The following is a 57671-nucleotide window of genomic DNA, read 5'->3' as shown; positions in this document are numbered from 1 at the left end:
TTGGGGTGCCCACCCGACGAGAGCGCGCCCGTGAGCGCCGAGGTCAGGCCCTGGATCTCGCGGTCGACGATGACCGCGTAGATGCCCTCCTTGCCCCCGAAGTGCTCGTAGACCACGGGCTTGGACACCTCGGCGCGCGCGGCGATCTCCTCGACGCTCGTGCCCTCGAAGCCCTTCTCGGCGAACAGGACACGGCTCACCTGCAGCAGCTGTTCGCGGCGCTGGCTCGCCGTCATGCGGGATCTGGGAGGTCGTCTGGAGTCTGCAGCCACGGGTCCATCATGCCGTGCCGGTGCTCGCGGGGTCGGGGCGCGCGCTGTGCTGGGACGGGGCGCAGCACGCGCGAGTGATGTGCTCCTCACACGTTCTCCCCACGTCCAGGACCCGTTCGGGCGTGGAGCACGGCGCGGGACCTGGCAGACTGTTCTCCGGACGAGCGATGGCGCGCGCGGTCGGGGGTCGCCCCGCGGGTGTGCGCGTGTGTCCGGTCCGTTCCGCCTTGGTGTAATCGGCAGCACAAGGGTTTTTGGTGCCTTTAGTCCAGGTTCGAGTCCTGGGGGCGGAGCTCGTGCAACCAACCCGATGGGAGCCCCAGTGACCGACGCTGTGCCCGACGCACCGCCAGTGCCAGCCGCAGTCATCGTCCTCGCCGCTGGTGCGGGGACGCGGATGAAGTCCGCAACCCCCAAGGTGCTCCACCCGCTCGCCGGGCGCAGCATGCTCGGCCACGCGATGGTCGCAGCGCGCGACCTGTCGCCGCAGCGGATCGCCGTCGTGGTCCGCCACGAGCGTGACCTCGTGGCCGCCGCCGCGCTCGAGGTCGTCCCGACGGCCCTCGTGGTCGACCAGGACGAGGTACCCGGGACCGGGCGGGCCGTCCAGTGCGCGGTCGAGGCGCTCGACGTGCGTGCGCAGGCCGAGGCAGCCGTCCACGGTGTGCCGATCGGGCACGAGGGCCGCGGCCCGGTCGAGGGGCTCGAGGGGTCGGTCGTGGTCCTCGCGGGCGACATCCCGCTCCTGGACGCCGCGACGCTCTCCGAGCTGCTGGCCGTGCACCACTCGGGCGGCAACGCGGTCACGGTCCTGACGACCGAGGTCGACGACGCCACGGGCTACGGCCGGATCGTGCGCGACGAGCAGGGCGGTGTCCTGAGCATCGTCGAGCACAAGGACGCGACCCCCGAGCAGCGCGCCATCCGCGAGATCAACTCGTCGGTGTACGTGTTCGACGCCGGGATCCTGCGCGGTGCGCTGCGCCAGGTCACGCAGGACAACTCGCAGGGCGAGGTCTACCTGACCGACGTCCTGCAGATCGCCCGCGAGGGTGGCGGACGTGTCGGCGCGCTGCGCGTGGCCGACCCGCTGCTCGTCGAGGGCGCCAACGACCGCGCCCAGCTCGCGACGCTGCGCGCCGAGCTCAACCGCCGCATCCTCACGCGCTGGATGCTCGGGGGCGTGACCGTGATCGACCCGGCCACGACCTGGGTCGACGTCGACGTGGACCTGGGCCACGACGTGACGCTGCTGCCGGGTACCCAGCTCCACGGCGCGACCACGATCGGCGCGGGCTCGACGATCGGCCCCGACACGACGCTCACCGACATGGAGATCGGCGCGGGGGCCACCGTGGTCCGCACGCACGGCAGCCTCTCGGTCATCGGCGACGGCGCGAGCGTCGGACCCTTCGCCTACCTGCGCCCCGGCACGGTCCTGGGCGAGAAGGGCAAGATCGGCACGTTCGTCGAGACCAAGAACTCGACGATCGGGACCGGTTCCAAGGTGCCGCACCTGTCCTACGTGGGCGACGCGACGATCGGCGAGCACACCAACATCGGCGCCGCGAGCATCACGGTCAACTACGACGGCGTCTCCAAGCACCGCACGGTCATCGGCTCGCACGCCCGGACCGGCGCGGACAACATGTTCGTCGCCCCGGTCACGGTGGGCGACGGGGCCTACACGGCCGCCGGCTCAGTGATCCGCCGCGACGTGCCGGCCGGCGCGCTCGGCGTGAGCGGCGCACCGCAGCGCAACGTCGACGGCTGGGTCGCCCGCCGTCGTCCCGGCACGGCCGCGGCAGAGGCCGCGGCCCGTGCGCACGAGACCGACGACGAGACGCCCCCGCCGCTGGGTGCCCAGGCCCAGGCGCAGCTCGCCGAGGCCTCCGCGACGCCTCCGGCCCCCCGCCCGACCCCCGTGCCTGCCAGCCCGGGCGTCCCCACCGTCCCCGACGGATCCAGCACCACGACCAGCAGCACGAACGAAGGGTCTTCCCCACGATGAGCAGCACGATCGCCGGCACCGGGGACAAGTCCCTCGTCCTCGCCTCCGGGCGCGCGCACCCCGAGCTCGCCAAGGACGTCGCGCGGGAGCTGGGCATCGACCTGCTCCCCACGACCGCGTACGACTTCGCCAACGGCGAGATCTACGTGCGCTTCGGGGAGAGCGTCCGCGGCGCGGACATCTTCCTTCTGCAGAGCCACACCGCGCCGATCAACCAGTGGATCATGGAGCAGCTGCTCATGGTCGACGCGGCCAAGCGCGCCTCGGCCAAGACCATCACGGTCGTCCAGCCCTTCTACGGCTACGGGCGCCAGGACAAGAAGCACCGTGGGCGCGAGCCCATCTCGGCCCGCCTCATGGCGGACCTCTTCCGGACCGCCGGTGCCGACCGCCTCATGAGCGTCGACCTGCACGCCGCGCAGACCCAGGGCTTCTTCGACGGCCCGGTGGACCACCTGTGGGCCATGCCGATCCTCACGGACTACGTCCGCACGCGCGTCGACACGACGAACGTCACGGTCGTCTCGCCCGACGCGGGCCGTATCCGCGTGGCCGAGCAGTGGGCCGCGAAGCTCGGTGGGGGCCCCCTCGCGTTCGTCCACAAGACGCGCGACATCACGCGTCCCAACCAGTCCGTGGCCAACCGCGTCGTGGGTGACGTCGAGGGCCGCGACTGCGTCCTGGTCGACGACCTGATCGACACGGGCGGCACCATCGCGGAGGCCGTCAAGGTGTGCCTCGCGGCCGGTGCCAAGTCGGTCATCGTCGCGGCGACGCACGGCGTGCTGTCCGACCCGGCGGCCCAGCGCCTGTCCGAGTGCGGTGCGAGCGAGGTCGTCGTGACCGACACGCTGCCGATCGCCGCGGACAAGCACTTCCCGCAGCTCACGGTGCTCTCGATCGCACCGCTCCTCGCCCGCGCGATCCGCGAGGTCTTCGACGACGGCTCGGTCACGTCGCTGTTCGACGGCAACAGCTGAGCCCGGCTCCGTCCGGCGGCCCGGTCCCTCGACTCGTTCGAGGGACCGGGCCGCCGTCGTTCCCGCCCTGAGCCGAGCGGCGGGTGCGACGAGGCGGACGGGCGGCTCCGTCGTCGGGCTGGCAGGATGCCTGCTGTGACCCAGACGCAGACCCAGGACCTGTCCGCCGGCGTGACCACCACGGGGCAGGGCGCGGCCACCGCGGTACCCGACGTCGTCGTGGTCGAGCTCGGCGCCGAGGCGAGCGGCGACGACGTCCAGGTCGCGCTCGACTCCGCCAACGAGGGGGTCCGCGCCGCGCGCGAGGCGCTGCTCGCGGGCGGGGTCGCGGACGAGGACCTGCGCACCGCGCAGACGTCCACGTGGACGCAGCAGTCCCAGCAGCCCGACGGCGCCACGAGCCTCAGCGTCACGGCCCGCCTCACGCTCCGGGTCACGGTGCGCGACGTCGCGGCGTCGGGAGAGCTCGTGCGGGCCGCGCTGGGCGCAGCCGGGCCCGTCGCCCGGCTCGACTCGATGCGCTTCGCGGTGAGCGCCCCCGGACCCCTCGCGGTCGCAGCCCGCGAGGAGGCGTTCGCCGACGCCCGGACCAAGGCCGAGCAGTACGCAGCCCTCGCGGGTCGGCGGCTGGGCGCGGTCGTGGAGGTCAGCGAGCAGGGCGGCGGGTCCGCACCGGCGCCCCGCATGATGTCGGCCAAGGCCGCGGTCGTCCACGACGCGCTGGCCGTGGACCCCGGGCGCGAGCAGGTCGACGCGAGCGTGACCGTGCGCTGGGCGTGGGCGGACTGAGCGGCTCGTGACATTTCTCAGGGGGTAGAGGGCCACGGGGCCGCTACGTTGTCAGCATGCTCATCATCGAGGACTACCTCCTGCTCGTGCTGGACGACGTCACGGGCAAGCCCGTCGGTGACAGCTCGTACCTCCAGCAGATCGCCGGCGGGGCGCTCCTCGTCGAGCTCGCGCTCCTGGGCCGGGTCGACCTCGCGGGTGACGCCGCGGGCTGGCGCTCGGGGCGCGTCGTGGTCCGTGACCAGGCGCCCACCGGGCGCCTCATGCTCGACGATGCGCTCACCGTGGTGAAGTCGAGGGAGGGGTCCAAGCCCAAGAGCCTCGTCGAGGCGCTCTCGCGGACCAAGCCGGCCGACGCCGCGCTCGACGACCTGGTCGCGCGCGGCCTGCTGCGCCGCGAGGACGGGCGGATCCTCGGCATCTTCCCGACGACGCGCTGGCCCGCGGCGGACTCGCGTCACGAGGGCGAGCTGCGGGGCACGCTCGCACGCGTCCTGCTCGACGGGGGAGTGCCCGACGAGCGGACCGGGGCGCTCGTCGCGATCCTCGCCGCGACCCGCCAGGCGGGGCGCGTCATGGCGGCCGGTGCACCGCTCACCGCCTCCGAGCGTCGGGCCGTGGACCAGCGGGCCACGGTGCTCGCGGAGGGGAGCTGGGCGGCCGGGGCGACCCGGAAGTACGTCGAGGAGATCACCGCGGCCACGACCGCGGCGATCACGACGACCGTGGTCATCGCGGGGGCGACGGCCTGACCGGCGATCCCGCTCGTGTCGCGACACGAGCGGGTTTCCCTTGACGTCGTGCGCCCAGGTACAGTAGTTCGGTTGCCTCGGCGAGGGACGTCTGACGGCCGGTGAGTCACCGGAAGGTCAGCAGGATCTGAAGGATCCCCGTAATCGACTGGGCGGTCGTCCTCGTGCGCCCGTCATGTGTCCCGCGCCGACGCAGCCGCCCGTCCTCCGGTGACCAACCAGCCGGCCGGACAGCCGACTGCTTCCCACTGGTAGTCGGCCCGCAAACGTTCTTCAGGAGCTCACGTGTCCGATATCAAGCTTGTCGCAGAGGCCCGCACCGAGTTCGGCAAGGGTGCCGCCCGCCGTACCCGCCGCAACAACCAGATCCCCGCCGTCCTGTACGGGCACGGCACGGACCCGGTCCACGTCGCGCTCCCCGCGCACCAGACCACGCTCGCCCTCAAGCACTCGAACGCGCTCTTCACGATCGCCTTCGACGGCACCGAGGTCCTGGCCCTGGCCAAGGACGTCCAGCGCGACCCGGTCAAGGACGTCGTCGAGCACATCGACCTCCTCATCGTGAAGAAGGGCGAGAAGGTCGACGTCGACGTTCCCGTCCACGTCATCGGTGAGGCCGCTCCTGGCACCATCCACATCGTCGAGCAGCTCACGCTCTCGATCCAGGCCCTGGCGACCAACCTGCCCGAGGTCATCTCGGTCGACATCACCGGCCTCACCGCCGGCACCGTCGTCTTCGCGGGCGACATCGCACTGCCCGAGGGCAGCGTCCTCGTGACGGAGCCGACCGCCGACGTCGTGCTCATCACCGAGCCGCGCGTCGAGGCCACGGCCGCCGAGGTCGCCGCCGAGGCAGAGGCCGCTCCGCTCGTCTGATCGACCTGACGGTCCGATCCACCGCTCTGGACCCGGTCCTCGAGCGGCAGGACCCTGACGACCCGAGGCGTCCGGTGCAGCACTGCACCGGACGCCTCGGACGTTCCCCCGACCTCGACCAAGGACACAGGTGACATGACCGACCAGCCGTGGCTCGTCGTCGGGCTGGGGAACCCCGGCCCCACCTACGCGGGCAACCGCCACAACGTCGGGCACATGGTGCTCGACGTCCTGGCCGGCCGCTCCGGCTCGACCTTCAGCGCGCACAAGGCCCGCGCGGCCGTCGCCGAGGCCCGCCTCGGCGTGCTGCCCGGCGGAGCGCCGGGACCGCGCGTCATCCTGGCCAAGCCCTCGACGTACATGAACACCTCGGGTGGCCCCGTCGCGGGCCTCGCCCAGTACTTCGGGATCGACCCCGACCACGTGGTCGTCGTGCACGACGAGGTCGACATCCCGTTCGGTGACGTCAAGCTCAAGTCGGGCGGTGGCGAGGGCGGCCACAACGGCCTGCGGGACATCACCAAGGCGCTCGGGACCCGTGACTACCTGCGCGTGCGGGCGGGCGTCGGACGCCCCCCGGGTCGCATGGACACGGCCGACTTCGTCCTCAAGAACTTCTCGGGCGCCGAGGCCAAGGAGCTGCCGTTCCTGCTCGACGACGCCGCCGACGCGGTCGAGATGGTCCTGACCGAGGGGCTCCTCGCGGCCCAGGGGAAGTTCCACACCAAGGCGTGAGCGGCTCTCCGTCGGCTCTCGCGCGCGGAGTCGCGGCGTTTCACCCGGGTGAGGTGTCCTTGTCGCCCCGTTTCGCCCGGACCTGACACCTAGGCTGGATCGATATCCATTCCTGGGCGGGTCTCCGACGTCCTGCCCCACGACGGAGGCACGATGACCGAGGGTGTGGCACTGGCGCACGACTACGCGACGCAGCGCGGCGGCGCCGAACGGGTGGCGCTCTGGCTCGCCGAGGCGTTCCCGGGCTCACCGATGTACACGACGCTGTACGACCCCGACGGGACCTTCCCGGAGTTCGCGGACCTCGACCTGCGCACCTCGGCTCTCGACCGTGTCGGCCCGTTGCGCCGTCACCACCGGCTCGCGCTGCCGTTCCTCGCGCCCGCCGTCTCGGCGCAGCGCGTCGAGGCCGACGTCCTGCTCGCGAGCTCGACGGGCTGGGCCCACGGCTACCGGGGGGCCGGGCGCACCGTGGTCTACTGCCACGCCCCGGCCCGGTGGCTCTACCAGCGGGACCGCTACCTGGGCGGCCGTGACGGTGCGAGCACGGTCGACCGCCTGCGCGGCGGGGTCGCCTCGACCGCGCTGTCCGCGCTCACCCCCGCCCTGCGGGCCTGGGACCGGCGGGCCGCTGGTCGCGCCGACGTCTACCTCGCCAACTCGACCGTCACGCAGCGCGCGATCCGCGACGCGTACGGCATCGAGGCGGAGATCCTGCCCCCGCCGCCCGCGATGATGCCGGCGGGCCTCGAGCGCGAGGTGCCGGGGCTCGAGCCGGGCTTCCTGCTGTGCGTGGCCCGGCTCCTGCCGTACAAGAACGTCGACGTCCTGATCGAGGCCGCCCGGCTGGCGGGCAAGCAGCTCGTGATCGTCGGCGACGGGCCGGACCGGGCGCGCCTCGAAGGCCTCGCCGCGCCGGGGCGAGCGACCACCGGGCGCTGGGGCACGCCGTCGGGCACGGGGGGCTCGGGCGGCGCGACGACGCTCCTGGGCCGCGTCGACGACCCCGAGCTGCGGTGGCTCTACCGGCACTGCTCGATGCTCGTCGCGGCCTCGTACGAGGACTACGGGCTCTCGCCGCTCGAGGCGGGGGCGTTCGGGCGGCCCTCGGTCGTGCTGCGGGACGGCGGATACCTCGACACCGTGGTCGACGGGGTGACCGGGACGTTCTTCGACGCGCCCGAGCCCGCGCTCGTGGCGCAGGCTGTCCAGGAAGCCCTCGGCGTCCCGTGGGATGATGACGCTCTGACGTCGCACGTCGAGACCTTCGCGCTCCCGCGCTTCGTCGCTCGGCTCCGCGAGGTGGTAGACGCGCAACGAGGGTTCGTGCACACGGAGCCCAGCACGCCAGGGGAGAGGAACCCATGACCGTCCGGGAGTTCATCCGTACCGTGTGGGCCGGCAAGTGGTACGTGCTGGCCGCCGTGCTCGTGGTCGTCGCCGGCGCGCTCTACTACCTGAGCCAGCAGGAGACGGTCTACAAGGCGACCGCGACGGTGCAGCTCATCGGCGTCCAGTCGGCACAGGGCGGCGAGCAGGTCGTGGAGGTCACGGTCGCGACGGACCTCGACGACGTGACGTCCGACCCCGTGGTCGAGGCCGCGGCCACGTCTCTCGGGTACACGGGCACCCCGGCGTCCCTCGCCGCGATGGTCTCCGCGGACTACCCGGGCGAGAGTCAGAAGCTCATCGCCATCAACGCCAAGACCCTCGACCCCCAGGAGTCCGAGGACGTGGCGAACGCGTTCGCCGAGGCGTACGTGGCTCAGCTCGTGATCCTCCGCGACGACCAGGTGGCGACGCTCGACGCTCGACGACAGGCACTGGCCGAACAGCTCGCAGGCGTGACTGCACGGCTCGTCGCCAACCCCGAGGATCCCCTCGCCCTGGCCGAGAAGGAGACGATCGTCACCGACTACACGACCCTGACGGTGCAGGCGAACACGTTGCGCGCGATCGGTGTCCCGGCGGAGGTGCAGACCCCTGCGACCGGGGCAGAAGCACAAGGTCCCGGTCGGAGCACCGTCCTGGCGCTGGCCGTGCTCGCCGGAATCGTCGCGGGCGTCGGGCTGGCGTTCGCGCGACGTGGGCTCGACGTGCGGGTGCGCGGGGCGGCGGACGCTGCGCGCCTGGCGCAGAGCCCCGTGCTGGCCGAGCTGTACGGCGTCCGGACGTCCGACCGGGAGTACAGTCACTCGCACACGCTCCCGGTCTCGCGGAAGGTCGCGACGCCCTTCACCGAGTCCATCCGTGAGCTGCGGACCGCCGTGCAGGTCTCGCTCGCCGAGGCCGGCAAGGTCGTCGTCGTCGTCACCGCGGCGGACCCGCACGCTCCCCGTACCTTCATCGCGGCGAACCTCGCGGCCTCGTTCGCGCTGAGCGGTCGGCGGACGATCGCGGTGTCGGGTGACCTGCGCCGACCAGAGCTGGACCGGGTGCTGCCCCCGCCGGACGGCTGGTCCGGTGACCCGCACACCCTGCGGCCGACGACGATTCCCAACCTGGGTGTGTTCCCCGTCCCCGAGGAGGAGATGGACCCGGCAGACTTCCTCGCGACGACCCGCGCGGGAAAGCTCATCGCGGACCTGAGCGACAACGCAGAGGTGGTCGTGATCGACGCGCCTCCCGTGCTCGCTGCGGCCGACGCGACGATCCTCGGTCGGTACGCCTCGGGAGTGGTCCTCATCGCCTCGGCTGGCAAGACGGATCGCGCGGTGCTCGCCGAGGCCTCCGACCGGCTACGGATCAACAACGTCCCGCTCGTCGGGATCGCGCTCGCCGGCGTCAAGAGCGACCGGCGCATGCTCTACGCCTCGACGTACGGCGACCCCGACGGCGACGGCACGCGGCGCGGCGACCCGACCACGGGAGGCCAGGTGACCGCGTCGGCCGAGGCGCCGGCGCTCGCGGCGGAACGTCCGGACACCGGGTCACCGGGGGAGTCTCCTGGGCAACAGATCGACGAGCCACGGCGGGCTGCCAAGGAACGCGCGGCCGCGATCGTCACGGGCACGTCGTTCGTCGGGGCGACCGCGCCTCAGGGTGCAGCTGGCCACGAGCAGGACGCACCGTCAAGGCAGGACGTGGAAGCGGCACCGGCCTCCCAGGCCTCGCCGGGCGAGCCGGCGCAGCCGACGCCTCCGGTCCGGCCGACGGCGTCACTGACCCGGCCGACGCAGACCCCGGCCGCCCCGGCCGGACCGGGGCAGCTTCCCCGCCGTGACGGGGCTGAGGGTCGGCCCGCACCGCTGCTAGCGCCTGAGTGGGGCAAGATCTCGCAGTCGACCGGTTCGCAGACCACGTCTGCCACGACGACCGGCACGGGCGAGCAGGACACCGACACGTCGTCATCGAGCGAACGTTCGGGTCGGAAGCTGCCGTTCCGCTGGTGAGGCCGCCTGGCGCTGATCGACCGATGCGCGTCCTGGTCCTCGATCACACGGGCGAGCTCGGCGGGGCCGAGCTCGCACTCGTCCGGCTCTGCCACGCTCTTGGGCCCGAGGTCGACGTCCGCGTCCTGCTCTTCTCCGACGGGCCGCTGGTCGAGCGGCTGCGCGCCGCCGGTGTGGCGACCGAGGTGCTCTCGCTCGACCGGCGGACGGCGACGACGAGCAGGGAGTCGGTGGGGCGGGCGAGCCTCTCACAGCTCGTCTCGCTGCTCCGGCTCGTCCCGTTCAGCTGGGCCCTCGCTCGACGTGTCCGAGACCTTCGGCCCGATGTGGTCCACACGACGTCCCTCAAGGCGGACCTGCTGGGCGTCGTGCCCGCCAGGTGGGCGCGGTCTGCGCTGGTCTGGCACGTGCACGACAGGATCGCCGACGACTACCTGCCGTCGCGGGTCGCGCGCGTCTTCCGGTGGGCGGCAGCGAGGTTCCCCGACGCCGTGATCGTGAACTCCGAGGCCACGGCGTCGACGCTCCCGGTCGAGACGACCGTGGCCTACCCGGGGTTCGGGGCCGGGCAGGACCTCGCCGGTCCACGTCCCCCGCTCCCTGCCGGGCGCAGCGGGCCCGTCGTGGGAATGATCGGACGCATCAGCCGGACCAAGGGGCAGCTGGAGCTGGTGAGGGCCGCGCGGACCGTGCTGGACCGGCATCCGGACGCCGTCTTCCGTGTCGTCGGCGAGCCCAGCTTCGGTGCCGAGGAGTACGCCGACCAGGTCCGCGCCGAGGCGGAGCGGCTCGGAGTCGCGGACCACGTCACGTGGGTCGGCTTCGTCGCGGACCCGTCGACCGAGCTCGATGGCTTCGACGTGTGCGTGCACGCCTCGCCCGTCCCGGAGCCGTTCGGGCAGGTCGTGGTCGAGGCGATGATCCGCGAGGTCCCCGTGGTGGCCGCACGGGCGGGCGGCGTCGTGGAGATCCTCGCCGGCCCGCCGGGCGCGCCGGCGCTCGGACTCCTCGTCGAGCCGGGCGACGAGGAGTCGTTGGCGCAAGGAATCCTCGCAGTCCTGGATTCTCCGGGGGAGGCACGCGACCGGGCGGTACGTGCAGCGGTCGTCGCGCGACGCCGGTACTCGGCGGCACGGACCGCGGAGGTCGTCAGCGAGGTCTGGCTGAGAGCCGCCGGGCGCGCTCGATGACCGCACGCATCGCCTGACCCTGCGCCTCCCAGGTCGGGATGTCGTCGTCCTGGTGGACGTCCGTCGTGGCGGTCGCCGTGAGGGCTGCGAGGACCGCTCCGGGATAGCCCTCGGGGTCGGCGACCGTGACGCGTGGGTCCAGCGCGTCGCGGAACCCGGCGACGGGGGTCGCCAGCACGGGGCGTCCGACCGCGCGGTACTCGTACAGCTTGAGCGGGTCGAGGCTGTCCGTGAAGTCGTCGACGATGTGCGGGACGAGCAGCACGGTCGCGTGCTGGAGGTAGGCCGGTACGTCCGTCCACGCCCGGGCCCCGAGAATCCGGACCCCGGCCGTCGCCAGGGCTTCGTACTCCTGGCCCGTGAGGTCGAGGACCGGACCGACCACGACCACGCTCCCGGCGCTGCGGGTCGCGAGCGCCGTCCGGCGGACGAGGTCGAGGTCGAAGCGGTCGCGGTGGACGGTCCCGAGATAGAGCGCGACGGGTCCCTGGGGCAGGTCCTGCGGGCGTCGCTGGGGTCGCCGGTATCGCGCGACGTCGACGCCGTTCGTGATGAGGGTGACGTCTCGCTCGGTGCCCTTGGTCGCGGCCAGGTGGGGGGAGCAGACCGTCACCTCGTCGCACGTGGCGAGCAGCAGGGTCTCGTCCGCGAGCAGTCGGCGGCGGATCTCGGGTGCCCGGTCGGCCGCCAACCAGTCGTCGGTCACGTCGTACAGCGAAGGCCAGTCGGTCTCCTGGACGAGCGTCGCGGCCGCGGGATCGTTGACCCACAGGACGGGATGCCCGAGGCCGACCTTCCGCGCCGCACGGCGGACGAGTCCGGCGAGCCGGGAGTCGACCCGCGGGTCGATCCGGCGGGGAAGGATCTTGGTCGGCTGGTAGAGCCAGAGCTGGTCCAGGCCGACGCCCTCGAGGGGGTCCGCGCGTCGCAGTCCCGTCCCGGGACGCGGGCGGAACCCCCGCCGCACCTCGTGGAGCGGGTCTGCTGCTGGCTCGACGAAGAGGACCCGCAGACGCGGGTCGCCGCGCAGCAGCTCGGTCACGAGGTACTGGTTGCGGCGCCACACGATGTCCCAGCTCTCGAGCGAGATCACGACGAGCTCGTGGACCGTGTGGTCTGCCGTGCTGGTCATGTCGGGTCGCTCCTGGGGGTCGGACGTCATGGTCGGGGGGCCTGGAGCACCGTGCGGTAGACGGCAGTGGTGCCCTCGACCTGCGCGAGGGGGGTGAAGCGGGCCCGCTGGACGGCGCGGGCGGCCGTGCCGTACGCGTCCCGCCGCGCTGTCGATGCCGCGAGCACCGACAGGCTCTCGCCTGCGCGCACCACGTCGGTGGGTGGGTAGAGGGCGAGGGGGTCGAGCCCTGCGAGAGTCTCCAGGTGGCCACCGGCTCCGGCGGCCACGACGGGCAGGCCGTTCGACATCGCCTCGAGGACGCTGAGCCCGAGTCCCTCGACGGGGCACGGTGCGAGCAGGACGGCAGCGCTGCGCATGAGCTCGTCGACGTCCGATCGGGGGCCGAGGAGCTGGACGTGCCCACCGAGCCCCTCGTGCGCGACGAGCTCCTCGAGCGCGGGCCGCTGTGACCCGTCGCCCGCCACGAGGAGCCGCCACCCCCGCTCGTGAAGTCCGGACGCCGAGAAGGCGAGGACTCCGAGGTCGGTGCGCTTCTCGGGCTCGAGGCGCTGGACGAGCAGGACGGACCTCTCCCTGTCGGCCGCGCTCGGCCCGTCAGGCCGGTCGTCGATGCCGGGGTGGACGACGACGCTGTCGCCGTCGACGTGGTCGGCGACGTACTGGCTGATGGAGATCTGCGCACGGACGGGCGCGCGGGCGACCAGGGCGGTGAGCCCGGCGGCAGGTCCGCTGCCGCGGGTCCGGGCGAAGTGCCGGGTCGAGACGACCGGCGGCAGGCCCCGGGAGGTGACGGACCCCAGGGCCGCGGCGATCTCGGCCGAGGTCATGTGGACGTGCACGACGTCCGCGCCGCGCGAGGCTGCTCGGAGCGTCCGGACGACCTGGCGCAGGGACCCGGCGGGCAGGACCCGCACCGACGCGTCGTCGATGGTCTCGACCATCCGTGCACGGTGACCACCGATGACCACGACCTGGTCACCGTGGGCGGACTGGGCCCGTGCCAGCCGTGCGACGTGCCGCTCGACACCTGCGAAGGCGTCGGACTGCACGACATGGAGAACTCTCACGAGGACGGTTCCTTCGGGTCGGGGGTGCTGAGCGCCATGCTCCTCGCCGTGCCGGCGGCGTCGATCATCTCCTCGACGGAACGCAGGTCGTCGACCGGGAGCGCGGCTCCGGTCTCGACGCGCGCTGCCCGTCGCGACTCTGCGTAGGCGTCAGCCCCTACGCAGACACCGACGATGAGGAACGGCACCGACACCTGGACCGAGACCCAGAAGAGGTCGAACTGCCCTTGGATGAAGCGCATGAGGAGGACCGAGAACGCGAGCGTCCCGAAGCGGGGGTTCATGCGCCACAGCACGACGAGCGACCCGAAGAACAGGACGAGGAACGCGACGACCCCGACGATCCCGGCCGACGTGAGGACCTCGAGCTCGGCGTTCGGGGGCTGGAAGGTGTACTCCGTCCGGTTCGCGACCCACCAGCGCAGCCCGACACCCACCCAGGGGCTGCGCTCCCACACGTCGATCGCCTGCTCGTACCAGGTCAGTCGCTGGTAGGCGGAGTTGAACTGGTCCTTGGACGCGAGCTGTTCCTGGACCGCGGTCCACACGAAGTAGACCGCGGGGATCGCGGCCAGCAGGATGAGCTTGGAGCGCTTGCGGTCGGGGTCGGAGCGCAGCGTGATGAGGACGACGCCGATCGCCAGGCCGATCAGGGCCTGGCGTGACTGCGATGCCAGGACCCCGAGCCCGCACAGCCAGAACGCCGGGAAGGTGAACATCTTGGGCCATCCGACCCACCACGGACGGGCATAGGCCAGGAGCGCGGCGCTCCCGAGCACGCAGCCGATGAAGTTCTTGTGCATCGCGAACGGGATCTCGAGGTACACGGGACCGGTGTTGCCGGCCGCGAGCTGCTGGAGAGCGGTGACGCACGTCAGTGCCGCGATCACGAGGCAGGGGATCATGAACAGCGTCAGCCCGAGCCGGGCGCGCCCCGCCCGGCCGACCGCCCATCCGACCAGGAGAGCGCCGCCGACCGAGAGCCAGGCGTGGAACCACTCGACGGTGTTCGCGGTGTACGGGTTGGCGATGACCGTGAAGAGCGTCGCCACCTGGTAGAGCGCGGAGAGCCACAGGAGCGAGCGCATGGGGCGTGAGAGCGGTCGCTGGGCGAAGAAGAGGGCGAACCAGAAGGCACCGAAGAGAGCGAAGTCGCTGAGGGAGAGGTTGACCGCGTCACCACCGACGCGTTCGACGACCACCATGGCGGGCATGGCGAGGATCGGGAGGGCGGCGGGCTCGTAGATCGTCATCCCGACCACGAGCACGAGCGCGGCGACCGCGACGGCGATCGCGCTGTATCCCGGCACGAGGAAGCCCACCCCGACCAGCACGGCGGCGACGGCGACCGACCCGGCGGCCCAGGCGGCGGAGCGACGGATCACGACGACAGCTCCGGAGAGGGGCGGGCGCGCACCACCGCGGCCTCCGCACGCAGCGGACCGCGGAGGTACAGCGAGACCCGACGACGTGCAGCGGCGCGTCCCTCGCCCCGCAGGGCGACGCTCCGGGCGACCGATCCTGCGAGCACTCCCGTGCGCGCGAGCTGCCATCCCACCGCGCCGAAGTGCTTGCGCAGGTATCTCTCCTGGGACGCGTGGAAGTGCGTCTCGCGGCGCGTGGGGTCGCTGCTCGTGGCCCCGCCGAGGTGCAGCGCCTGCACCTCGGGGACGGCCAGGTGCCGCCGCCCCAGGAGGGTCGCACGGTAGGCCCAGTCGGTCTCCTCGGCGTAGAGGAAGAAGTTCTCGTCGAAGAGCCCGACCTCCTCGAGCGCGTCGGCCCGCAGCAGCAGCACGGACCCGATGACGAAGGACCGGTCGGCGGGAGCGCGGCGCAGCGAACCGAGGCCCACGGCCTCGACCCAGGTCCCGGCTGGCGACGGGTAGGGCCACACGACGCGCGCGCTCTCGCCGTCCCCGTCGACCTGGGCCGGCCCGACGCTCGCAAGGTCCGGAGCCTCGTGGAGCCGGGCCTGGAGCGTCAGGACGTCCTCGGGGGTCACGACGGCGTCGGGGTTGAGCAGCAGGACGTCGGCCCCGGGGACCTGGCGGTGCCGGATCCCGTGGTTGACCCCGGCGGCGAAGCCGCCGTTGCGCCCGGGGTCGAGGTAGCGCGCGCCGGCGAGCTCGGCGACCTCCTGGATCGTCGGCAGCGACGAGTTGTCGACGACCGTGAGCGAGAGCTTCCCCACGAGCGGGGCCAGCGCGTCGCGGACCAGGTCGGGGGAGCCGTAGGCGACCAGGACCACCTCGGGAGCGGGCCGCTCCGTGCTGCCCGACGGCGCCGGGCCGCCCTGGGCGTCAGCGTCACGTCGCGTGGTGCCGACGGGAGGGGACGAGCGCGCCGTGGCCTCCTCGTAGATCGCCCGGTAGCGGCGGGCGACCTCGGGCCACGCGCACGTGGCCGCGCGGGCCGCGCCTCGACGTCGGAGGGAGTCGGCCAGGCCCGGCTCGTCGGCGACGCGCACGAGGGCGTCGTGCAGGGCGACGGGGTCGCCGGGAGGGACCAGGAGACCGGCGCCGCCGACCACGTCGGGCAGTGCGCCCGAGTCGCTCGCGACGACCGGGACGCCGCAGGCCATGGCCTCGACGGCGACCCGGCCGAACTGCTCGATCCACCCGAGGGTGTCGAGCGAGGGCACGGCCAGGACGTCGAGGGCGCGGTAGAACGAGACCAGGTCGTCGCCGGTGAGCGGGCCGACGAACCGCACCCGGTCACCGAGCGGCCGAGCCCGCTCGCGCAGTGCCGGGGCCGAGGGGCCGTCGCCGGCGAGCGTCAGGTGCAGCCGCTCGTCGCCCTCGACCGCCGTGAGGAGCACGTCGACGCCCTTGTGCGGGGCCAGGCGGCCCGCGTAGCCCACCCGCACGAGACCCGCAGGGGAATCCCCCGGGGCATGGGGGCCTGCCGAGTCGCGGCCCGGGTGACGGGGAGCGGGGACGGACGCGACGCCGTCGGACGGGGTGGCGGGAGAGGGGGCAGGCGAGAACACCGAGAGGTCCACGCCCAGCGGGACGACCTCCACGACCCCCCGTGCGCCCTTGGCGCGCACGATGCGTGCGGCGGCCTCGTTGCAGACCGAGACGGCCGCGGCGCCGCGCAACGCGGCGCGCTCGAAGGCCCGGAAGGGCCAGGGATAGCGCTTCGAGATGTTCTGCGCCGAGTACAGGACGTAGGGCGGCGCGGGGCGCCAGGACCGGCCGGGCAGGTGTGCGCGGAGCCAGCGCAGGGCGAGGATCTCGGCCGTCGCCAGGGCGAACGGCTCCTCGTGGACGTCCAGCACGTCCCAGGACTCGCCCAGCGCACGCCAGAGGGGGCCGGGGGCGTACACGAAGAGCGCGGGGTGGGTGCCCGCGGTGCGGACGCCTCGGACGGGCTCGCCCGGTCGGGGACGCAGCGGGACCGTGGTCCCGGCCTCGTCCCACGAACGCGCGGACACGAGGCGCACGTCGAGACCCAGCGCGCGCAGAGCCCGCTCGCGCTCGCGCCACGCGTCGACGACTGCGCTGTGCGAGACGCGGAGGATCCTCATGTGGGAGATTGTCCCCCAGCAGGAGGCCGCTCCCCCTGTCGTCCCACCGAATTCACCCAGATCGTCCTGAGGAGCCCTGTGCCCGACCGAGCCGCCGACGAACCCCTGGTGAGCGTCGTGCTCGCCACCAACCGTGGTGGTCCCTTCCTGGCCGAGGCGCTGGCCTCGGTCGCTGCGCAGACGTACCCGCACGTCGAGCTCCTCGTGATCGACGACGGATCGCCCGACCCGACCGAGATCCAGGGGCTCGTCGCGTCGGCCGGGCTCGGGACGGTCCTGCGCCTCGAGCCGTCAGGGGTGTCCGCCGCGCGCAACGCGGGGGTCCAGCGTTCGCGCGGCGACCTGCTCGTGTTCCTCGACGACGACGACCGCTGGCACCCCGACCGGGTGCGGCTGACCGTCGAGGCGCTGGTGGGCCGCCCCGACGCCGTGGTCGGGTACTGCGCGATGCGCACGATCGACCCCGCGGGGGAGCAGGTCGTGGCAGCGGACCAGCGCGCGGCTCGCGACGCGCGCGACGTGGTCCGGGGGCGGACCGGCATCATGCTGCCGAACCTCATGATGCGCCGGAGCGCGTTCGACGCCGTGGGCGGGTTCGACCCGGCGTACCGCCAGGGCGAGGACCTCGACCTGGTCCTCGCGGCCGCGACGCTCGGTCCGTTCGTCTTCGTCGACGCCATCCTGGTCGACTACCGGTACCACCCCGGCAACACGACGCGGGCCTACCGCGACCTGGCGGCCGGGATACGCGTGATCCTGCGCGCCCGCCGCTCGCTCGCGCGATCTGCCGGCAGGACGGATCTCGACGCCGCCTACCGTGACCGGTTGCGTGCCAACGACCGGTTCGCGGCGTGGAGCGCGGCGCGCGCGGCGCGGGCCGACCTGTCGGACCGCCGGTTCGGGGCGGCGGTCGGGCACGTCGTGTGGGCGGCGAGGTTCGCGCCGACGGCGCCGGTCGACTGGGCGCGCGAACGCGTGCGGCGGCTGGTGGACCGGGAGCGCTAGGAGCGCCCCCCGTTCCAGTGCGCGGGCGGGACGATCGGCGGGGCCGGCGGGACGTGCCCGAACCGCCACCCTGCACTCCAGCTCAGCCTCCAGACCAGGTCGGACAGGTCGCCGGGGCGCCGCACCGTGGACGCCTTGCGGAACGCCTTGCCGACGAACCCGACGCCGCGCACGACGATCGTGCGTCCTCGACGTACGAGGGCAGCGAGGCGGTCCGCGGCGCCGCCGCCCCGTGAACGGGTGGACGGGGCGTCCCCCGCAGCGGGGGCAGCGTCCGCGTCCGACGACGACGGGTCGCTGGGCTCGCTCGACGCGTCCCCGAGGAGCAGCGAGTACCGCACGCTCAGCCAGCGCTCTCCGGCGCCGTACGCGAAGGACTGGCGGGCGATGTTCCGCAGGCCGTCCCGTCGCCGGACGTGCAGGACGACGTCCGGGACGAACACCAGGTCGTGCCCCGCGAGCTGGACCCTGATGCAGAAGTCGTCGTCCTCTGCCGTCCGCGCCCCCTCGAAGAACCCGCCCACCTCGTCGAAGACGGCCTTGCGCACGCCCATGTTCCCCGAGCCCGCGGTCACGAACTGCTCCAGCCCGGGCTTGACGGTCAACCGGTCGGTCTGCGCGGTCCAGGTCACCGACGACTTCAGGTCCCTGTTGAGCCGTGCGCCCTCGAAGGGGCCCGCGACGAACTCGTGCTCGCCGAGCGCTCGGTGGACCGCCTCGACCCAGCCGTCCGCGACCATGTCGTCGGCGTCGCAGAACGCGAGCGCTGACGCCCTCGCCTGGGCGACGGCGATGTTGCGCGCGGCGCTCGGGCCGCGGCGGGCGGACGCGTCGACCAGCCTCAGCTCGGGCATGCGCGCGGTCCACTCCTGGACGAGCCGCCGGGTGCCGTCGTTCGACCCGTTGTCGCTCACGATCACCTCCCAGGGCCAGGCAGGGCGTTGCGCGAGCAGCGCGCCCAGCTGGACCCCGAGGGTCGACTCGGCGTCGTACGCGGGGATGACGACCGAGAGCTCGGGGCGATCCCTCTCGCCGGGGTGTGCGCTCACGACGTTCGCATCCTCTCGCGGGCCATGCTCATCACGGGCTGGTAGCCGGACACGAGCTCGTGAGCCGTCATGGTCCGATAGCCGTCCGCGGACAGGCGGTCCAGCACGAGCCCGAGAACCTCCGCACGGTCGAAGTCCGGGAAGACCTCGTCCTCGGCGAGCGTCTCCGGGTCGCCGCGGTCGTCGTGGAGGAGGAGCATGCTCCCCGGGAAGATCGTGGACAGCGCGCGGTCGGCGATGCGGGTCTCCTCGTCGTCGACCCAGTCGAACGCGTCCCCGGACCAGATCAGGACGTCGAGCCCCAGGCCGGCGATGCCGTGGGCCTGGCGGACCGTGTGCGCCCCGTACGGGGGACGGAACGAGACGAGCGGTGCGGAGACGAGGGACTCGACCTCGTCCTTCGCGTCACGCACGTACCGCACGGCCTCGGCGTCGCCCATCGTCAGCAGCGACCTGTGGTCCTGTCCGTGGAGGGCCAGCTCGTGCCCCTCCGCGACGATGCGTCGGGCGATCTCCGGGTGCGCCCGGACCTGTCGGGCGAGAGCGAAGAACGTCGCGGTCGCGCCGCGGGAGGCGAGCAGGTCGAGGAGACGAGGCGTGTGCTCGGGGTGCGGGCCGTCGTCGTACGTGATCGAGACGACGCGGTCAGCCGTGTTGACGCAGAACGTCCCCAGGGCGCGGGTCGCGAGACGGGGAAGCGGCAGGCGGGTGTAGGCGACCTCGGCGAAGCGACCGCCCACGGGTGGCGGGGTGCTCTCGATGTCGCGGCGGCGGACCACGATCCCGCGTGGCGGACGGCGGGTGGTGGCGCGGCCTGCGCCTTGCCGGGACTCGGCCATGGTCTGACCCTCTCTGGTCGTCCAGGACACGGACGGCGCCTGCGGACGTGCTGGTGGCGGTGCTGCGAATGCTACGGGACGGGCGCGACGACGGTGAGGTGTCAGGTCCGGACCCCGTCGAGCGCCTCGAGCTTCGCGCGCGCATCGGGGGAGGTCGCGCTCGCGGCGACGAGCTGGGGCCGGAGCGCGTCGACTGCGTCCGCGAGGGTCACACCGAGCATGTGGTGGAAGGACCAGTCGTCCTCCGGGTCGAACGCCGGGTCGAGGCTCCGGTCCCGAGGGAGGGGGTCGTTGCCCGTGATGTCCCCGGAGTCCAGGAAGGGGATGCCAGGGGTCCGCGGCCCGAACGTCTCGAAGTCGGTCACGACGGGCCGGCCGTCGAGCAACCAGATGTTGTGCGGCTGCAGGTCGCCGTGCAGGTTTCCGGTGAGGTAGATCTCGAGCAGCACGTCCAGGGTCCAGGCCCCGAGCGCGACGCGCTCCTCGCGCGAGAGCTGCTGTCCGGCGACGTCGAGCCGCGCGTCGTCGGGCAGCCGTGGCACGGTGAATCCTCGCTTGTGCCACCTGACCACGGGCATGCGCCACGGCCGGTGACCGAACAGGTCTCCGGTGACCTTCTCCGCGAGGAACGCGTCCCTGCCGACCCGCGTGCGGGCGAAGTACTTGGAGACCGTGGGCCGTCCCTGGTGCGAGGTGTAGACGGTCACCGAGCGGTCCGTGGCCTTCACGAACGTCGCACCCACGGGGCTGCCGAAGATGTACACCATCCGCGCACGGTCGACGACGCGGTGCACGAACGAGCGCGGCGGCGGCCCTTCTTCCTGGACGGCAGGAATGCTCATGACGACTCCTCGACTCGGGTTGCGGTCGCGGACCCCCACGATCGATGACGGCAACGGTAGCCGGGAGCGCTCGGCGGGGTCCACGTCGAGGGGCCGGGTGAGCGGGCGAAATCCGCGCGGCTCGCCCGGTGGCGGTCAGGACAGACGATCCTTCAGGGCGTGGAACGCCGAGCGCAGACGGTGGTACGCACCACGGACGACGCGCGACCTGCCGAGGGTCCGCGCGGCCCGGCTGCGCTTCGCGGACTGCCAGATCTCCGCGGTCGCGACCTTGAGCGGAGGGTCGGCGAGCACCGTGAGGCGGAAGCGCTCGAGGAACGCGACGTTCCGGTGCACCGCGGGGTCGACGGGCAGAGGGACCGTGAAGTCGTGACCCGCCAGGTAGCCGTCGAGCAGCGAGGCGGCGACCGCGTCGTCCGTGAGGTTGCGGGCGGTCTCCTCGGGCAGGCCGACCTGGAGCGCGAGGTCTGCCAACCGGGTCACGTAGGCGGGCTTGACGGCCGGCTTCTGCACCTTCGCGTGGTAGAGCAGGGAGAAGAGGTGGTCGTCGTGACGGGGGACGGCCACCAGGGTGTCGTGCCACTCGCGGCGGGCGAGGATCTCGCGCTGCCACTCTGTGTCGAGATATCCGTCGCCCACGTAGCGGGTGTCGAAGAAGACCTCCTCGCCTCCGACCGACGTGCGGAACTGCGCGCCCTCGGGCCCCGGATACACCTCGGTCGCGTTCAGCACGGCCGCGAGGTCGGTCTGGTCCCGGCACAGGACGTCGATCTCACGGTCGTCCTCGAGTGTCCCGGGCAGGTCCTCGAAGTTGCGCAGGACCACGTACTCGGAGGTGTGCCGCAGGACCCGGAAGAGCGCGTCGAGGCTCTCCCACCCGTCGCTGCCCACGAGGTCCTCGGCCAGGACCGAGATCTCCTCGACGGGAGCCTCCTTCGCCAGGACCTCGGCCAGCCGGTCGACCCCCAGGATCAGGGTCGCGTCCCGGAAGAACTCGCGGACGTTGTTGCTCGAGTGGATCCGGTACCCACCCGTGAGGTCGCGCGCGGCCCGCTTGACCCGGGCGATGTTGACGTTGGTGAGCTCGACGTAGCCCGAGACGTTCTGCCGGTAGGAGTAGGCCGGCGCGTGGTCCTCGAGGACCAGCAGGAGGAACGGGCCGTCCCCGACCTCCTCGTGCTTGGGCGACGTCCCCCAGAGCGTCTGCCCGTAGAGGCGCTCGAAGTTGTTGACCATCTTCTCGGCGCTCCACCGCACCTCGACCTGCGCGAGCACCGTGAAGTCGGCGGCGACGAGATCGAGGATCTCCCGCTCGTGCTCACGGCCGCCCGACCACACGACCAGGAGCTGGAGGTCACGGTCCAGCTGGTGCCGGAACGCGTCGACCTCGGGCGTCCACCGGTACGTCAGCCGGGTCGGGTCGTAGGCGGTCACCGGGGTCCGGTCCGCGCGCTCGGTCTGCGCAGGGTCGAGGTCGGTGCCGGGACGGTTCATGGCGCGACAGTAACGCACACCTGGCGGTGATCGTCGGGGTTCGGCGCGCGGGAAGGTGCCTCTCGCCGGGTGAACTTCTGGGACCGACTATCGCCGGCTTCGGCCCCGATGGTTCGATGGGAGGTGGTGGCCGCTCCGGGGGCGCGCCGCGGGCAGTCGCCGCGGCGTGCGGACGCACCGCACGAGACTCCGGACAGGAACGAAGTAGATGGCACGCTCTGACGGATCTCACCGTCGACCCGCGACGGCTCGCCGCTCGGTGGTGCGGATCACCGCGCCGCTACTGGTCGGTGCCCTCGTGCTCGCGACGGCCGGGTCGGTCGTCTCCGGTGACCTCCGCGCAGCCTCGGCAGCGGGCCCGGGGAGCGTTCCCGTGACCACGGTCCAGGGCGACACCAGGGCCGAGGGCCGGGAGATCGGTGGCCTCGTCGGGCAGGACGTCGCCCCGAACTTCTCGGCGGACGGCGCAGGGCCCGAGACCCCGACGACGGTCGCGACGTCGCTGTGGTGGCGGTGGACCGCGCCCGAGTCGGGCCGGATCAGCTTCTCGACGAGCGGCAGCGAGCTCGACACCACGGTCGCCGTGCGTCGCGCTGCGGCACCGACGACCGTCGTCGCGTCCAACGACGACGACGGCGACGTCGCGACGTCGCAGGTGGCCTTCGACGCGGTCGCGGGCGAGGAGTACCTCGTCGAGGTCGGGACCAAGGCCGGTGAGCCCGGGCTCGTGACGTTGGCGTGGCAGACGCCGGCGCCCGCGGCCGACGCCGCGCCGAACGGGCCGAGCGCCCTGACCGCGGAGACGGCACTGACGACGACGGCCGTCCCGCTGAGCGGCAACACGGGCGAGAAGCCGCAGTCCAAGCTGTGGTTCGCGCACGACACCTGGTGGGCCGCGCTCGCCTCGACGAGCACCTCCCCCGCGGGGACGTGGGTGTGGCGCTACGACCTGACGGCCGGGACCTGGACCAACGTGGTGCGGATCTCGGACCGCACCGACGTGCGCGCGGACGTCAAGGTGGTGGGCGACGTCGCGCACGTGCTTCTCCACGGCCCGACGACGTCGCTCGTCTCGCTGGAGTACGTCGCCTCGTCGAACGCCTATCAGCCGTGGTCGCAGCGCACGACCGCTACCACGGTCTCGCTCCCCGGGAGCGAGACGGGGACCATCGACGTCGACTCGACGGGGCGGCTCTGGCTCGTCGCAGACACCAGCACGAGCATCCAGGCGCGCTACAGCGATGCGCCGTACACGACCTTCTCCGCCCCGGTCACCGTCGCCTCGGGCGTCCTCGACGACGACATCGGCATGGTCACGGCTCTTCCCGGCGGCAAGATCGGGGTGCTCTGGTCCAACCAGAACACCAAGCGTTTCGGCTTCCGGACCCACGTCGACGGGACGAACCCGCAGACGTGGACGGCCGACGAGAAGCCCGCGCAGTCCTCTGCCCTGAACCTCGGTGACGGCATGGCAGACGACCACATGAACGTGGCGGTGGCCTCCGACGGCACCCTGTACGCCGCGGTCAAGACGTCGTACGACTCTCCGGGGTCGACCGTGATCGCGCTGCTCGTGCGTCGCGCCGGCGGCACGTGGGACCCGCTGTACGAGGTCGATCGTCTGGGTACGCGCCCGATCGTCGAGATCGACGAGGCCACGGGCCTCCTGCGAGTCGTCTACACGCACAGCGAGGTCCTCGACGACATCCTCGAGAAGGTGACCCCCCTCGACGCGATCTCCTTCTCCCAGAACGCCACCACGGTGCTCGACGGGACCTACAACAACGTCACGGGGGCCAAGCAGAACGTGCCCGGCGCGACGCTCGTCATGGCCGCCTCGAGCTCGACGGCGGGCACCGCGCGGCTGCCGTGGATCGACCCGCGTGGCCCGGTCGCCACGGCGGGCCTGACCGCGACGTCGGTCGGGGTCGCTGCGACCGGGACCCTCAAGGGGTCGTCGCCCGTGGGCGGTGCGCTGACGTTCGAGGTGGTCGCGGCTCCGTCGTCGGGCACGGTGACGGTGACGAACCCCGCCACGGGGGCGTTCACGTACACGCCTGCCGAGGGCTTCGTGGGGGCCACGAGCTTCACGTTCCGCGTCAAGGCGGGGTCGACGTGGTCGAACGTCGCGTCCCAGAGCGTGCGGGTCACGGCGGTGGCGGGGACCCGGGGCACGTGGGAGCTCGACGAGGGCGCGGGCGTGCTCACGGCGGACTCCTCGGGCTGGGGCTTCCAGGGCACGCTGACCGGGGGGACGAGCTGGGTCACGGGCAAGGCGGGCAAGGCCGTGCGCCTCGACGGGTCGACGGGCCGTGTCTCGGTGCCGGACGGGGACGGGCTGGACGTGTCGTCGGCGTTGACGGTCTCGGCGTGGGTGCGTCCGGAGCGGCAGGCGACGCAGTACGTGGTGAAGAAGGCGGTGTCGGGGTCGTCCGACGGGTACGAGCTGGGGATCTCGAGCGCGGGGAAGCCGTTCTTGCGGGTCAACCAGAAGACGTCGGGGGACACGTTCCGGGTGAACGCGACGTCGGTGCTGCCGACGAACGGGAGCACGTGGGTGCACCTGGCGGGGACGTACGACGGTCAGCGGTTGCGGATCTACGTCGACGGGGTCGAGCAGGGTTCGATCGCGGGTCCGGCGTCGGTCGGCGTGAACACGCTGCCGTTGACGATCGGTGCGCAGCCCGACGGCCTGTACCCCTTCCAGGGCGCGGTCGACTCGGTGCGCCTGTCCGACCGTGCGCTGACCGCAGCCCAGATCACCGAGATCGTCCAGGGCGGTGGCCCCGTGCCCACGACCCCGGTCGCGACCGACGGGGCCTCCACCACCACGGCCGGTGCCGCGGTCTCGGGGACGCTCGCGGGCAGCTCGCCGAGCGGGGGTGCGCTGACGTTCGAGGTGGTCGCCGCTCCGGCGTCGGGCACGGTCGTGGTCACGAACCCCGCCACGGGGGCCTTCACGTACACGCCCGCCACCGGATACGTCGGGACCACGACCTTCACGTTCCGGGCCAAGGCGGGCTCGACGTGGTCGAGCGTCGCGACCCAGACCGTGCGCGTGACCTCCGCTCCGGGGGTCCGCGGTACCTGGGAGCTCGACGAGGGCAGCGGGACGACGTCCGCCGACTCGTCCGGGTGGGCACAGACCGGCACGCTGTCGGGCGGCGCGACCTGGGTCGACGGCACCGACGGCAAGGCGGTCCGACTCGACGGCAACGCCGGCAAGGTGTCGGTCCCCGACTCCGAGGCGTTGGACGTGTCGTCGGCGTTGACGGTCTCGGCGTGGGTGCGTCCGGAGCGGCAGGCGACGCAGTACGTGGTGAAGAAGGCGGTGTCGGGGTCGTCCGACGGGTACGAGCTGGGGATCTCGAGCGCGGGGAAGCCGTTCTTGCGGGTCAACCAGAAGACGTCGGGGGACACGTTCCGGGTGAACGCGACGTCGGTGCTGCCGACGAACGGGAGCACGTGGGTGCACCTGGCGGGGACGTACGACGGTCAGCGGTTGCGGATCTACGTCGACGGGGTCGAGCAGGGTTCGATCGCGGGTCCGGCGTCGGTCGGGGTCAACACGCTGCCGTTGACGATCGGTGCGCAGCCCGACGGCCTGTACCCCTTCCAGGGGGCCGTCGACTCCGTGCGCCTCCTCGACCGTGCGCTGACCGCGGCGGAGGTCGCGTCGCTCCACGAGTCGGTCGAGCAGCCAGCCCTGCCGCCCGTCGCACAGGACGTCTCGGCGTCGACCACGGCCGGTGCCGCGGTCTCGGGGACGCTCGCGGGCAGCTCGCCGAGCGGGGGTGCGCTGACGTTCGAGGTGGTCGCCGCTCCGGCGTCGGGCACGGTCGTGGTCACGAACCCCGCCACGGGGGCCTTCACGTACACGCCCGCCACCGGATACGTCGGGACCACGACCTTCACGTTCCGCGTCGGCGCGAACGGGCTCTGGTCGTCCGTCGCCACGGCGAGGGTCCAGGTGACCCCGGCGGACGGCCTGCGTGGGGCCTGGGACCTCGAGGAGGGCACGGGGCTCGCCGCCGCGGACACGTCGGGCTGGGGCAACGTCGGAGCCCTGTCCGGAGGGACCACGTGGGTCACGGCCGGCGGTCGGTCCGCGGTGCGGTTCGACGGCGCGACGGGCAAGGTCTCGATCCCCGACGCGGACGCGCTCGACGTCTCGTCGGCCCTGACCGTCGCCGCCTGGGTACGGCCCGAGCAGGTCGCGACCCAGTACGTCGTCAAGAAGGCCTCACCGAGCGCGACCGACGGCTTCGAGCTGGGGCTGTCCAGCGCGGGCAAGGCCTTCCTCCGTCTCAACCAGGCGACGGCGGGGGACACCTACCGGGTCAACGCCACGTCGACGTACCCGTCGAACGGCACCACCTGGGTGCACCTCGTGGGGACGTACGACGGTCAACGCATGCGGCTGTACGTCGACGGTGTCGAGCAGGGGTCGGCCGCAGGCCCGGGGACCGTCGGGGTCAACACCCTGCCCCTGCTCCTGGGTGGGCAGCCCGGCGGCACGCTCCCGCTCAAGGGTGCCGTCGACGGCGTCAGGCTCTACGACCGCGCGCTGAGCGCTGCCGAGGTCGTCGCGCTCAGGACCCAGACTCCGCCGCCTGCCTGACGTCGCGGGTCGGGGGACGCTCTGCGCGGGTACGGCGCTCGTCCCTGGCCGTGCGCACCCGGCCCGCGAGCACGCGTCGGCGCTGCCCCAGGGCCACGATCTCGCGGAGCAGCAGCTGCCCCGGCCAGCGTCCCAGCGCGGCCGTGAAGGACACCGTGCGCAGTCGCGAGGGGTAGAGCTCGTTCTGGTCGGGGTAGAGGGACGGGTGCATGCACGAGTCGAGCAGGTCGAGGTCGCCCTGGGCGGCGAACCGCTTGACCGTGAGCAGGCGCCCCAGGACGCCCGGCGCGTGCTGCGCCCCCTTCTCGGCATACTCGTCGTACCAGGCGAACAGCGTGCCTCCGGACCGGAGGAACGCGGCCATGTAGAAGGTCTCGCCCGCGGGCCGCAGGGCGAGCAGGGTCGCGCGCCCCGCGGCCGCGTGCGCACGGAAGACGTCCACGAACCACTCGGGTCCCTCGCGCAGCCGGGAGAAGCCGACCCCGTCGCGGTCCGGGTCGGCCTTCCAGGTCTCGAGCTCGAACCGGAGGAACTCGGCGGGGTCCTCGACGACGTCGAGCGTCAGGGAGTCGAGCTCGGCCGGGACGCCCGCGGCCTCCGTGAGGCGACGGGCCCGACGGCGGACGGCCTTGGCGCGCGACCTCGGGAGGTAGCCGAAGCTCCCCGGATCCTCGACCTCGGCGAAGCGGACCGCGGCCCGTTCGTCCCCGCCCCAGACGTGGAGCCTCGACCCCTCGTCCGCGAACGCCCGCTGGAGCGCGGCACCGCCCGGGCCGTCGCCCGAGACGAACGCCATCTCGATGCTCCCGCCGAGCTCGTGCGAGAACCGCCGGAAGGCCCGCACGAGGCCGGTGGCGGCCCGCCGGGCGTCGCCCTCGTGCAGGAGCGGGACGCCGAGCGAGGTGAACTGGTTGAGGATCGGCCCGTCGTTCGACGCGTGCCGGTGCGGCCAGCGGCGGTTCGCCGGGACCATCTCGTAGGGCATGAGCGCGAGCCACGTGCCACCCGACTCGACGACCACCAGGCGCAGGGTGCGGTCCGGGTCGAAGTGCGCGGCGGTCGGGACCAGGAAGTCCGGCCCGTAGAACACGTTGGGCTCGGCGGCGTGGTCGGCGAGGTCTCTCCAGCGGGAGACGTCCTCGGGGCCGAGCGTGGAGACTGCGGCGAGGCGGACGGACAGGCGGGGCGAGTCGTTCGAAGGCATGGGTTCCCGTTCGAGGAGGCGGCGCGAAGGGGCCGCACGGCGGAGCGAGCCCTTGCGGGCTGCACGGGGGAGTGGCGGGGGCGAGAGAAGATCCTCGATCGACCCGGGGAGGGAGGAGAGGAGGTGTCAGCGAACCGTCGGGAAGCCCGACGGCGGGCCCTCACCGGGGTGCTCGAAGGCGAGCTCTGGCCCGAGGTAGGTGGTGCGTCGAAGGAACTCGGGATCGGCCGGTGCGGGGTCGGACGACGCATCGGTCCAGGCCCTGCCGGTGTGTCCCAGCGTCGCGGCCAGGATCCCGCGGTCGTTCCATGCCATGGTCGGGCGCCCTTCACGGGAGGTCGTTCCGATCATGACGCGTTCTCCGGCGTCTCGCGAGGCGTGCCCACGACGCGAGCACGCAGCCGGCGCAATGTCGGCACCGAGCGCACCAGGAAGCGCGGGAGGAGGCCGCGGGTCGCGAGCACGACCCCGACCAGCGTCCGCCGGTCCCGGTACAGACCGCTCGGACCGACGTTCTTGGGGTGCAGGCACGGGTCGAAACGGTCCGCGGTCGTCCTTCCCAGGACGAACTCCTGCTCCATGACCCGACCGATCACCCCGGGGCTGAACTTCGCGAACCGTTCGTCGTAGGTGTCCATCAGGGAGTAGAGAGACCCGCCCGCGCCCAGGAGCAAGGACATGTACACGACGTCCTCTCCTGCCGTCAGCGTCAGCAGGCGGAGGTTCTTGCGTTCGCGGAGCCCGTCCGTGACGTCGGTGAACCACTCGACGGCGCCCGGGGTCACCTCGAGGGCGCCACCGTCCTGGTCGACGTCCCCCTTCCAGCCGGCGGCCTCCAGCGCGACGAAGGTCTCGAACGCGTGCGGGTCGTCCCCGCGGTCCTCCATGACGAGAGAGGATCCCGTCGCCTCCTCGAGGCGACGGGTCAGACGCTCGACCTGCTTGCGCTTGGAGCGGCTCAGGGCGTCCCGTGGGGCGGGCGCATCGCTCGCACGGTCGAGGAAGGCCCGTTCGAACCGGGATCGCTCGAGCATCGGGACCCCGGCGCGTCGGCACGCGTCGTGGAGAGCCTCGTGGAGCGCGCCGCTCCCCGGGAGGAGCGTGAGCTCGACGAGCGGAGGGACGCCGTTGCGCCGGTCCGCGAGGAAGCCGAGCAGCCCGTCGAGCGCGACGGTCGCGTGTTCCGTGTCGACCAGCGGTGCGCACAGCGGCGCGTCGTCCTTGAGGAACGCACCTGCGGTGGTCGCGTACCGCAGGGGCGTCCCGTGGAAGCGGTCCTCGCGGCTGAGGGGGAGCAGGGCGATCATGCGGTCGTCCCGCTCGACGACGAGGAGCAGGATGCCCGCGGTGCGGGTGAGCCACCGGGACGCGGAGAGCAGGTAGGCGGGGGACAGGAAGGGGTTGGGCTCGAGCGCACGGTCGACCAGGTCGGCCCACCGTCCGGCCTCGGCCGGGGTGACGTCGCTGAGCCGCACGAGGCGGGAGGTCACGGGGCTCATGCGCTCGCCCCGGGTGTCCGTGCGCGAGCGCTCCCGAGCACCGCGTCCAGCCGGGTGCGAGCCCGGGACCAGTCCATGTCGTGGGCGCGCGCGGCCCCGGCACTCTTGGACCGCGCGAGCAACGAGTCGTCGTCCGCGAGGGCGGCCAGCGCCTGCGAGAGCGCGCGGACGTCGTCGGGCGCGACGAGGAGGCCCGCGGGTCCGACGGCCTCGGGGATGCCTCCGATGTCCGAGGCGACGACCGCAGCACCCGCGGCCATCCCCTCGAGCGCGGTGAGCGCGAAGGGCTCTGCCCAGCGCGACGGGACGACGACGACGTCGGCGGTCTGCAGGACCTCGCGGGCCTCGGCGCGCGGGAGGAAGCCCGTGAACGTCACGGGGCCGACCGCGCCGGACGCACGGCGTCGCAGGTCCTTCTCGTGGGGCGTCAGGGGGGCCGCGGCGTCGAAGCCCGCGGAGCCGACGACCGTGAGCCGCACGTCGTCGCGCGCGAGGGCACGGACCGCGTCCACGAGGACGTCGGCGCCCTTGTCGGGGATCGTGCGGCCGACGAAGACCACGTGCAGGCGATCGCCCCGAGGTCGTGGCCGGACCGGAGGGGGAGCGGGGGCGTCGACCCCGTTGTGCACGACGACGACACGGTCCTGGAGCGAGCGTGGGAGCAACGACGTCGTCTCGTCGGCCAGGAACTCGCTGACGCAGACGATGCGGTAGACCTGGCCGAGCGCGCGTGCCAGCTCGCGGTGCCCGTAGGAGCGCAGGAGCTGGTTGTGCGCGTACAGGACCGGGACGTGCCGCGACGCGTCGACGAGCGGGACGAGCTGGGGGGCGTTGTGCGCCAGGACGAACGACGGAGCCCAGGACGCCTGGTCCTGGACGGTGGCCGCGAACGCGCGGCGGGCGCCGAACCGGGGGAGGCCCACGCGCGACGACGCGGCGTCCAGGTAGCGGTCCGCGCGCCGCGCCGAGACCTGGGGGTACTCGACGACGTCCACGCCGGGATAGCGGTCCGGGTACGTCCCACGGGCCACGACGACCGACGACGGCGCGGACCCTGCGGACGCGCCGCGGACCAGGCCGTCCACGACCGTGGGTACAGCGCTGCCGGTCCTCGGGGAGTAGTGGTCGCCCGGCGTGATGACGTGGACGTACGGCCGGTCGACCGCGTCCGTGGATCGCTGCATCGAGATCCCTCCTGGCGGGCTCAGATCACGTCGGCGAAGCCACGCTCGAGCTTCTGGAAGATCAGCGCGCCGCCCGTGAAGGCGAGCCCCGACACCACGACCAGGGCGACGACCTGCCACGCCTCGGGGGCCGCCTGCCCGAGCAGCGACCAGCGGAAGCCTTCGAGCAGCCACGTGAGCGGGTTGATGTTGAAGATCCACAGCAGGTTCGCCGGGACGGCCTCCAACGAGTACGCGACGGGGGTCGCGTACATGAGGATCTGGACGACCCAGGGCAGGGCGTACCCGACGTCGCGGTACTTGACCATGACGGCCGAGCTCGCGACCCCGATCGCGGCGCCCAGCAGCACGGCCAGCAGCGTCCAGAACGGCAGGAGCAGGATGGGCCAGCCGGGGTTGATCCCGTAGACGAACAGCAGGATCACGAACAGCCCGAACGCGACGGCGTAGTCCACGAGGACCGCGAGGATCGTCGAGAGCGGCACGAGCATGCGCGGGAAGAAGACCTTCGACACGAGCGACTGGTTCGCCACGAGCGAGGACGACGAGCGGCTCGCGACGCCGCTGAACACGTTCCACGCGAGCTGGCCCGCGAAGGCGAAGATGAAGTACGGGACGCCGTTGCTCGGCAGGTCTGCGACCTGACCGAACACGATCGCGAAGATCCCGGCCGCGGCGAGCGGCTGCAGGATGACCCAGGCGACGCCGATCACGGTCTGCCGGTAGCGCAGCAGGACGTCGCGCCGACCGAAGCTGATGAGGACCTCGCGGGCCTCCCACAGCTCCTTGACCGACGGCAGGTCCCACCGCCCGGGCGGGGTGATCACGGTCTTGCTCATCGTCACCACCTCTCGTACTGGAAGTCGGCCAGGACCATGCCGTGGGTCAGCGCCTCGTCGGACGTGACCTCGGGGTACGGCGGGTTGGGCAGGACCTCGAAGGCCCCCGCGCCCTCCCAGGCGTCGAGGATGCCGGTCTTGCACACGTACAGGTCGTACGTGTACTTGCCCGGCTTGAGCCACAGGTCCTTGATGGTCAGTGCGCCGCGCTGCGGGACGGTCGGGTCGAGCCACAGGCCGACGAGGCGCGAGTCGCACTGGACGACGATGTTGCCGTTCATGTCGTTGACGTGGCACGAGACGAAGTAGCTGCCGACGAGGTCCGGGTTGGCGTTCACCGCGAACTCGATGACCTTGTCCTCGGTGGGCTCCATGGTCTCCTCGGCGATCGACGCCTCGGTGAAGCGGAGCTCGCCGGTGCCGGCACGTCGGGACGCGTCCTGCTGGGCGACGTGGAAGCTCGTGAAGCTGTTGCGGTACTCCGCGAGGGCGTCCTCGACGTTGCCCGCGTAGGTGAGCTTGCCCTGGTCGAGGTAGATCGCCCGGGTGCACAACGCGGAGACCGTCTGCGCCTGGTGGCTCACGTACAGCACCGTGCGACCGTCGCGCGCGACGTCGCGCATCTTGGCGAGCGACTTGGCCTGGAACTCGGCGTCGCCGACCGCGAGGACCTCGTCGATCGCGAGGATCTCGGTCTCGAGGTGCGCGGCGACCGCGAACGCGAGGCGCACGTACATGCCCGACGAGTAGCGCTTGACCGGGGTCTCGAGGAACTTCTCGACCCCCGAGAAGTCCACGATCTCGTCGAACCGGCGCTGGATCTCCTTGCGCCGCATGCCGAGCAGCGTGCCGTTGAGGTAGACGTTCTCCCGTCCCGTGAGCTCGGGGTGGAAGCCGGTGCCGACCTCGAGCAGGCTGCCCACCCGGCCGCCCAGCTCGATGCGGCCCGCCGACGGTGCGGTGATCCGGGTCAGGACCTTGAGGAGCGTGCTCTTGCCCGCACCGTTGCGCCCGATGATGCCCAGGGCCTCGCCCCACGGAACCTCGAAGCTGACGTCCTTGAGCGCCTCGAAGTCCTCGAACTCGGGCTTGTGCAGCGGGTGCTTGACCCGGTTGATGACAGCCTCGGCAGCGGTCGTCGGCCGGAAGCCGCTCTTCGCGATGCGGTAGGACTTGCCCAGGCCCTTCACGGCAACAGCGGGATCCGCCACGGTGTCCCCTTCGGCATGGTGTCCGCGCGATGCGGATCGTGTGGTGGTCGGAGGAGTCTCGACCGGTGAGAACCGGGCCTTCTACGACACGGGCACACTATCAGCGGGCGGACGCCGGATCAGGCCCTGGAGCGGGTGGAATTCTCGGACAGCCAGGCGACGATCGGCGCGGTCGTGCGTTCCCACGGCAGCTGGTCCATCGCCCAGCGGTAGGTCCGCCGACCCTCGTCGTCGGCGAGCGCGGGGTCCGGACCCAGCCGCTCGACGAGCCAGGCGACCCACTCGTCGGTGTCGTTCGTGACGCGCGCCGGGGAGCCCGGGTGCGCGCTCGCACCGTCGGTCGTGGCGATCACGGGGCGCCCTGTCGCGAGGGCCTCGCCGAACTTGACCGGGGCGCCGACCCCCGCGCGCACGGGGACTCCGACCACGCGCGAGACCGCAGTGAGGTCGGTCAGCGCGGGGACGCGACCGAGCCCGCGGAAGCCCTCGATCTCGGCGAACCGCGCGGGGGTGCCGCTCCCCGCGACGTGCCACTCGGCGTCGGGCACGGCCTCGCGGACACGGGGCCACACGTCCTTGGCGAACCACGCGATCCCGGCGGTGTTCGGGGTCCAGGACCAGTTGCCGAACATCCCGACGACGGGTCCCGGCACAGCGGCGGGGGGTGGCGACCACTCGGACTCGTCGATCCCGTGCGGCGCGACGATCCGCCGCGCGGTCCCACCGTCCGGCAGGCGGTCGAGCTCGGCGGGGGAGCACACCGAGACGGCCGACGCATCACGCAGGACGCGGTCCTCGATCCGGCGGAACGTGGCGGCCTCACGCGTCCTGCCGTACCGGGACAGCCAGGGGCTCATGACGTTGTGGACGTCGACGAGGACGGGGACGCCGAGCCGGCGCCCGGCCCCGCGCAGCAGCGCCCAGGACTCGAGGTGGGCCACGATCACGTGGTCGTACCGGCCCGAGCGCGCACGACGGCGCGCCAGGAAGTAGCGGGTCGGGTGGGGGAGGCGCTTGTGGAGGAACGGCGCGAAGCGCTCGACGGTCGTGATCTCCCGCAGGGTCGTGTCGTCCTGGTCCCCGGCGAGGGTCAGGACGTGGACCGACCATCCCGCGCGGACCAGGGCACGGATCTGGAAGTACTGGCGTCGTTGGCCGCCCTGACCATCGCGGTCGGGGGTCTCGTTGCTCAGCCACAGGACCGATCCGCCTGAGGGCGCACGGGCGACGTCGGGCAGGTCCGTGTCCATGCGGTCAGCGTAGGGGATGGTCCGGGCGGTCGACCCTGCGCCCGAGGGGGTGAAATGTGCCCCCCGGGGCCTCTGGGGCGACAGGGACCCGACGTACGATCGACCCTTGGCCCACCTTTCCGGGCCCGACGGGAGCACCGACGTGACCGACCCGCCAGAGCCGAGCGAGCGCCCCACCCCCTGGTACCGACGACGCCGGTCCTGGGTGGTCGGCGTCGCGGGGACGGTCGTGGTCGCCACGGCGGCCGTGCTGGTCGTCCGCGCGGTCGGCGACGGAGCAGCCGCGGACCCCGGGACGTCCGGTCCGCCCATGCCCACGGTCGTCAGCGCGAGCGAGCCGGGGGCGGCCCCGGTGTGCGGGTTCCCGGTGGTCGACAAGATCACGCACGACGGGGTCGACCCGGCCGAGCTCGGTGGGCGCCGGGACGTCGTCGACGACGTCGCGACCCTGACGGACGGCACCGTCCTCTCGATGCGGGTCCGCGACGGGCTCGCCTACGTCCTCGAGTGGGACCGGTCGAGCGCCTACCGCGTGACCCGCTACGACGTGACGACAGGTGAGGCGAAGGGCACGACGGACTTCGAGCTGCAGCTCGACGAGGGCAACGAGGCGTTCAGCCCCGAGCAGTTCGAGGTCGACGCCGACGGCGGGATCTACTTCCTCGACACGCTCATGCAGCGCCGCGACCTGGTCCGCTTCGAGCCCGACGGCACCCGGTCCTGGACGACGCACCTGCCCGAGGGTGACCAGACCGAGGGTGGGGTCCTCGACCTGTACGGCATGGCGATGTGGGACGACCTCGACGGCCGGCCCGTGATCGGCGTGCACGAGACCGAGCAGACCCTGCACCTCGTAGGGACCGACGGGAAGATCGTCGGCACCCGGGACGACTTCCCGGGCCAGGTGCTGGGGCAGCTCCCGGACGGCGGGCTGGTGCTCGAGTCGTCGGGGAAGTCGGACGCGGGGGCCACGGACGACCTGACGGTCCTCGACCAGGACGGGGCCGAGGAGCTGCATCTCGGGGCGACCGCGAACGGCAAGTGGGCGTTCGCCAAGCCCTCGCAGCACTGGTTCGACGCCGTGGTCGGCGTCGCACCGGCCCCCGACGGCGACGGTCTCGTGGTGATCGAGGACGGCCTCGGGTTCGAGCACGTGGGCGCGGACGGCGTCCGCCGCGGCGTGTGGCCCGACGCGCGCGCCGACCTCGACGCGGACTTCACGCTTCTCGACGGCTCGCCCCTCGTGCTCGACGACGGCACGTACTACGCGCTCACGACGAGCGAGGGGGCCGTCGCGCTCACCGCTGTCACGGCCGACCGCATGGCCTACCAGCTCGGTGCGCCGGTGAAGTACAACGCGATCAATGACGGCTTCCTCTCGGTCATGGGGGCGGGGGCCGGGCTCGTGACCGACGAGGTCTACAACTACTTCCCGCCGGGCGAGGAGCCCGCGGTCCGCCTGAGCCTCGACGACTCGTGGGGGCGCTGGAGCGACACGTACGAGCTGCGCTTCCAGGTGCGGGGAGACCCGCGGGTGTTCGACCCGGTCGTGGGCGACGAGCAGGTCGTCGACATCCCGACCGACGGCGGGGACGTGCCCGTGACGCTGCCCGCCACGCGGCCCGGGGTCTACGAGGTCGACGCGGCGCTGGTCGACCGCGAGAGCGGCGACCCGGTCTCGGGGACGTGCCTGCGCTACACGGTCGGGGCCCCCGGCGCCCCGCTCGACCTCGCCGGGCTGGCCGACGGCGCCGACTGGGGCGGGGCTTCCGTCCTGCGCGGGGTGCAGCTCGCCGACCAGCTCGGTGTGGGCAGCTTCCGCTGGCAGCTCGACTTCGGCGCGATCGTGCCCGACCCGACCGGCACCCCGAGCGCCGACGGGCTCGTCTGGGACTCGCTCCCGAGCGCAGGCGTGCCCGAGCCCGAGGAAGGGGCCGAGGCCGACCCGTTCGCCGAGCTCGCGGCTGCTGCGGCGCTCGCGGAGGCCACCGGCGTCACGCTGACGCTGCAGCTCGGGTCCGGCGGCGAGGCCGAGCGGGCGGCGGTCGACGCGGGCACCTGGGAGGGTTGGTCGCGCGAGATCGTCGCGGCGATCACGCAGGAAGCACCGGAGATCGTGGCCTGGCAGCCGTGGAACGAGCCCAACAACACGGGCTTCGACGACGGCGCGCAGTACGAGGAGCAGATCGGCGCGCCGTTCGCGGCCGGGGCGCGCGCCGCGTTCCCGGGCATCCGGATCGTCGGCGGCAACACCCTGGGCATCGTGCCCGACTGGTGGGCCGCGCTCGTCGAGGCCGGCGGGTGCGCCTCGATGGACGTCGTCGGGATCCACCCCTACACGGGCCTCAACCGCTCGTGGGAGGAGCAGGGCTTCTCGCAGCCGGGCGACGACCTGGACGCGCTGCGCGAGGCCGTGGCCCCGTGCGGGGACCTGCCCGTCTGGGACACCGAGTCCGGCTGGTGGTCCGACGGCGTCGCGAACTTCTGGGCGGGCGGCTCGGACGTCGCACGCAAGCTGCTCTGGTACGGGTCCGAGGGGATCGACGAGTGGACGTACTTCTTCTCCGAGGGTGGCTTCGGGGAGTCGGGCAACTCGTGGTCGCTCGTCCAGTACGGCAGCTACGTCAAGCCGTCCGGGGCGGCGTTCGCCGCGACCTCGGCGCTGCTCGCCCCCTACGGGTCGCCCACGTTCGTCGAGACGGGCGCGCCCGGCACGTTCGCGGCCTCGGCCGTGGGACCGACGGGCGAGCAGCTGCTCGCGGTCTGGGGCGACGACCTGTCGACCACGCTGCGCGTCACGGCCGACGGCGGCCCGGGCACGCTGCGGATGGTCGACCAGTACGGGGCCGAGACGAGGATCGAGGTCGGCCCGGACGGTGCCGACCTCCCGGTCACGGGAGCGCCCGTCTTCCTCGTCGGTGCGCCGGGCCAGGCACTCGCGGTCGAGGCCACCCAGCCGTTCGGCCCGGACCTCCTGGCCGGCCGGCCCGTGACGGCCACCTCGACCCACGAGGAGGCCGACGCCCAGGTCGTGACCTCGGGGACGTTCGACGTCCGCGACCCGTGGAGATCCGGGCGCCTCGCGGACGACGTCGTCGACGAGAACCCCTCGGTGACCGTGACGACCGACGGGCCGCAGACGATCGACCGGATCGGCGTCGCCACGGCAGGGATCCGGTGCTGCAGCATGGGGCTGCGGGACTACACCGTCTCGGTCCAGCTGCCCGACGGCACGTGGCAGGACGTCGTCGAGCAGGAGGACCAGTTCTCCGACCGGGTCGCGGTGTTCGAGATCGACCCGGTCGAGGTCACCGCGGTGCGCGTCTCGGTGCCCATGACGACCGAGCGGGGCGTGCCCGTGCTCGCGGCGAACTACTCGGGCGTGGTGGGCGGGCTGCACCCGTCGTTCCTGCCGCTCGCCACCGAGAGCGCGTACGTCGCGACCGTGAGCGCGCTCCAGGCCTGGGGGCCCGGGGGAGCCTGACCCGCGTCAGCGCGCGGCCACGCTCCGCCACACGGCCGCGTGCTGCGCCGCGCTGCGCTCCCACGTGAAGTCGGCCGAGCGGACCCGGCCGCGCTCGACCATGGCCGCGACCTCAGGGTCGTCCGAGAGCACGAACAGGGTCGCCTGGGCGATCTCGTCGGGCGTCGGGTCCACGAGCAGGCCCCCGTCGCCCACGACCTCGGGCAGCGAGCTCGTGCGGGCCGCGACCACGGGCACCCCCGCGGCCATGCCCTCGAGCGCGGGCAGACCGAAGCCCTCGTAGTGCGAGGGGACCACGACGACGGCGGCGCCCGCGACCAGGCCGGGCATGACGTCGTCGGGCAGGCGACCCACGAGGCGTGTGCCCGCCAGCGCACCGAAGAGCGCGTCGCGCCGCGCGTTGCGCGGGCCGCTCATGACGAGCGTCAGGTCCGGGCGCGCGCTGTGGATCAAGGGCCATGCCGCGGCGAGGCTCTCGAGGTTCTTGCGCCGCGAGGCGCCCCCCGCGTGCAGCACGTACGGACCGGTGATGCCCAGGGCCTCGAGCGCCGCCGCGTCGAGCGGCGGGGTACGGAAGTAGCGCTCGTCGACCCCGTTGTAGGCGACGTGCGGACGCTCGACGCCGAGCAGCTCGGCGATCTCGTCGGCGCTGAACTCGGAGACGGTGACGACGGCCGCTGCGCGCCGGGCCTCCTCGGCGGCCGCACGCACAGGCCGGGACTCGTCGTCGAACCGCCAGGACACGACGTCCTGGATGGTCACGACGTCGCGCGTCGGGTGCGGGGGCAGCTCGAGCCCGACGCGGTGCACGACGGCGCCGCGCGGGTAGACGACCCGGCCTGCGGCCCTGCGGAGCGCGGGCGAGGCGGTACCGAGGCGGGAGAGGGGGAGGCGGAGCGTGCCCGGCAGGGGCGAGCGCAGCGAGCGGGCGACGGTGCGCTTCACGGTCCAGTCCCCGGCCCGTGCGGGAGCCTGCGACGCGGTGGGTGAAACCGTGTCCCCGGGGGGTGCGGAGAGGGCTCGGGCCGCCCGGGTGGCGACCTCCTCCTGATAAACTTGCGCGCCCATGGGCACCTCAACCGCGACGGTCGCGATCACCAGCTGCGGCATGCGGGGAGTCCGTTCTCTCGCAGGTCGGGAAGTGGCCCACTCTAGCGGCGCGCGGCGCCCCGACCACGGTCTCCAGGGGGCGAAATGAGTCCCCGGACCGCGCTCGTCACGAGCTCCTACGCGCCCCGCACGGGCGGGGTCGAGACCCACGTCCAGCACGTCGCGCGCGTCCTCGTCGCGCGCGGGGAGACGGTCGAGGTGTGGGCCGTCGACCAGGGTGAGCACCTCGGGACCCGCGTGCTCGACGGCGTCACGGTCCGCTACCTGCCGACCCCCCAGCCCTCGCGCGGCGCTCGCGGCGTGCTGTCCTTCGCGGTCCGCTGGCCCGCGGCCGCGTGGCGATGGTTCGGCGCGTACCGCTCGCTGCGCCCCGACGTCCTGCACGTGCAGTGCTTCGGTCCCAACGGCGTCTACGCCACGGCCCTGGGGCGCGTCACCCGCACGCCGCTCGTCGTCAGCTCGCACGGCGAGACGTTCGCCGACGACCATGACGCGCTCGGCACGTCGTGGTGGATGCGCACCTGGTTCGGCGCGGCCCTCGCCCGCGCGGACGCCGTGACGGGCTGCTCGACGATCGTCACCGAGGACCTGGCCGAGCGGTTCGGGTACGCGGGGGCCGTCGTCGTGCCGAACGGCGTGGAGCTCGGTGGGGGTCCGGCAGCGGCAGCCCAGGCCGGTGGCGCGGGTCCCGCGGGCCCGGCCGACACCGGGCCGGTCGCCGGCGACGCGGCGGAACCCGTGCTGCTCGCGGTCGGCCGCGTCGAGCACGTCAAGGGCTTCGACCTGCTGCTCGAGGCGTTCGCGTCGTCGGGACTCGCCGAGCGGGCCCGGCTCACGATCGTGGGCGACGGGTCGGAGCTCGCGGAGCTGCGGCGTCGCGCGCGGACTCTCGGGGTCGAGGACCGCGTGTCCTTCCCCGGGATGCTGGGACCGGACGCCGTCGCCGATGCGCTCGCGGCGGCCACGGTCGTGGTGGTGCCGAGCCGCAAGGAGGCCGCGTCGATCGTGGTGCTCGAGGCCTGGCGGGCAGGGCGACCCGTGGTCGGCACGGTGCTCGGAGGCCCCCGCACTCTCCTCACCGACGGCGTCGACGGTCTGCTCGTCGACCCCCGGGACGCCACGGCGCTCGCGGGCGCGATCGGGTCGCTGCTCGACGCGCCCGACGTCGCGGCCGCGCTCGGCGCCGCGGGCCGCCGCGAGGTCGAGGGCTACACCTGGGAGGCCGTCGTGGACCGGTACGACGACGTCTACGCGCGCGTCATGAGATCCCGGTCCGCCCGGCGAGCCCGTGCGCCGAGGTAGAACCTCCTGCGCGAGGTAGAGCTCAGCGGGTACTACCTCGACGCAGGAGGTTCTACCTCGCGGGCGATACCCCGGTCGGCCGGCGCGTCCGACGGCAGCGTGCGGCGCTGCGTGAGCGCGAGCACCAGGCACGTGACCGCCCCCACGAGCACGAGAGACGCGACGACGTCGCTCGGGCGGTGCGCGTGCTCGAGCAACGAGGCGACGCACGCCACGAGGCTCACGACCACGGCCCACGCCACGAGAGCCCCCGAGCGGCGCGGCCAGAGGAACACGACCGCGACGCACAGCGCGGCCGTCACCGCGACGTGCCCCGAGGGCAGCGTGTTCTGGGGATAGGCCAGGTCGGCGAGGTCCGGCCGGTCGAGTACCACGTCGCGGAGCCAGCGAGCGAGCGGGACCGTGACGGCCACGACGGCCACGGCACGCACCACGTCCTTCCACCGACGGGCCCGCAGCGCGAGCACCCCGAGGACCGCGCACACGACCCCGAGCGCGACGGGCAGGGCCGGTCGCAGGACCTGCGCGAACGACCCGAGGAACGGGTTGAGCTGCTGCCACGAGACGAACGCGCCGTTGTCGATCTGCTGCCCTGAGAGCGTGCGGACGGTCACGACGTACGTCGCGGCGAACACGGCCCCGAGCGCCACGGCTGCTGCGAGCAGGAGCGGGACGCGGGCCGACCGCCCTGGGCGGGCGTCGACGTCGTGCAGCTCGTCCGTGGTCACGGCAGGCCTTCCTGGGAGTGCGTCGGGCGGCACCTGGGTGCACCTGGGCGGACGAGTGGACGACGACGGCGCGGCATGGGGAATCCGGCCGGGTGAAATCAGTGCTCCCACTGTGGCCCCGGCGTCGTTCGGTGTCTACCGTCGTACTGCAGATGCCCCGGGCACCGATCTCGCGAGGTCCAGGGAAAGCGATCGCCGGACGACAGAGGGTCCTTCATGGCACGGAGTCGTGTGCTGAGCATCATCGACCTGACGGATCAGGAGATCGAGTCGTGGCGGGCGCTCGCCGCCCGCGCCGCCGAGCCCAACCCGTACTTCGAGCCCGAGATGCTGGTGCCCGCGGTGCGGGAGCTCAGCGGCGGGTCCGGGCTGCGGCTCCTCGTCGTCGACGAGGTCCCGGGCGGGGACCCGCGGGGGGCCGAGCCCGGCGGCTGGTGGGCCGCGCTCCCGTTCGAGATGGTCCCGGGCGACAAGCACTGGCCGTGGCGGCACGCCTCGACCGGGTCGGACTTCCTCGCGCTCTACTGCCCGCTCGGGACGCCGCTCGTCGACGGCTCGCGCGTCGACGAGGCCGTCGAGGCGCTGGTCGACGCGTTCCACGAGCGGCGCCGTGAGCTCGGGCAGGCGATCGACCTGCACCTGCTCTCGCGGGACGGGCAGGTCAACCGACGCCTCGACGAGGCGTGCCGGGAGCGCGGCCTGCCGGTGCACGCGTGGGGCGGTGACCCGCGGGGCGCTGTCCGGTTCGACGAGGGGGAGCCCGGGAGCTGGGCCGAGCGCATGCCCCGGGGCAAGTCGCTCGCCCGGGGCCGCCGACGGCTCGAGCGTGCGGTGGGCCAGACGCTCGTCCTGGAGGATCGTGCGGACGACCCGGAGATCGCGAAGGCGTTCCTCGACTTCGAGCAGCAGGGGTGGAAGGGCGACGCCGCGCGCGGGGGACTGGGCTTCAGGAACCGGCGGGGTGGTCAGGAGTGGTTCAGCGAGATGCTCGCCGGCTTCTCGACGAGCGGGCGAGCCCACGTCTTCGCGCTGGTGGCGGGAGGGGTCCTGCTGCACATGGCGGTGATCGTCTGCACCGGCTCCACGGCGTTCGGGTACTTCGACGTCTACAGCGAGGAGTGGGCGAGGTACGGACCCGGGGCGATCGGGCGCATGATGGCGCTGTCCTGGCTCGACGAGAACACCGACGTCGAGGTGTTCGACAGCTCGATGAACCCCTCGCTCTACAAGGACGCGACCGCCCTCTTCCCGGACCGGCTGACGATGGTCTCGTCGACCGTCGTGACGGGGGGCGTCTTCGCGCGCCTGACCATGCGGGTCATGCGGGCCGCCGCGCGTGTGGTGCGGCGCTTCCGGTGAGGCTTCACGGTGCGCCGGTGGGCAGCGCCGCCGCGGCAGGCGCTGAGGTCGCGAGCCGGGTCGTGCGCGTGGCCGATCTGGGCGCCGAGGACCTCGCGGCCTGGCAGCGCCTCGCGGACTCCTCGCTCGAGCCCAACCTCTACTTCGAGCCCGCCGTCCTGGGGGCGGCCGCCCGCGGGATGGGGGGAGGGCGCGCAGTCATGGCGCTCGTCGTAGCGGACGGGTCGGGCTGGCTCGCGTTCCTCCCGTTCGAGACCGTGGCTCGCAACCGGCTGTGGCCTGCGCGGCACGCGAGCCTCGACGGGCCGTTCGTCGAGCGTTTCGCGGCGCTGCGCGCGCCGCTCGTGGACGCGGCCCGCCCGCGGCTGGCGGTCGCGGCGCTGGTCGCGGCGCTCCATGCCCGACGGCGAGCGCTCGGCCAGGCGGTCGACCTCCCGTTGCTGAGGGCGTCGGGGGAGACGACGACGTTGCTGCTGGACGCCTTCGCCCGTGCGGGCATGCCGGTGCGCGAGTGGGACCGGATCTCGCGCGGGGCGCTCGTGCCGGGGCGGGGTGCTCGTGAGGAGCTTGGTCCGCAGCTGTCCGCCTCGCGGCGCAAGAACCTCCGGCGCGGGCGGCGACACCTCGTCGAGGAGCTCGGGCAGGAGCTGCGGATCGTCGACGCGACGGACGAGCCCGACGTCGTCGAGCACTTTCTCGACCTGGAGGCCGCGGGCTGGAAGGGCGACCGGGCCCAGGGAGGGGAGGCCCGGCGCGTGGTGCCCGGCGCCGCGGAGTGGTTCGCGGGACTGGTGGAGACCTACCGCGAGCGGGGTGAGGCGCACGTGCTGCGGGTCGGTCCGGCCGGGGCGCCGGTGTACCTCGCGGTGCGCGTCCGGCGCGACGGCGTGGTCTTCTCGATCTCCGACGCCTACGACCCGGCCTGGTCGGCGCACTCACCCGGGGCGTGGGGGCGGCTGCTCGGGATGCGCCTGCTCGCCGAGATGCCCGGGACGGTGCTGGTCGACAGCTGCATCGACCCGCGCCGGTACCCCGACGAGACGCTGCTCTACCCCGACCGCGTGGACCTCGTCTCGGTCACGTGCGCCGTGGGGAGCTGGCCGTCGCGGGCGCTGCTGTCGGCGATCGTGGCGTCGGGGAGGGTCCGTAGGTGGGTGCGGGAGCGGCGGGGCTGAAGGCAACGGAACGCGGCGGGTCGCGCGTCCTGGTGCAGCCAACTCGTGCCGAACTGCAACGGGATCACGCAGGATGAACCACTGCTGGTAGTGGTTCCTCAGAGCGGAGATGGCATGCAGAGGGTGTTGGTGAGGTATTGATGACGTCACAGCTGCTCAGTCGCGCGGCGGCGAGAACTGCGGTGATGCGTCGACTCGACGGTCAGTTCAAGGCGCTGGGGATGAAGAGGCTGAGCGGCACGCCTTCGGGTTGGGTGAGGTCGAACGATCAGGGCAGGGGTGCCGCCGTGTGGCTGCGATTCGAGACCGTTGGTCGGATGTTCTCGTTGATCGATGGTGGTGAAACGAGAAAGGCGACCTGCGTCGGTGCCGAGGGGGGCTATGGGCCGGTGGGGTGGGAGATGTACAACATCGCGACAACCGTCTATAAGACGACGATGCTGCACGATGTTCTCTCCGCGCTTGACCGCGAGCTGCTGCGGGAGAGTGCGGCTCGGTTTGTCTTGCCGCTGGCGAACCGTTCAGAGGATCCGTATCTAGATGATTCCAGGTACCTGGAGTGGCGACTGACGAACCGTGATGCCTTCTTTCCGCTTCCTGACCTGGACTACGTGGATCAGTGGTGCGAGATGGCCGCGCCCGGGTTGCTCGACATTGCTCGGGAGCAGATTTCTAGGCTCTGAGGTGTTCTCACCAGCCTGTTCAGCGGCTTCCTCGTTGTAGGTGGAGCAGGACGAGGGCTGCTGCGGTGATCTCGGTGAGCGCGGGCAGGACGAATCTGCGGGCTGCGGTGATGTCGTGCGTGGAGCCCGGGCTCACGGGCGAGACCCACACGGGGTAGCCGGACGGGTCGCACAGGACCTGGATGTTCCCGCCGTGGCGGTGGTGCTTGCCGGAGAACCACGACTCGGCACCGGACACGTTGGGCGGGCCGTGCAGCTGCGCGGTGGGGATGAGAGTTCCGTCCAGGCACACGTAGGGCCAGTCCTGCTCTTTCGCTGCGGCCAGGACGTCGTGCAGGTCCGGCGCGTGGTCGGCGATGACATCGATTCCTTCGTGCAGGTACCGGTACGCGGTCGCGATCGAGATCCCGGCATCGTGGGCCAACGACGGGATCCGGGTGGCGTCCTTGAACCAGCGCGGCACGAGGATCGCTTGCGTCCGGGCGGGTGCGGCTCGTTGCCAGCGGCGCTGGTCGACGCGGCGACGAGAGCGTGGATCCAGCGGGTCACGACCCACAGGGTGTGTGTGGGCACGTCGAGACTGGCACGATAGGTGATCAAGCGGGACCCCGGGATGTCGCGGTTGTGTGTTTGACGACTTACATCCTGGCGCCTGGGGTCCCGCCCCTCAAACCAGTGACCCAGCGAACCTGCAGGTCAGCGCACCGACGCGCTCCTCAACCAGCCCGCCCTGGTGAGAACACCTCAGACTCCGAGAATTGCGGACGGCGGTTCTTGGCGAACCTTCTTGCCAATCCTAAATGGAGGTCACGGATGAAATACCTGGGATTCTATCGAGAACTCGATGCTGTCGGTCCGAATCGGGTCTACAGCGATTCTATTCTCGCGGTTTCCGGGCGCGGCTCGAGCGATTCGATCGATTCGGTTGCGAAGTACCTGGAATCGGGCTATCCGGTCTTGGACGTGATGGAGAGCACTCCAGATCCGTTGAGGCCTGGACATTATGTCCGTGGTGGGGCTTCAATACTGACGGATGGGCACTGGGTGTGGCGGTTTGATCTGGCGTACTATGTTCGCGAGCATGCGGTGAAGCTGCCGGAAGAGTTTTTGACCGCACTGGTGTCTGCGAACTACGTGCGCCCTGCACTGGAATTGGACGAGTTGCGTCGAATCGCTATTGAGGTATGTGATTGGCTGGGCTACTGAGAGGCGTTCTCACCAGGCGCGGTGATGTGATCGGCGCGACGGCGCGCTGACCTGCAGGTTCGTTCGGTCGTGAGTTTGGCAGCAGCAGGGTCCCAGGACCAGGATGCAAGTCGCCAAACGCACAAACTGGACGACTGGGACCCTGCTTGATCACTTATGGTGCCACCCTCGACGTGCCCGCCCACACCCTGACGGTCGTGACCCGATGGATCGCGGCCCATCGCCGCGCCCGCGACATCCGTCCCTGGCAGCGCGCCGCGACCGCGCGCACCCAAGCACTGCTCGTGCTGCGCTGGTTCAAGGACGCGACCCGCGTGCACCTGCTCGCTCGGGACGCGGGCATCTCGCTGGCGACGGCCTACCGGTACCTGCACGAGGCGATCGACGTCGTCGCCGACAAGGCACCCGACCTGCACGACGTCCTGGCCACCGCCCGCACCGAGCAGTGGCCGTTCGTGGCCCTGGACGGCACGCTCGTGCCGATCGCGCAGCTGCACGGACCGCGCAACCCGACCGCGCCGAGTCCTGGTACTCCGGAAAGCACCACCGTCACGGCGCCAACATCCAGGTGCTATGTGACCCGACCGGCTACCCCGTGTGGGTCTCGGCGGCGAGCCCCGGGTCCACGCACGACATCACCGCGGCCCGCAGGTTCGTCCTGCCCGCGCTCTACCCCGCGGCCGCCGCCGGGACACCGACCCTGACCGACAAGGGCTACCAAGGCGCCGGTATCGGGATCCGGCACCCGCGCCGCCTCACGAGGGCCGCTCACGTCGATGACCTGTCCCGCGACAAGATCCTCATCTCCCTGCGAGCCGTTGCCGAACGCGGCAACGCACTGCTGAAGAACACCTGGCGAGCCCTACGCCTGATCACTCTCGACCCGAACCGCACCACCGAGATCACCGCAGCAGCCCTCGTCCTGCTCCACCTTCAACGAGGAACCGCCAAATCAGCCTGGTGAGAACACCTCTCTAGCACTGCACGGCTCGAGAACGTGCGGGGGATTGCCCACTTCGCGAGTCGCAGCTGGGGTGTCGTCATCGATGGTAGGGATTTGCGTCGCTCGGGTTGGTTGCCGCGGCTCGTCAGCTTGCGAGGTGCTGGTTGCGTTTCGCCAAGGCAGATCGTGGAGAGCGCACTCGCCGAGGACTCGCTGCTCGCACGCGGGCCTGCTCCCGACGCTCGACGATCCCGTTGGGCGAGACCTAGGTGCGTTGTGCTCCGGGTAGGCAGGGCGTGCGCGCTCCGCGAAACCACCGCGCCCCCTGTCACCCCCTCGGCGTAACCTGGTTCTCGCACCCTCAGCCCGGACCGCCGCCTCGACCTCGGTCCGGGCCGCTCGTGCTGTCCCGGCGTGCCCCGCCTCTCGCTGCGGGGCGCGTCGACCCGTGCCCTGCCCGTGGACGACCGCCGTCGGTGACCCTGCTCGAAGGAACTCATGAACCTCACCGGAATCCTGCCCGCCCTCCTGGCCGACCCGACCGCGCGTGCGGTCGTCGAGCACGTGCGCCTGCGGGGCGCGGTCGACGTCGTCGGACCGGTGGGCGTGCGCCCGCCGTTGCTCGCCGCGATGGCGGGGGCGACCGCGACCGGGGAAGCCGCCGGGGCAGAGAAGGGCGCCCCCGCCCAGGGCTCCCGGCCCCTCGTCGTCGTCACCGCGACGGGCCGTGAGGCCGACGAGCTCGCCGCGAGCGTGCGCGCCTACCTGCCCGACGAGCTGGGCGACTTAGTCGCGGTCCTGCCTGCGTGGGAGACGCTGCCGCACGAGCGGCTGTCGCCGCGCAGCGACACGGTCGCCAAGCGGCTCGCGGTGTTCCGGCGCCTCGCGCACCCGACCAGGGAGGTCAGCCAGTCCGGCCCGGTGCGCGTGCTCGTCATGCCGGTGCGCGCGCTGCTCCAGCCGGTCGTCGAGGGCCTCGGGGACCTGGAGCCTGTCGAGCTCAGCACGGGCGAGACGGCCGACCTCACCGACGTCGCCGAGCGCCTGAGCGCGGCGGCCTACCAGCGCGTGGACATGGTCGAGCGGCGGGGCGAGTTCGCGGTGCGCGGCGGCATCCTCGACGTCTTCCCGCCGACCGAGGACCACCCGCTGCGCGTCGAGTTCTGGGGCGACGAGGTCACCGAGATCCGCTGGTTCGCGGTCGCGGACCAGCGCAGCCTCGAGATCGCGGACCACGGCGTGTGGGCGCCGCCGTGCCGCGAGATCCTCCTGACGGACGCCGTCCGCGCCCGCGCTGCGGAGCTGATCGAGACGCTCCCCGGCGCGACCGACATGCTCGACAAGCTCGCCGCCGGCATCGCCGTCGAGGGCATGGAGTCCCTCGCCCCGGTCCTCGTGGACCGCATGCTGCCCGTCCTGGAGCTCGTCCCCGACGACGCCCTGCTGATCATCAACGACCCCGAGCGCGTGCGCCGCCGCGCGCACGACCTCGTCGCGACGACCGAGGAGTTCCTCGCCGCGGCCTGGACCGGCGCCGCGGCGGGCGGCTCGACCCCGATCAACCTCTCGGCCGCGTCGTTCGAGACGTTCGCCGACGTCCACGACGTCGCCGAGCGTCGCGGCCTCGGGTGGTGGACGCTCAGCCCGTTCGGCCTCGACGAGGGCGCCACCCCCGACGGCGAGGCCCACCCGGGCGACGAGCTCCCCGGAGGCGAGGGCCCGACGTCGGGCATGGGCACGGACGGCGTGACCACCTTCACCGTGCCGGCGCGCAACGTCGAGTCCTACCGCGGGGACGTCGAGCGCGCGCTCGACGACCTGCGCTCGCTCCAGCACGCCGGCTGGCGCCTGGTCCTGACGACCGAGGGCCACGGCCCCGCACGGCGCATGACCGAGCAGCTCTCCGCGGTCGACACCGCGGCGCGCCTCGTCGCGTCGATCGACACCGAGCCCGAGGGCGGCGTCGTGCTCGTGACGCCCGCGCCCGTGGGGCCGGGGTTCGTCGCGCCGGAGCTCAAGCTCGCGGTGTTCAGCGAGTCGGACCTCACGGGACGCCAGGGGTCGAGCACGCGCGACATGCGCAGGATGCCCTCGCGGCGGCGCAACGTCGTCGACCCCCTCGCGCTGCGCGCGGGCGACTACGTGGTGCACGAACAGCACGGCGTGGGGAAGTTCGTCGAGCTCGTGCAGCGCACGCTCGGCACGGGCGGCAACGCCGCGACGCGCGAGTACCTCGTCATCGAGTACGCGAGCAGCAAGCGCGGCCAGCCGGGCGACCGCCTGTTCGTGCCCTCCGACCAGCTCGACCAGGTCACCAAGTACACGGGCGGCGAGTCGCCCAGCCTCAACAAGATGGGCGGCTCGGACTGGGCCAAGACCAAGAGCCAGGCGCGCAAGCACGTCAAGGAGATCGCGGGCGAGCTCATCCGCCTCTACAGCGCGCGCATGGCCACGCAGGGGCACGCGTTCGGCCCCGACACCCCGTGGCAGCGCGAGCTCGAGGACGCGTTCGCGTACGTCGAGACGCCCGACCAGCTCGTCACGATCGACGAGGTCAAGGCCGACATGGAGAAGCCCGTCCCCATGGACCGGCTCGTGTGCGGCGACGTCGGGTACGGCAAGACCGAGATCGCGGTCCGCGCGGCGTTCAAGGCCGTGCAGGACGGCAAACAGGTCGCGGTCCTCGTGCCCACGACGCTCCTGGTCCAGCAGCACTTCCAGACGTTCGCCGAGCGCTACTCGGCGTTCCCCGTGACGGTCAAGGCGCTCTCGCGCTTCCAGACCGAGGCCGAGTCCAAGGAGACGGTCGAGGGGCTCAAGGACGGCTCGGTCGACGTCGTGATCGGCACGCACCGCATCATCTCCGGGTCCATCAAGTTCAAGGACCTGGGCCTGGTCATCATCGACGAGGAGCAGCGGTTCGGCGTCGAGCACAAGGAGACGCTCAAGCAGCTCCGGACCAACGTCGACGTGCTCGCGATGAGCGCGACCCCCATCCCGCGCACGCTCGAGATGGCCGTCACGGGCATCCGCGAGATGTCGACCCTCGCGACCCCGCCCGAGGAGCGGCACCCCGTGCTCACGTACGTGGGCGCGTACGAGGAGAAGCAGATCTCGGCGTCGATCCGTCGCGAGCTGCTGCGCGAGGGCCAGGTGTTCTACGTGCACAACAAGGTCGAGACGATCGACCGCACGGCCCAGCGCCTGCGCGAGCTGGTCCCCGAGGCCCGCATCGGCGTCGCGCACGGCAAGATGAGCGAGTCCCAGCTCGACCAGACGATCACGGCGTTCTGGGAGAAGGAGCTCGACGTCCTGGTCTGCACCACGATCATCGAGACCGGCCTCGACATCTCCAACGCCAACACCCTCATCCTGGAACGCGCCGACATGCTGGGCCTGTCCCAGCTCCACCAGCTCCGAGGCCGCGTGGGCCGTGGGCGCGAGCGCGCGTACGCGTACTTCCTGTACCCGCCCGAGCGTCCGCTGACCGACACCGCGCACGACCGCCTCGCGACCATGGCCGCCAACACGGACCTGGGCGCGGGCATGCAGATCGCCATGAAGGACCTCGAGATCCGCGGCGCGGGCAACCTGCTGGGCGGCGAGCAGTCGGGGCACATCGCGGGCGTCGGGTTCGACCTGTACGTGCGCATGGTCGGCGAGGCCGTGGCGTCGTTCAAGGGCGAGGTCGAGGAGGAAGCCCCCGAGGTCTCGATCGAGCTGCCGGTCGACGCCCACATCCCGCACGACTACATCGCGCACGAGCGCCTGCGCCTCGAGGCGTACCGCAAGATCGCGGCGGCCCAGGACGAGCCGGCGCTCGCCGAGGTGCGGGCCGAGCTGGTCGACCGCTACGGCGCGCTCCCGGAGGTCGTCGAGGCGCTGTTCGCGGTCGCCGACTTCCGCAACCACGCGCGTCGCGCGGGGCTCGCGGACGTCACGGCGCAGGGCAAGTTCGTGCGCTTCGCGCCCGTCGACCTCCCGGAGTCCGCGGAGCTGCGCCTCAAGCGCCTCTACCCGGGCACCATGCTCAAGCCCGCGATCCGCGCGTTCCTCGTGCCCTTCCCGACGACGGCGCGCATCGGAGGCCGTCCGCTGCGGGGCATGGAGGTGCTCGCCTGGGCGCGCCAGCTCATCGACGCGGTCATCACGGGCGACGTGAGCGCGGCCGCGTCGGTGGGGACGGCGAAGCGTTAGCCGTCGCTGTCGCTGTCGCGGCGGCGGCGGCAGCGGTGGGGGCCGGGGCGGGGTCCGCGGTGGGCGACGCGCCCGCGTCGGCGAGCGGCGCCGTCGGGCCGGGGGAGGCCTGCGCCGCGCCCGTGGGTGCGCCCGCCGACGCGCGCCGCCCCCGCCCCCAGCGGTTCACGACCAGGTGGCGTGCGGGCTCCTCGACGAACCGGTAGAGCGCGTAGGCCAGCGCCGCGGCGGCCACCGTGATGACGGCCGCGGCGAGCACCCCCGTCAGCGGCGTGGCCAGCACGCGGCGGATCACGAGCTCGTGCACCAGGTAGAACGCGTACGAGGCCGAGCCCGCGACGATCAGGACGCGGTGCGTCAGCACCCCTCGCCGGCCACGCAGGTCGCGCTCGGCGCAGAGCATGAGGAACAGTGCGAACGGCAGGACGAGCGCGACGCGGGCCACGGCCTCGGTCGCGTGCGTGAGCTCGGCCGCGACGAGCACCGCGGCGAAGATCCCGAGCACCCCGACCCATGGGATCCGCGACCGGTGGCCCTCGACGAACGCGAGACCCGCGACGACGCCCAGGACGAACTCGGGGAACCGGGCGAGGGGGAAGTGGTAGAGCACCTGGTAGGTGGTGGGGGCCACGACCGTCGCGACGAGCGGGATCGCGAGCGCCACGAGGGTCACGACGAGACGGGTCCGGCCCGACCAGCGCCGCAGCAGCGGCAGGAGGAACGGGAAGGCGAGATAGAAGGCGAGCTCGCACGAGAGCGACCACGCGACGCCGTTGAGCCCGTACACGACCGTGGGGTCCAGCGACCAGGCCTGGAGCAGCAGGACGTTGGCCCCGATGATGCGGCCCGTGACGGGTGGGCTCCCGACGACCAGAGCGATGACCAGGGCCGCGACCAGCGTCACGAGGTGGTCGGGGTAGATCCGCGCGACCCGCCGGAGGTAGAAGCCGCTCCGCGGGAGCGCCGCGTTGGCGGTCCACGTCAGGATGAATCCTGAGAGGACGAAGAACAGCGCGACGCCGGTGCTGCCGTAGTACGCACCGGGGATGTCGAGGACCTGCCAGTAGTCGAGGTGGAAGACGAGGACCGCCGCAGCAGCGATCGCACGCACTGCCGTGAGCGACGGAAGATGGCGCCGGACGACGGCGGGTCCTGCCGGAGTCGCCATCGATGTCCCCTGCCGCTGGTGCGCGGCCCTGTGGAGGGCCGCTCTTGCATCGTGGGCGCGGCGAGGGGAAGGGGTCAAGGATGAAGTGTGGTCACCTCGTCGGCCGGGCCTGCCCTGCCAGGACGGGGTCCTGCGTCGAGGAAGTCGCGGTACCGCACCACGGCCACCAGGAAGACGAGCACCGCGATCATCTCGAGGGTCTCCTCTCCGAGGACCGCGAGCTGTCCGACGAACGTCGCCCGGTCGAAGCCCTGATCCTCGAGCAGTCCCGCGATCGCCTCGAAACCGACGGCGCCGGCCACGTAGAGGACCCCGGCCAGGGCCATGGGACGCAGGAACTGCCGGGGGAGCCGCCACAGGAGAGGGACCACGATCGCCGCCACGACGAGGGCGAGGGGACCGTAGAACGCGATCCAGCCGTTGAAGGGCAGGTCGGCGATGCTCCGGAAGTGCTCCTCGAGCGACGTCCCGAGGTGCTCGTGGAAGCTCGTCATCTCGTCGATCGACAGGTAGAGGAGCACGAACGCGATGAGTCCCCACGCCCAGCGGCGTCCCCGGTCCGGCTCGGCGTGCAGCAGGTCGCCGGTCACGAGGCCGGTCGACGCCAGCAGGATCACCGTGAACCAGGTGGGGACGTTCACCTCCTCGTCCATGCTGAAGTAGTGGACGAGCGGCTCGATCACCCCGCCGTGGAGGTCGGCTCCCTTCTCGAGGAAGTTCGCGAGGAGGTGCAGGACCGCCAGCACGGCGATCGCCAGCGCGAGGCGACGGACGAGAACTCTGACAGGCACGGTGACACGCAGCATGAGTGCTCCATCGACGACCCAGGCGAGCTCAGGCTCGGCTCGGAGACACTAGCAGCGACCGGACGTGACCACCACCACACCCGCCGCGCGTATCCATACCGCTCGGTCGGTGAGATAGTTGTCGCATCATGTTTCTCGACCTGAGCGCTCCCACGCGCACCCCCAGCACCGGACGGCACGGCTCGACGAGCGCCGCCCGCTGTTGTCGCTGTCTCTGAGCAGCCGCTGACAGGCGGCGTCCGTCGCGGGACCACCCCGACGTGACGGCCCCTCTCGCACAGGTCTGATCCTTCCCCCGCCTTCCGGCAGTCGCCTCCCCCTGCCTGCCGCGCCCTCGCGCGGCGCGCTGCGGCGACGCCCGACGGCCCCCTCGGCCCCCGGTCTCGTGGCTTCGTCCACGCCGTCGGACTGCCGACGCTCCACGATCCCCCTCGCCACACCGTCCGTCGGCCTACCGGTCGCGTCCGGGGTGGTCCCCGTGCAGCCCCGCTGCACCTCCTGGAACGGAAGAACCCCCATGAGAACCCTCAAGGCAGCCGCCGCGGTCCTGGCGACGACCCTCCTGCTCGCCGCGTGCGGCTCGGGCGGGTCCGGCGGTGCGAGCAGCAGCGCCGCGGCGAGCGCGGACGCCGAGATCGTCATCGGCTCGACCAACGAGCCCACCGGACTGGTCCGCAACGTCGGCGGCAGCTCGGGCGTCTCGCAGACCATGACGCGCAACGTCTTCGAGGGTCTGACCTCGGTCGACGTCGACGGCCAGGTGGTCCCGACCCTCGCGAAGGACTGGGACGTGTCCGAGGACGGTCTGGTCTACACGTTCCACCTGCAGCCCGACGTGCACTTCCACGACGGCTCGGACCTCACGGCGCAGGACGTCGTCTGGAGCATCTCGCAGACCATCGCGCCCGAGTCCAAGAGCGCGCGCAAGAACGACCTGTCGGTCATCTCGTCGATCACCGCGCCCGACGACGCCACGGTCCAGCTCGACCTGTCGCGCCGCAGCCAGTCGCTGCCGTTCTACCTCGCGTCCGTGACGGTCGTGCAGGACGGCGACACCGAGCTCACGAGCGAGAACGGCACGGGCCCGTACCGGTTCGTCGAGTGGACGCAGGGTGACCACCTGACGATCGAGCGCAACGACGACTACTGGGGCGAGCCCGCGAAGAACTCGGGCGTCACGTTCCGCTTCTTCAAGGACACGACCGCGCTCAACAACGCGCTCCTGACCGGTGACCTCGACCTGGTCATCGCGGAGGACTCCCCGGACCAGCTCGTGCAGTTCGAGGGGAACGACGCGTTCACGATCACGGAGGGCACGTCGACGACCAAGCAGATCTGGGCCTTCAACGACCGCGTCGCGCCGTTCGACGACGTCCGCGTCCGCCAGGCGCTGTACAAGGCGATCGACCGCGAGAAGGTGCTCGACGCGGTGTGGGACGGCTACGGCCAGGTCATCGGCTCGATGGTCCCCCCGACCGACCCGTGGTTCGTCGACCAGGCCGACGTGCACGCGTACGACCCGCAGGCCGCGAAGGACCTCCTCGCGCAGGCCGGCGTGAGCGACCTGACGATCGCGGTCGACTACGTCGCGGGAGACCCGTCCGAGACCATCGCCCAGCTCCTCCAGTCGGACCTCCAGGCCGTGGGCGTCACGCTCACGCTCAACCCGATCGACGACGCGACCTGGTACCAGAAGATCTACACGGACCACGACTTCCAGACCACGCTCATGGGCCACGTGAACCCGCGCGACGTCGTCTGGTACGCCAACCCGGACTTCTACTGGGGCTACGACAACAAGGACGTCCAGCAGTGGGTCGCGGACGCCGACCAGGCGGCCACGACCGAGGAGCAGACGGCCCTGCTGACCCAGGTCAACGAGACGATCGGGCAGGAGGCGGCGAGCGCCTGGCTGTACCTCGACCCGCAGATCCGGGTCGCTCGCGCCGAGATCACGGGCTTCCCGGTGAACCAGGTGACGGAGAGCTTCTACGTCGCCGACATCGTGCGGGAAGGCTGACCGAGCACCCATGTCCCGCTACCTCCTGACGCGCGTCGGCACGCTGCTGCTGTCGCTGGTCCTCGCGAGCGTCGTGGTCTTCGCCGTCCTCCGGTTCCTGCCGGGGGACAGCGCGGGCACGTCGCTCGGCGTGGGCACGACGAGCGACCAGCTCGAGCAGCTGCGTGCCGACCTCGGCACCGACCAGCCCCTGTGGACGCAGTACGGGCAGTGGGTCGCGGGACTGTTCTCGGGGAGCGCGGGCACGTCGTTCGTCTCGCGCCTCCCGGTGGGCGAGCTGATCGCGAGCAAGCTGCCGATCACGCTGCCCCTGAGCCTCGCGGCCTTCGTGGTCTCGGTGCTCGTGTCGGTGCCGCTCGGGGTCGTCGCGGCGGTCCGTCGTCGCGGCGTCGTGGGGGTCACGGTCTCGGCCGTGTCGCAGCTGGGCGTCGCGGTGCCGGTCTTCTGGGTCGGCGTGATCCTGGTGTGGATCTTCGCGCTCGAGGCGGGGGTCCTGCCGCCCGGCGGGTTCCCCCGCCAGGGCTGGGAGGACCCCGCGGCGGCCGTCAGGTCGCTGGTCCTGCCCGTGGCGACCGTGGCCATCGCCATGTCGTCGGTCATGGTCCGGTACGTGCGGTCGGCGACTCTCGACGTGCTGGACCAGGACTACGTCCGCACGGCTCGCTCGCTCGGCTACGGCCGGTGGCACGCCCTCGCGCGGCACGGGCTGCGCAACGGCGCGGTCCCGGTCGTCGCGATCCTCGGGATCGAGCTCGCGACGTCGTTGCTGGGGGCCGTGGTCGTGGAGAACGTCTTCGCGCTCCCGGGCCTCGGCACGCTGCTGGTCTCGTCGGTCGAGGGCCGTGACCTGCCGGTCGTGCAGGCGCTCGTCCTGGGGCTGACGGCCCTGGTCCTCGTCACGAACTTCCTGGTCGACCTCGCCCAGCGCGGCATCGACCCCCGGCTGCGCGCCGGCTCGGCCCTCGGAGGCGCACGATGAGCATCAACCTGGGCGGGGAGATCCCCGGGGCCGCTGCGGGCCGCATCGAGGTCGAGGAGTCGCTCGCGCCGCACGTCTCGGGCGGTGCGGGGGACGCCCCGCGCGCCCGACGGCGGAGCGTCAGCCCGTCGTTCGTCGCAGGTCTGGTCATGGTCGGGCTGGTCGCGCTCGTCGGTGTCGTCGCGATCTTCTGGACGCCCTACGACGTGGGCGCGGGCGCGGCCGGCACGGGCGGGCGCCTCGAGGGGCCGAGCGCGCAGTTCTGGGCGGGCACCGACCGGCTGGGGCGCGACCTGCTGAGCCAGCTCATGGGCGGGGCGACGGTCGCGATGACCGTGGCGATCGCCTCGGTCGTCATCGCGGGCGTGCTGGGCATCACGATCGGCGTGGTCGCGGCGGCGACCACGCGGTGGGCCGACGTCGCGCTGCTCAACGTGATCGACCTGATGATCGCCTTCCCGACCCTGCTGCTGGCCATGCTCATCGTGACGGTCCGAGGTGCGTCCCTGACCTCGGCGATCGTCGCGATCGGCATCTCGGGGGCCGCGGTGATCGCGCGCGTCACGCGGGTCAACGCCGCGCGGGTGCTGCGCGAGGACTACGTGACGGCCGCGACGGCGTCGGGCACGGGCTGGTGGGGGACCATCCTGCGCCACGTCCTGCCCAACGTGGCCCCCACCCTGCTGGTCCAGCTCATGCTGCTCGCGGGCGGGGCGATCCTCGCCGAGGCGTCGCTGTCCTACCTGGGGCTCGGCTCGCCGTCGGCCCTGTCCTGGGGGCGGCTGCTCAGCGCCGCCCAGAAGTCCGTCGCGGTCCAGCCGCTCGGGGCGATCCTGCCCGGGCTGCTCATCGCGTGGACCGTGCTCGGCCTGAACCTCCTGGGCGACGGCATCCGTGAACGGACCGACCCGAGCCTGCGAGGCGACCGATGACGCGCACGACCCCTCCCACGCCGAGCACCGCCGGCCCCACGACGAGTCACACCGGGCTCGAGGTGCGGGACCTGACGGTGGCGACGTCGTCGGGCCGGGTGCTGCTCGACCGCGTGAGCTGGCGCGTCGCGCCCGGCGAGCGCCTGGGCGTGATCGGCGAGTCCGGCTCGGGCAAGTCCCTCACCGCGGCCGCGATCCTCGGTCTGCTGCCCGACGGCATGGCCGCGACCGGGCAGGTCCTGCTCGACGGGACCGACCTGCTGCCCCTCGGTGAGAAGGCCCTGCGCCGCGTGCGCGGGGCCCGCATCGCGATGGTCTTCCAGGAGCCCCTCACGGCGCTCGACCCGCTCATGACGATCGGGCGGCAGATCGCCGGGCCGCTGCGTCTGCACCGCAAGGTCTCGCGTGCGCGGGCCGCCGAGCTCGCCGCCGAGCTGTGCCGCCTGGTGCGCCTCGACGACACCGAGCGCATCCTCGGTTCCTACCCCTGGCAGCTCTCGGGCGGGCAGCGCCAGCGCGCCTGCCTCGCCATGGCCCTCGCGTGCGAGCCCGACGTCCTGATCGCCGACGAGCCCACCACGGCCCTCGACGTGACCGTCCAGGCCGAGATCCTCGCCCTGCTCGACGACCTGATCGAGCGCACCGGGACGGCCCTGGTCTTCGTGTCGCACGACCTGCCCGTGGTCGCCCGCGTCACGCGCGACCTCGTGGTCATGCGGCACGGGAAGGTCGTCGAGGCCACGAGCGTCGCGCGCGCCCTCGAGGCGCCCGAGGACCCCTACACGCGCTCGCTGCTCACCGCGGCGCGCGCCGTGACCCACCTGCCCACCCTGGAGGACCGATGAGCGACCAGCCCACGAGCGGCGACCGGCCGGTAGGCGACGCCGCGCCTCTCGTCGCGCTCGACCGCGTGCGGCGCGAGTTCGGCGGGTCGCGCCGCACACCCCCGACGACGGCGCTCGCGGGCGTCGACCTCACGGTCCGGGCCGGGCGCAGCGTGGGGATCGTGGGCGAGTCGGGAGCCGGGAAGTCGACCCTCCTGCGGCTGCTGCTCGGGCTCGACAGCCCGACGAGCGGCACCATCGCCTACCGTGGCGCACCCCTGGACCGCCGGGACCGTGCGCTCATGCGGCGGTACCGGCGCGAGGTCCAGGTCGTCCTCCAGGACCCTCGCACGTCGCTCGACCCGCGCATGACGGTCGCCCGGATCGTCGCCGAGCCGCTGCGCTCGCTCCGGATCGGTGGCGACGTGTCGGCGCGCGTCGACGAGGTGCTGGGGTGGGTGGGCCTCGACCCCGACGCCCGGACCAAGTACCCGGCCCAGTTCTCGGGTGGCCAGCGCCAGCGCATCGCGATCGCGCGGGCCCTCGCGCCCTCGCCGTCGGTCCTGGTGGGCGACGAACCCGTGAGCGCGCTCGACGTGTCCGTCCGCGAGCAGGTCATGGACCTGCTGCGCGGGCTCCAGCGCGAGCTGGGGCTCACGCTCGTCCTGGTCAGCCACGACATGGCGATCGTCGGGCAGCTGTGCGAGGAGACCGTGGTGCTGCGCGGGGGAGAGGTCGTCGAGGCCGGCCCCACGCGCGAGGTGCTGACCCGGCCGGCCGCTGCGTACACGCGTGAGTTGCTCGCGGCGGTGCCGACGCTGCCCTGAGGGGCGTGCCGCCGTCGGGCACGGCGGCGACGCAGCGGGATCCCGTCGACGGAGAGGGGTGGGGGGGGGGGGGCGGGGGGGGGGGGGGGGGGGCCGGCCGGGGTGGGGGCGGTCGGGGGGCGGGGAGGGCCCGAGGGGGGGGCGGGCGCCATAGGATAAGTGC

The 57671-nt window shown here is 72.5% G+C and carries 44 protein-coding genes, 1 tRNA gene and 1 pseudogene (1 of these 46 only partly in view); 25 read left to right on the top strand and 21 right to left on the bottom strand.

Features of this window, described 5'->3' with window-relative positions; translation table 11 throughout:
• Window positions 1-236, bottom strand: partial view of a TetR/AcrR family transcriptional regulator gene (locus tag ACIPWA_RS06545; RefSeq protein ID WP_056645605.1) — the start only. Its footprint begins 376 nt before the window's first position; only the first 236 of its 612 coding nucleotides appear in the window; it begins with the start codon at window positions 234-236; its stop codon lies off the left edge, out of view.
• Between the two features lie 257 nt (window positions 237-493).
• Here ACIPWA_RS06545 and ACIPWA_RS06540 point away from each other — a divergent pair.
• The 10 genes from ACIPWA_RS06540 to ACIPWA_RS06495 all read left to right on the top strand — a co-directional run bounded on the left by ACIPWA_RS06540 (window position 494) and on the right by ACIPWA_RS06495 (window position 10997).
• Window positions 494-565 (top strand) — tRNA-Gln (locus tag ACIPWA_RS06540).
• Between the two features lie 104 nt (window positions 566-669).
• Window positions 670-2283 (top strand): bifunctional UDP-N-acetylglucosamine diphosphorylase/glucosamine-1-phosphate N-acetyltransferase GlmU, encoded by a 1614-nt coding sequence (gene glmU / locus ACIPWA_RS06535; RefSeq protein ID WP_235534033.1) that lies wholly within the window; start codon window positions 670-672, stop codon window positions 2281-2283.
• Entirely contained in the window at window positions 2280-3263 is a 984-nt protein-coding gene (locus ACIPWA_RS06530; RefSeq protein WP_056645611.1) for a ribose-phosphate diphosphokinase, read from the top strand. Before glmU ends, ACIPWA_RS06530 begins: the two co-directional genes overlap by 4 nt.
• Before the next feature lie 135 nt (window positions 3264-3398).
• A complete protein-coding gene (locus tag ACIPWA_RS06525) occupies window positions 3399-4052 on the top strand; it encodes an SIMPL domain-containing protein (protein ID WP_235534031.1) in 654 nt (217 codons plus the stop codon).
• Window positions 4053-4108: 56 nt separating this feature from the next.
• Window positions 4109-4804: a GOLPH3/VPS74 family protein gene (locus ACIPWA_RS06520; RefSeq protein ID WP_400288934.1), complete on the top strand. Its 696-nt coding sequence runs from the start codon at window positions 4109-4111 to the stop codon at window positions 4802-4804.
• Window positions 4805-5089: 285 nt separating this feature from the next.
• On the top strand, window positions 5090-5680 hold the full coding sequence (locus ACIPWA_RS06515; RefSeq protein WP_056645624.1) for a 50S ribosomal protein L25/general stress protein Ctc: 591 nt from the start codon (window positions 5090-5092) through the stop codon (window positions 5678-5680).
• A gap of 135 nt (window positions 5681-5815) precedes the next feature.
• Window positions 5816-6415: an aminoacyl-tRNA hydrolase gene (pth, locus tag ACIPWA_RS06510; RefSeq protein ID WP_056645627.1), complete on the top strand. Its 600-nt coding sequence runs from the start codon at window positions 5816-5818 to the stop codon at window positions 6413-6415.
• A gap of 153 nt (window positions 6416-6568) precedes the next feature.
• Window positions 6569-7783, top strand: coding sequence for a glycosyltransferase (locus ACIPWA_RS06505; protein ID WP_400288929.1), 1215 nt, complete (start codon window positions 6569-6571; stop codon window positions 7781-7783).
• Complete coding sequence (locus ACIPWA_RS06500) at window positions 7780-9807, top strand: tyrosine-protein kinase family protein (RefSeq protein ID WP_400288926.1); 2028 nt, start codon at window positions 7780-7782, stop codon at window positions 9805-9807. Before ACIPWA_RS06505 ends, ACIPWA_RS06500 begins: the two co-directional genes overlap by 4 nt.
• A gap of 23 nt (window positions 9808-9830) precedes the next feature.
• Entirely contained in the window at window positions 9831-10997 is a 1167-nt protein-coding gene (locus ACIPWA_RS06495) for a glycosyltransferase (protein WP_400288924.1), read from the top strand.
• Here the strand turns inward: ACIPWA_RS06495 and ACIPWA_RS06490 are convergent.
• From ACIPWA_RS06490 to ACIPWA_RS06475, 4 genes are read right to left on the bottom strand one after another with little or no spacing between them, the layout of a single operon-like run.
• Window positions 10957-12129, bottom strand: coding sequence for a glycosyltransferase (locus ACIPWA_RS06490; RefSeq protein WP_400288923.1), 1173 nt, complete (start codon window positions 12127-12129; stop codon window positions 10957-10959). The genes ACIPWA_RS06495 and ACIPWA_RS06490 overlap by 41 nt on opposite strands.
• Before the next feature lie 26 nt (window positions 12130-12155).
• Window positions 12156-13199 (bottom strand): glycosyltransferase family 4 protein, encoded by a 1044-nt coding sequence (locus ACIPWA_RS06485; protein WP_400288921.1) that lies wholly within the window; start codon window positions 13197-13199, stop codon window positions 12156-12158.
• Window positions 13196-14584, bottom strand: a complete 1389-nt coding sequence (locus tag ACIPWA_RS06480) for an O-antigen ligase family protein (protein ID WP_068624301.1) — start codon at window positions 14582-14584, stop codon at window positions 13196-13198. The genes ACIPWA_RS06485 and ACIPWA_RS06480 overlap by 4 nt, the downstream gene beginning before the upstream one ends.
• The gene (locus ACIPWA_RS06475) at window positions 14581-16728 is read right to left on the bottom strand and encodes a glycosyltransferase (protein ID WP_400288919.1); all 2148 of its coding nucleotides are present in this window, start codon (window positions 16726-16728) and stop codon (window positions 14581-14583) included. The genes ACIPWA_RS06480 and ACIPWA_RS06475 overlap by 4 nt, the downstream gene beginning before the upstream one ends.
• 78 nt (window positions 16729-16806) lie before the next feature.
• Between ACIPWA_RS06475 and ACIPWA_RS06470 the strand changes: the two genes are divergently transcribed.
• Window positions 16807-17733 carry a glycosyltransferase family 2 protein gene (locus ACIPWA_RS06470; protein ID WP_400288916.1) on the top strand — a complete coding sequence of 309 codons (927 nt, stop codon included), beginning with the start codon at window positions 16807-16809 and terminating at the stop codon, window positions 17731-17733.
• Here the strand turns inward: ACIPWA_RS06470 and ACIPWA_RS06465 are convergent.
• From ACIPWA_RS06465 to ACIPWA_RS06450, 4 genes are all read right to left on the bottom strand, one after another.
• The gene (locus tag ACIPWA_RS06465; protein WP_400288914.1) at window positions 17730-18782 is read right to left on the bottom strand and encodes a glycosyltransferase family 2 protein; all 1053 of its coding nucleotides are present in this window, start codon (window positions 18780-18782) and stop codon (window positions 17730-17732) included. The genes ACIPWA_RS06470 and ACIPWA_RS06465 overlap by 4 nt on opposite strands.
• Complete coding sequence (locus tag ACIPWA_RS06460; RefSeq protein ID WP_400288910.1) at window positions 18779-19621, bottom strand: polysaccharide deacetylase family protein; 843 nt, start codon at window positions 19619-19621, stop codon at window positions 18779-18781. The genes ACIPWA_RS06465 and ACIPWA_RS06460 overlap by 4 nt, the downstream gene beginning before the upstream one ends.
• Before the next feature lie 101 nt (window positions 19622-19722).
• Window positions 19723-20463, bottom strand: a complete 741-nt coding sequence (locus tag ACIPWA_RS06455; protein ID WP_400288908.1) for a BUD32 family EKC/KEOPS complex subunit — start codon at window positions 20461-20463, stop codon at window positions 19723-19725.
• Window positions 20464-20598: 135 nt separating this feature from the next.
• Window positions 20599-21957, bottom strand: coding sequence for a hypothetical protein (locus ACIPWA_RS06450; RefSeq protein ID WP_400288906.1), 1359 nt, complete (start codon window positions 21955-21957; stop codon window positions 20599-20601).
• 208 nt (window positions 21958-22165) lie between these two features.
• Here ACIPWA_RS06450 and ACIPWA_RS06445 point away from each other — a divergent pair, with 208 nt between their 5' ends.
• Entirely contained in the window at window positions 22166-26578 is a 4413-nt protein-coding gene (locus tag ACIPWA_RS06445; RefSeq protein WP_400288904.1) for a LamG-like jellyroll fold domain-containing protein, read from the top strand.
• Here ACIPWA_RS06445 and ACIPWA_RS06440 read toward each other — a convergent pair.
• From ACIPWA_RS06440 to ACIPWA_RS06410, 7 genes are all read right to left on the bottom strand, one after another.
• Window positions 26550-27782: a GNAT family N-acetyltransferase gene (locus tag ACIPWA_RS06440; protein ID WP_400288902.1), complete on the bottom strand. Its 1233-nt coding sequence runs from the start codon at window positions 27780-27782 to the stop codon at window positions 26550-26552. The genes ACIPWA_RS06445 and ACIPWA_RS06440 overlap by 29 nt on opposite strands.
• A gap of 126 nt (window positions 27783-27908) precedes the next feature.
• Window positions 27909-28133 (bottom strand): hypothetical protein, encoded by a 225-nt coding sequence (locus ACIPWA_RS06435; protein WP_400288900.1) that lies wholly within the window; start codon window positions 28131-28133, stop codon window positions 27909-27911.
• A complete protein-coding gene (locus tag ACIPWA_RS06430; RefSeq protein WP_400288898.1) occupies window positions 28130-29281 on the bottom strand; it encodes a GNAT family N-acetyltransferase in 1152 nt (383 codons plus the stop codon). The genes ACIPWA_RS06435 and ACIPWA_RS06430 overlap by 4 nt, the downstream gene beginning before the upstream one ends.
• Window positions 29278-30465 carry a glycosyltransferase family 4 protein gene (locus ACIPWA_RS06425; RefSeq protein WP_400288897.1) on the bottom strand — a complete coding sequence of 396 codons (1188 nt, stop codon included), beginning with the start codon at window positions 30463-30465 and terminating at the stop codon, window positions 29278-29280. The genes ACIPWA_RS06430 and ACIPWA_RS06425 overlap by 4 nt, the downstream gene beginning before the upstream one ends.
• Window positions 30466-30485: 20 nt before the next feature.
• The gene (locus ACIPWA_RS06420; protein ID WP_056764177.1) at window positions 30486-31304 is read right to left on the bottom strand and encodes an ABC transporter permease; all 819 of its coding nucleotides are present in this window, start codon (window positions 31302-31304) and stop codon (window positions 30486-30488) included.
• A gap of 2 nt (window positions 31305-31306) precedes the next feature.
• The gene (locus ACIPWA_RS06415) at window positions 31307-32515 is read right to left on the bottom strand and encodes an ABC transporter ATP-binding protein (protein ID WP_400288894.1); all 1209 of its coding nucleotides are present in this window, start codon (window positions 32513-32515) and stop codon (window positions 31307-31309) included.
• 119 nt (window positions 32516-32634) lie between these two features.
• The gene (locus tag ACIPWA_RS06410; protein ID WP_400288892.1) at window positions 32635-33765 is read right to left on the bottom strand and encodes a glycosyltransferase family 4 protein; all 1131 of its coding nucleotides are present in this window, start codon (window positions 33763-33765) and stop codon (window positions 32635-32637) included.
• 106 nt (window positions 33766-33871) lie between these two features.
• On the opposite strand from ACIPWA_RS06410, the gene ACIPWA_RS06405 reads away from it, so the two are divergent.
• Window positions 33872-37249 carry a hypothetical protein gene (locus tag ACIPWA_RS06405; protein ID WP_400288890.1) on the top strand — a complete coding sequence of 1126 codons (3378 nt, stop codon included), beginning with the start codon at window positions 33872-33874 and terminating at the stop codon, window positions 37247-37249.
• Between the two features lie 6 nt (window positions 37250-37255).
• On the opposite strand, the gene ACIPWA_RS06400 is transcribed toward ACIPWA_RS06405, so the two are convergent.
• A complete protein-coding gene (locus ACIPWA_RS06400) occupies window positions 37256-38359 on the bottom strand; it encodes a glycosyltransferase family 4 protein (protein WP_068624328.1) in 1104 nt (367 codons plus the stop codon).
• An 84-nt stretch (window positions 38360-38443) separates the two neighbouring features.
• Between ACIPWA_RS06400 and ACIPWA_RS06395 the strand changes: the two genes are divergently transcribed.
• Window positions 38444-39661, top strand: coding sequence for a glycosyltransferase family 4 protein (locus tag ACIPWA_RS06395; RefSeq protein WP_400288887.1), 1218 nt, complete (start codon window positions 38444-38446; stop codon window positions 39659-39661).
• A 32-nt stretch (window positions 39662-39693) separates the two neighbouring features.
• Here the strand turns inward: ACIPWA_RS06395 and ACIPWA_RS06390 are convergent, their stop codons facing one another.
• The gene (locus ACIPWA_RS06390; RefSeq protein ID WP_400288885.1) at window positions 39694-40389 is read right to left on the bottom strand and encodes a phosphatase PAP2 family protein; all 696 of its coding nucleotides are present in this window, start codon (window positions 40387-40389) and stop codon (window positions 39694-39696) included.
• 216 nt (window positions 40390-40605) lie between these two features.
• Here ACIPWA_RS06390 and ACIPWA_RS06385 point away from each other — a divergent pair, with 216 nt between their 5' ends.
• The 3 genes from ACIPWA_RS06385 to ACIPWA_RS06375 all read left to right on the top strand — a co-directional run bounded on the left by ACIPWA_RS06385 (window position 40606) and on the right by ACIPWA_RS06375 (window position 43606).
• Entirely contained in the window at window positions 40606-41748 is a 1143-nt protein-coding gene (locus tag ACIPWA_RS06385; RefSeq protein ID WP_157277241.1) for a GNAT family N-acetyltransferase, read from the top strand.
• 17 nt (window positions 41749-41765) lie between these two features.
• Complete coding sequence (locus ACIPWA_RS06380) at window positions 41766-42923, top strand: GNAT family N-acetyltransferase (protein WP_068624336.1); 1158 nt, start codon at window positions 41766-41768, stop codon at window positions 42921-42923.
• A gap of 140 nt (window positions 42924-43063) precedes the next feature.
• On the top strand, window positions 43064-43606 hold the full coding sequence (locus ACIPWA_RS06375; RefSeq protein ID WP_056764158.1) for a hypothetical protein: 543 nt from the start codon (window positions 43064-43066) through the stop codon (window positions 43604-43606).
• Window positions 43607-43625: 19 nt separating this feature from the next.
• On the opposite strand, the gene ACIPWA_RS06370 is transcribed toward ACIPWA_RS06375, so the two are convergent.
• The gene (locus ACIPWA_RS06370; protein WP_400288881.1) at window positions 43626-44162 is read right to left on the bottom strand and encodes a transposase family protein; all 537 of its coding nucleotides are present in this window, start codon (window positions 44160-44162) and stop codon (window positions 43626-43628) included.
• A gap of 257 nt (window positions 44163-44419) precedes the next feature.
• Here ACIPWA_RS06370 and ACIPWA_RS06365 point away from each other — a divergent pair, with 257 nt between their 5' ends.
• From ACIPWA_RS06365 to mfd, 3 genes and pseudogenes are all read left to right on the top strand, one after another.
• Complete coding sequence (locus tag ACIPWA_RS06365) at window positions 44420-44812, top strand: hypothetical protein (RefSeq protein WP_400288879.1); 393 nt, start codon at window positions 44420-44422, stop codon at window positions 44810-44812.
• A gap of 146 nt (window positions 44813-44958) precedes the next feature.
• A pseudogene (locus ACIPWA_RS06360) lies at window positions 44959-45776 on the top strand (transposase family protein).
• Window positions 45777-46253: 477 nt separating this feature from the next.
• Window positions 46254-49952 carry a transcription-repair coupling factor gene (gene mfd / locus ACIPWA_RS06355; protein ID WP_400288877.1) on the top strand — a complete coding sequence of 1233 codons (3699 nt, stop codon included), beginning with the start codon at window positions 46254-46256 and terminating at the stop codon, window positions 49950-49952.
• Here mfd and ACIPWA_RS06350 read toward each other — a convergent pair.
• Complete coding sequence (locus ACIPWA_RS06350) at window positions 49903-51120, bottom strand: acyltransferase family protein (RefSeq protein ID WP_400288875.1); 1218 nt, start codon at window positions 51118-51120, stop codon at window positions 49903-49905. The two genes, mfd and ACIPWA_RS06350, sit on opposite strands and share 50 nt — an antisense overlap.
• A gap of 74 nt (window positions 51121-51194) precedes the next feature.
• The gene (locus tag ACIPWA_RS06345; protein ID WP_068624343.1) at window positions 51195-51926 is read right to left on the bottom strand and encodes a hypothetical protein; all 732 of its coding nucleotides are present in this window, start codon (window positions 51924-51926) and stop codon (window positions 51195-51197) included.
• Between the two features lie 517 nt (window positions 51927-52443).
• Here ACIPWA_RS06345 and ACIPWA_RS06340 point away from each other — a divergent pair.
• Genes ACIPWA_RS06340 through ACIPWA_RS06320 form a run of 5 tightly spaced genes read left to right on the top strand, consistent with a single transcriptional unit; the run spans window position 52444 to window position 57508 of the window.
• Complete coding sequence (locus tag ACIPWA_RS06340) at window positions 52444-53946, top strand: ABC transporter substrate-binding protein (RefSeq protein WP_068624345.1); 1503 nt, start codon at window positions 52444-52446, stop codon at window positions 53944-53946.
• 10 nt (window positions 53947-53956) lie between these two features.
• A complete protein-coding gene (locus ACIPWA_RS06335) occupies window positions 53957-54925 on the top strand; it encodes an ABC transporter permease (protein WP_056645730.1) in 969 nt (322 codons plus the stop codon).
• Window positions 54922-55857, top strand: a complete 936-nt coding sequence (locus ACIPWA_RS06330) for an ABC transporter permease (RefSeq protein ID WP_082608445.1) — start codon at window positions 54922-54924, stop codon at window positions 55855-55857. Before ACIPWA_RS06335 ends, ACIPWA_RS06330 begins: the two co-directional genes overlap by 4 nt.
• On the top strand, window positions 55854-56702 hold the full coding sequence (locus ACIPWA_RS06325) for an ATP-binding cassette domain-containing protein (RefSeq protein WP_068624347.1): 849 nt from the start codon (window positions 55854-55856) through the stop codon (window positions 56700-56702). The genes ACIPWA_RS06330 and ACIPWA_RS06325 overlap by 4 nt, the downstream gene beginning before the upstream one ends.
• Window positions 56699-57508, top strand: coding sequence for an ABC transporter ATP-binding protein (locus ACIPWA_RS06320; RefSeq protein WP_400288869.1), 810 nt, complete (start codon window positions 56699-56701; stop codon window positions 57506-57508). The genes ACIPWA_RS06325 and ACIPWA_RS06320 overlap by 4 nt, the downstream gene beginning before the upstream one ends.
• Window positions 57509-57671 lie beyond the last annotated feature (163 nt).

Origin of the sequence: Oerskovia enterophila, assembly GCF_044748475.1 — a bacterium.
GTDB classification, from domain to species: domain Bacteria; phylum Actinomycetota; class Actinomycetes; order Actinomycetales; family Cellulomonadaceae; genus Oerskovia; species Oerskovia enterophila.
This window is presented reverse-complemented; position numbering and strand designations above follow the sequence as displayed.

What these genes read in the sequence shown, in the direction of transcription:
- ACIPWA_RS06340 (WP_068624345.1), top strand. Translation starts at nt 52,444, where the DNA reads ATGAGAACCCTCAAGGCAGCCGCCGCGGTCCTGGCGACGACCCTCCTG.
- ACIPWA_RS06450 (WP_400288906.1), bottom strand. Translation starts at nt 21,957, where the DNA reads ATGAACCGTCCCGGCACCGACCTCGACCCTGCGCAGACCGAGCGCGCG.
- ACIPWA_RS06445 (WP_400288904.1), top strand. Translation starts at nt 22,166, where the DNA reads ATGGCACGCTCTGACGGATCTCACCGTCGACCCGCGACGGCTCGCCGC.
- ACIPWA_RS06410 (WP_400288892.1), bottom strand. Translation starts at nt 33,765, where the DNA reads ATGGACACGGACCTGCCCGACGTCGCCCGTGCGCCCTCAGGCGGATCG.
- ACIPWA_RS06395 (WP_400288887.1), top strand. Translation starts at nt 38,444, where the DNA reads ATGAGTCCCCGGACCGCGCTCGTCACGAGCTCCTACGCGCCCCGCACG.
- ACIPWA_RS06430 (WP_400288898.1), bottom strand. Translation starts at nt 29,281, where the DNA reads ATGAGCCCCGTGACCTCCCGCCTCGTGCGGCTCAGCGACGTCACCCCG.
- ACIPWA_RS06435 (WP_400288900.1), bottom strand. Translation starts at nt 28,133, where the DNA reads ATGATCGGAACGACCTCCCGTGAAGGGCGCCCGACCATGGCATGGAAC.
- ACIPWA_RS06500 (WP_400288926.1), top strand. Translation starts at nt 7,780, where the DNA reads ATGACCGTCCGGGAGTTCATCCGTACCGTGTGGGCCGGCAAGTGGTAC.
- ACIPWA_RS06475 (WP_400288919.1), bottom strand. Translation starts at nt 16,728, where the DNA reads ATGAGGATCCTCCGCGTCTCGCACAGCGCAGTCGTCGACGCGTGGCGC.
- glmU (WP_235534033.1), top strand. Translation starts at nt 670, where the DNA reads ATGAAGTCCGCAACCCCCAAGGTGCTCCACCCGCTCGCCGGGCGCAGC.
- ACIPWA_RS06345 (WP_068624343.1), bottom strand. Translation starts at nt 51,926, where the DNA reads ATGCTGCGTGTCACCGTGCCTGTCAGAGTTCTCGTCCGTCGCCTCGCG.
- ACIPWA_RS06320 (WP_400288869.1), top strand. Translation starts at nt 56,699, where the DNA reads ATGAGCGACCAGCCCACGAGCGGCGACCGGCCGGTAGGCGACGCCGCG.
- ACIPWA_RS06530 (WP_056645611.1), top strand. Translation starts at nt 2,280, where the DNA reads ATGAGCAGCACGATCGCCGGCACCGGGGACAAGTCCCTCGTCCTCGCC.
- ACIPWA_RS06425 (WP_400288897.1), bottom strand. Translation starts at nt 30,465, where the DNA reads ATGCAGCGATCCACGGACGCGGTCGACCGGCCGTACGTCCACGTCATC.
- mfd (WP_400288877.1), top strand. Translation starts at nt 46,254, where the DNA reads ATGAACCTCACCGGAATCCTGCCCGCCCTCCTGGCCGACCCGACCGCG.
- ACIPWA_RS06495 (WP_400288924.1), top strand. Translation starts at nt 9,831, where the DNA reads ATGCGCGTCCTGGTCCTCGATCACACGGGCGAGCTCGGCGGGGCCGAG.
- ACIPWA_RS06420 (WP_056764177.1), bottom strand. Translation starts at nt 31,304, where the DNA reads ATGAGCAAGACCGTGATCACCCCGCCCGGGCGGTGGGACCTGCCGTCG.
- ACIPWA_RS06330 (WP_082608445.1), top strand. Translation starts at nt 54,922, where the DNA reads ATGAGCATCAACCTGGGCGGGGAGATCCCCGGGGCCGCTGCGGGCCGC.
- pth (WP_056645627.1), top strand. Translation starts at nt 5,816, where the DNA reads ATGACCGACCAGCCGTGGCTCGTCGTCGGGCTGGGGAACCCCGGCCCC.
- ACIPWA_RS06325 (WP_068624347.1), top strand. Translation starts at nt 55,854, where the DNA reads ATGACGCGCACGACCCCTCCCACGCCGAGCACCGCCGGCCCCACGACG.
- ACIPWA_RS06400 (WP_068624328.1), bottom strand. Translation starts at nt 38,359, where the DNA reads ATGCCGCAGCTGGTGATCGCGACCGTCGCGGTTGAGGTGCCCATGGGC.
- ACIPWA_RS06375 (WP_056764158.1), top strand. Translation starts at nt 43,064, where the DNA reads ATGACGTCACAGCTGCTCAGTCGCGCGGCGGCGAGAACTGCGGTGATG.
- ACIPWA_RS06460 (WP_400288910.1), bottom strand. Translation starts at nt 19,621, where the DNA reads ATGGCCGAGTCCCGGCAAGGCGCAGGCCGCGCCACCACCCGCCGTCCG.
- ACIPWA_RS06440 (WP_400288902.1), bottom strand. Translation starts at nt 27,782, where the DNA reads ATGCCTTCGAACGACTCGCCCCGCCTGTCCGTCCGCCTCGCCGCAGTC.
- ACIPWA_RS06455 (WP_400288908.1), bottom strand. Translation starts at nt 20,463, where the DNA reads ATGAGCATTCCTGCCGTCCAGGAAGAAGGGCCGCCGCCGCGCTCGTTC.
- ACIPWA_RS06350 (WP_400288875.1), bottom strand. Translation starts at nt 51,120, where the DNA reads ATGGCGACTCCGGCAGGACCCGCCGTCGTCCGGCGCCATCTTCCGTCG.
- ACIPWA_RS06490 (WP_400288923.1), bottom strand. Translation starts at nt 12,129, where the DNA reads ATGACCAGCACGGCAGACCACACGGTCCACGAGCTCGTCGTGATCTCG.
- ACIPWA_RS06520 (WP_400288934.1), top strand. Translation starts at nt 4,109, where the DNA reads ATGCTCATCATCGAGGACTACCTCCTGCTCGTGCTGGACGACGTCACG.
- ACIPWA_RS06505 (WP_400288929.1), top strand. Translation starts at nt 6,569, where the DNA reads ATGACCGAGGGTGTGGCACTGGCGCACGACTACGCGACGCAGCGCGGC.
- ACIPWA_RS06385 (WP_157277241.1), top strand. Translation starts at nt 40,606, where the DNA reads ATGGCACGGAGTCGTGTGCTGAGCATCATCGACCTGACGGATCAGGAG.
- ACIPWA_RS06365 (WP_400288879.1), top strand. Translation starts at nt 44,420, where the DNA reads ATGAAATACCTGGGATTCTATCGAGAACTCGATGCTGTCGGTCCGAAT.
- ACIPWA_RS06335 (WP_056645730.1), top strand. Translation starts at nt 53,957, where the DNA reads ATGTCCCGCTACCTCCTGACGCGCGTCGGCACGCTGCTGCTGTCGCTG.